This window comes from Aerosakkonema sp. BLCC-F183 (assembly GCF_041929145.1).
Classification (GTDB): Bacteria; Cyanobacteriota; Cyanobacteriia; order Cyanobacteriales; family Aerosakkonemataceae; genus Aerosakkonema.
The window spans coordinates 1-57,671 of sequence record NZ_JBHFNU010000104.1; the positions used below are offsets into that span (position 1 = coordinate 1).

The window sequence follows — 57,671 nt, forward strand, 5'->3', positions numbered from 1 at the left end:
AAGCCCAACTACATACCTGCGCCAAACGCCAGACACCGCAACAACCTCAAGCATAAATCGCTACAATCGAAAATATTCGCAACCCTTGGGTGCAGCAGATGTTGGCGAAAATCTGGCGCTGGCTGAAAAAATTGTGGCAACAGCTATTGGGAAAACCACCCCAACCTTCCCCCCGTAGCGCGGGAACTCCAGGGGGTAAACCAAATCCACGCCTCAGCGATGCAGAATTGGAAAATTTGTTTTTGCAACTGCTGGATAGGATAGGAGAAGGCGCGAGTCGGGAAAATATTAAAAGCTTTCTGATCGGCAAAGGGATTAACGAAGCTGACTTGGTGGCTTGGTTAGGTCACTTTGGTGGTAGATTGCTGGAATCTTCAGTTCCAAATCATCAGTTGGCGCGTCGAATGGTGCTACTAGGTGAGTTGGAATATAACAAATCGGGAGAGATTGCCCTGGAAATTGGCAGAAAACTACTGGCAAGGGAAAATCCTCAGACTGCGCTAACATCTACTTACACAGTAGAGGTATTGCTAGAGCAAGGTCATAATCAAATATATCGAGGGCAGTACAAAGCAGCGATACATAGTTTTTTACAGGCATTAGCATTAGAATTACAAAACCCAAAAATCTGGTTTGGGTTAGGTTTTGCTCACTATCTGTTAAGGGACTATCAAGATTCAGTTGACTGTCTGAGTCAGGCTTTGCAAATCAAAGAATCCTACGCATTGGCATTGGCTTTTCGCGGCTGGGCTTACGAAAAGCTAAATCAGCCTGAGAAGGCAAAGGTAGATTTTGAGCAAACTATTAAAATTAAACCTCAAGATTATGAAGATTGGTTAGGTCGGGGTATTGCATTCGATGGATTATCTACACTTGATGGTTTAAAACGGGATATAGAGGTGCTTGAAAGCTATATCAAAGTGATTGAGTTTAAACGTGATTCCTGCGGAGTCTGGCATGGTTGTGGAATTTTGCTAGCGAACTTAGGCTCAAACAACGAGGAAGCACTTGCTTGCTTTAACCAAGCTATTAAACTGACACCAGACTATCAAGATGCCTGGAGAAGACGAGGTGTTGTGCTATTAAATATGCGCCGCTATGAACAGGCGATCGCTAGTTGCAAGACAGCCATTGCAATCAATCAGGATTCCTACAAAGCTTGGTGTAGCCTGGGTATCGTCCAAGCTAATTCAAACAGTGATAATAATTCAAAGCAGGATGATCAAGAGCGTAATAACGAGGCGCTTGAAAGTTATGAACAAGCCCTTACACTCAGAAAAGACTACCCTGAAGCTTTTTACAACAAGGGAATTGCGCTATCTATTTTAGGTCGCAATGATGAGGCGATTGCCAGTTATGAGGAAGCTACTAGGCTTAAACCTAACTATGCAGAAGCCTGGTATCGTCTTGGCTTGGCGCAAGTTAAATTAGGTAGCGGTATTAAATTAGCCATCAAAAGCTATAAAAAAGCTATTAAATATAAACCCGATCATTTGGAAGCTTACTATCGCATTGGATTTGCTTATGAACGCTTAGCACAAAGTCAACTAGCGTTACCAAATTACCATAAAGTTATTGAAATGAATCAGGATTATCCAGAAATTTGGGATAGCCATAAAAGGAATGTTTCTAGATTATTAAAGCTAAACGGTTATGAAAATTATATAATTACCCTTTGTAAGAAAGCTTTGAAAATTAAGCCTGATTACCACGAAGCACATTATTTTATTGGCAAAGCACTAGAAAAGTTAGAAAAGTACGACGAAGCTGTATATTTTTATCAGAGAGCCACTGAGTTGCTAGAGGCTCACCAAGAAGCCTGGAAAGGTTTAGGCGATGCCCTAACTAGCTTAGGAGATAAGATAGGTAGTTATAAAAAATATAAAGAAGCAATCGCAGCTTACGAAAAAGTTGAGGAACTGAATGAATTTAACTGGCAAGCTTGGAACAATCATGGTTGGGCTTTATTTAAGTCAAAACGCTATGGGAAAGCTTTGGAAATTTGGCAGAAAGCATTAGGTATTCTCAAACCAGATAATCTTAAGAAAATCAAAGGCTATCACGAACGTAAACAGGGTTGTGCAGAATTATATTTTTCATTAGGTAAATATTACCAAGATAGTAGGTTTTGGTCAAAAGCTCAAGAAAGTTATGAAGAGGCAAAGGTTTTACTAGAGGAAATTAGAACAGATATAGATACGGGTGAAATATATCTTAAAATATTAGAAAGTTTAATTATTGTTTGCCAATATCGAACACAATCACAAGAAGTTTTGGAAGAATTGTTAAATGATGGTAGCGATCTTTTAGCACGACTTATGAAAGACACTAAATCCCAGGGAAAGCAAAATTGGTTGCACAGAAGATTTAGCACCTTTGACCAATTGCGAGTAGATCAATTAGTTCTATCCCGAAAGCCAAAGGAAGCTCTCAAGCGAGCAGAAGAACGAAAAAATCTTTGCTTATCTTGGCTGAGAGGAAAAGATGCCGATAGTCTCAGTTTAGATATTGAGCCATTACTGAGCGCAAATACAGCAGCAATTTACTGGCACGTTAGTCCTGCCGCAATTACAACTTTTATTTTGAAACACGGAGAAGAACCTTTCGTTTTCTGCGGTAACGCATCACAGAATATCGAACCTCAAGATACAGATTACCAGATAGGTACTGCTAACCAACTCCGACAATTTGAGGAATGGATGGCAAAATGGAAATGGGATTATCAAAGATACCGTAAAGAAACAAGAAAGGAAATGCCAAAAAAGGTAGGTAAAAACAATGTGATTTTTAAAGCCAACGAATTTTGGATGAAAACAATGGTAAAAAGGTTAAATGAACTTGCGGACATACTGGATATATCTGGGATTTTAAAGCAATTAGATTTTAAAGTTCAAAAATTAATTTTGATCCCTCATCGCGACTTGCACCTCCTACCACTGCATTACCTGTTGCGAGAAAAAAATTTTACAATTACTTATATCCCCAGTTTGAAAGTTGGGATTGATTTGCAAACTGATACCCCATCCACTCCCAAAAAACTCCTCAGCATCGAAAGTCCGAGTCGTTTAGAATATGCGGAAACTGAATCGCAAATTATTGCCCAAATTTACGATAATCCCACCTGCATTAAAAGTAGTAAAGTTACAAAAAATAAAGTTATCACCGCTTTCTCCAATTCTGCTGATATCTTCCATTTTACCGGACATGGCGAACACAATATCCACCACCCCCTAGAGTCAGCTTTGGAATTAGCCAACGAAGAAATGCTAACTTTGCAAGATATCTTCCAACTAAACTTAAAAGGCTACCAACTCGCTTGTCTTTCCGCTTGCGAAACTGGCATTACCAGCAAACAAGGTATCATTGATGAATATGTTGGTTTAGTCAGTGGCTTTTTAGCAACAGGCGTTACTCATGTTATCAGCACGCTTTGGCAAGTTGGCGAAATCGAAACAGCTTTGATGATGATTAAATTTCACCAATTATATAAGGATAATATCCCTCCGGCTTTGGCACTCCAACAAACCCAAATTTGGCTTTCTACTCTCACCTTCCCCGATCTAATCCAATGGTATCGCCAAGAATCTGCTAAATTAGAAGAAGGTAGTGGTTGTTGGGAAAGTTTGCAAGGTCTGATCGGCAAAGCCCAGCAAGAAGCGGAAATTAAAGGAATGAATTATCGCCCTTACTCCCATCCCTACCACTGGGCTGGATTTATCGTATCTGGAAATCATCAAAAACCAATCATATCATGTCCGTTAGATTACCCATAATAAAACTTGTTCGTAGTAAGGACTTTAGTCCTGGGTATAAGGACTAAAGTCCTTACTACAAACTATCATTCCGAAACACCCAATAAATCTATGCGAGAACAAGATATCAAAACAATTCGGGCTTTTTTAATCGCCCTTTCGCAGCTAGAATTACCTTTAGATGAATCGCTGCAAAAACAGTTGCACCAGTTAGGCGAAGAATTAGCAATTGATATAGAAGCGGCGATAGAAAGTCTGCGAAAGCTAATTTACCAACACGACTTCCTGAAAAACTTATATACACCCGCGCTAAAATCTTTGCAATTAGCTTATCAAGCCCAACCGCGCAACAAATGTATCTTACCATTAGAAGATAGCGAACCGGAAAGCGAAAACCGGGAATTGGAAAATTTTCTCCTTCCCGATAACTCGTTAAAGTTATTCCAACATATCCTTAAATCTAACGATTCAGTGCAAACAACAAAAGATACCAAAAACCAATTACAAACTTCTCCTGAAATTGCATCGCTTCCCCCCACATCACCTGACTCTTCCTACTTAAATACCGTCGATGTTTACAACCATGCTTGGGTTTATATATTCGGTTAATGAATAACTTAATTTATCCGCATTTATTTCTATTTACCTATTACCTGAAAATGCCCCCAAATTCTCAGGAAGATTTCGACAAGCCCGAAAATACTCGTTTCCCCGATGGTTTTTCCTCCCGTCGCACCTTGGGCGATACCGATAGCTTCCTCCTTGCTTGTTCCGTCGCGGATAAAAATAATCCTCCCGATAGCTTACCTTTTCCCGAACTAAAAGATAAATTAACTACCGAAAAAGAAAAAATATCGATTTCCGGCGAACTGCTGGGAAAAACTTGGATAATACTTGGTTATTCAACCGCCGAAAATACAGAAAATATCGCCAAAGAAGCTTACGAATCCTTAAATTTCGAGAAATGGGGCAGTCAAGAAAGCGGACAATTCAGCGAAGCGAAAATTTGGGAAATTTGGCAAACTCCCCAAAACTGGCAAAACTTAGAAACTGAAAATAATCATATTTTAATTATTATCTATCCCAACCTAACTACAATGGGACATATCGCTAATTTTTATGAAGATTGGCGACAGTTATTTTGTTACAAACATAAAATAGTTTGGGCTTATGGCAAAACGCGACAACTGAAACAAACCTTAGCCAAACAATTTTCACCTGAAGTTCAAGCTATCACCCCTTTTGAAACAACCTCCTCCCAACTCAACCTGCTAGAATCCGAATTAACCGAATTAACCAAAGCCTTAGACAAAAATTACCAAACTTTGTCAGAATATGCCCAAGGACTTGCCCACTTAGAAGTGCAGATGCAAGCGCTAAAAACCAACGCTTACAACTATCAAGAACGATTACAAAGTATTGAAAGAAAAGCCAACAAAATCACACCTGCAAATCCCTCGAATCTCGACATCCTAAAAACCTTCAACGATTTGGTAAAATATAAATATCAATCCCAACTAGAACAAGACCTCGCAGCCCTCAGTCCCGGATTAAGATTGCGAGAAAAACAAATCGATACAATTAGAGGAATAGTAGAGATCAGACAAGCGCAATTAGATGATATAATAGAAAAGCGCGATCGCATATTTCAAGAAACAGTACAAGAATGGGGAATTGGCATAGGAATAGCCGCCATAGCAGCCACATCCATATCACCATTCATTCCCAACATCACCAAAAACAAATTAACCGAACCCTTCCCAGCAGTAGAAGGAGTAATCAACCTTTCCTTAACCTTTTTTATTAGCATAATTATCGGTATTGCAGCCAAAAATAAAGCTAGAAAATTGATTAAATCCCGTCGCCCTCCTAGTTAAGATCTTTTTAACCACAGATGAACACAGATAAACACAGATAAAAACAAGTATTTATTACATCAACAAAAAATCCATTCCACCAACCATTAACCCATCTGCGTTCATCTGCGGTAAAAAAATCAGCCTATTTTCACATAAAATATTTATATTGTAATCAGCGAATCGCTCTCTTCCTATCTTCTCTGTGTTCTCTGCGCCTCTGCGGTTTAAAGAAAAAAGCGATCGCCTAACGAAAGCGAACTCCTACAAACTGAACACAGCCAGTATATTCGGGAACTAAGTAAATTAAAAATAGCTCTCGTGAAGCTTCAGCCAAATCTAAAACTTCGTCCAAATTTTCACCATTAGCAATAATTCCGTTAGTATTATACGCAACATATTGATGAGCATATTGTTTTTTTAACCGATCGCGGTTGCGGTTCAACCACTTCAGCATTTCGCGGCTTTCTTCGGGAGAAGGTGTTCTGCTCATAAATTTTCCATTTTATAAAGAATAGGAGCGCTCCAGAGGAATCGCCCCTAAACATATTTTCGGTAGAGTTGAAAATTGACGCTTAAATCACACTTAAGCGCCTTTACTGGGGCTCATTTTGGTAAGAGCGACCGCCCATGTAAAGAGCGGTTGCCAAAGCGATTCCAGGTAAAGTAATTACAAATGCCCACGGCGTATTTAACCAACTCTTTGCTTGGTATTTTTGCTTATAAAACGAACAAGCTTCAGCAGAATTAACGGAACTCAACAAAATGCCGCTGGCGATCGCAGCACTGGATGCAATAGCTGCCAAGGCTAATTTTACTTTTATCATAGTTTTCCATCAACTCGTTTTAGCTATAATTCTAATCGCTAAGTTGGTAAGTTGGGAATTGCCGAGGGGGAAACAACCGATTCGATAGATCGATCGGCTTCGCGAGCAGGGAGCGAGCGTCCAAGCGGCGAGATGCCGATTTCATACAGATTTGCCAAAACCAAAGCGCTCTAACAGCCTATGCAATTTCTATAATCAGTTTTTTCCCTAAAGCATTGGCATATCTTTCCAAAGTATAAATACCAACATCTTCTGCATGATTCTCTATTCTAGAGATAGTCGATTTATTCAAATTTAATTGCCGCGCTAATTCTTCATGCGTTATTCCCGCTTCTTTTCTTGCTTGCGCCAATAGCACACCAATTTTAAAACTTGCATATCCAGACTCAAAACCATCAGCAAACTCAGAATCAATTTGCTGGCGTTTCTTGATGTATTTCTCTACATCACTCATTATTCTCTCTCCTGCTTAAATAATCTCGTTTTCGCTGTTCTGCTAAATCTATCTCTTGGGATGGCACTTTTTGTGTTTTCTTAGCAAATCCGTTTGTTAAAATAACTAAGTTATCATTCTCAAAAAAGCCTAGCAGACGGAACGTATTATTGCCTACATTAATTCTAACTTCCCAAATATCATCAGTATTGACCAATTTCTTCAAATATTGCCTTGGCACACAATCAAGCTCTTGAATTAAGCGTAGCACCCAAAGGACTTTTTGGGCTTGTTTCCCAGACAGAGAATCGAGGAATTCTTCCACGGGACAGCGCTCCGAATCTGTGCGGTAGAATACGATTTCTCTCATGGATTAAGTAGAACGGAACGCTATTTCACTATTTTAGTGCGTTTGGCTTTTCACCTTGACAATTGCAATAAAAAAAAGACGATCGGTTAAACTCGATCGCCCTCACTCATATCTACTCGGAGTCACTTACAACAGGGAAACTTAAACCTTTGCTTCTTCCTTCACCAACTTATCCCAACCCAAATCTTTCAGGCTGTTGTTGCGGCGCAGCGGACGAGTTACCAACTCCAGGATGTCGCGTGCGTTGGTAAAGCCGTGGATTTGAGCAAAAGTAAACTCAACCGACCATTTGGTATTGATACCCCGCGCTTCCAACGGGTTAGCATGAGCCATACCAGTAATTACCAAATCAGTCTTCAGATCGTAAATCCGCTGAATTTGATTGTAATTATCCGGTTTTTCAACAATGCGAGGCATCGGTACGCCCATTTCTTGGCAAGTCTTCTCCAGCAATAGCAACTCAGCGGCTTGATAGCGCTTATCCATATAAGGAATGCCGATTTCCGGACAAGTCATACCGCAGCGAATCAGGAAACGTGCCAGAGAGATTTCCAACAAATTATCGCCCATGAAGAACACAGATTTGCCGCGAATTAACTTAATGTAATCTTCCAGGCTTTCCCAAATTTGTTTTTCCCGTTCTTCCAATCCCTTCGGCTCAATTCCAAACACCGAGCAAATCTTTTCAATCCAAGCGCGGGTACCATCTGGACCGATCGGGAACGGTGCGCCAATTAACTTGCACTTGCGGCGACGCATCAGCGCTGTAGCGGTGCGGCTGAGGAAAGGATTGACACCAGCGACATAATACCCTTCTTCAAGCGTCGGTAGTTCGGTGAAGCGCTTGGCAGGTAACCAACCGGAAACCTTGATGCCTTGTTTCTTCAGTTCCAGAGTTAGTTGGGTAACAACTGGATCGGGTAAAGAACCGAAAAGAACTAACGGCGGGTGGTTGACATATTCCGATTCTTCTGCTTGTACTTCTTCTTTCTTGCGACCGAAGTTGAGCAGTTTAGCGATCGCATTCCGTTCTTCCTTTTCAGCTTCCATCACGGGAGCCTTTTCGGGACAGCGTGCAGCCATCGCCGCCAGTACGGTATCTTCCCCTTGAGTGAAAGCGTAGTCCAAACCGTTAGCGCGAGCAACTACAATGGGGATACCCAGATCTGCTTCCAGCTTGGGTGCCAAGCCTTCCAAATCCATTTTGATGATTTCGGTGGTGCAGGTGCCGATCCAAACGATGACGCTGGGGTTGCGATCGCGCTTAATCTGCGAACACAGCCGTTTGAGTTCCTCATAGTCATTCAGCTGCGCCGAGATATCCCCTTCTTCCAACTCTGCCATCGCGTAGCGCGGTTCGGCAAAAATCATCACCCCCATCGCATTTTGGAGGAAGTAGCCGCAAGTCTTCGTGCCAATTACTAAAAAGAAGCTATCTTCAATCTTTTGGTAAAGCCACGCCACGCAACTAATCGGGCAAAAAGTATGGTAATTGCCAGTTTCGCACTCAAAATTGAGCGCTTGCGGTTCTGCAACAGTCATAAAATCCTCTCTCGTGCTAGCGCTATAAAGCTAAAAATGAATGCAATTTTCCTAGAGAGCGGGCAAAATACCCGCCCTCAGAAATAAAGTATGAGAATTTAATGCGATCGAAAGTCTGGCAAAATCTAGCTTTGTGTGCAAAGCCTCAATTACTTGCTCCACTCATCGTCGTCATCTTTTTTGGCCTTCGGGTCGGAAAACGGATCGAAGTTGATGTCGCTAAACGCATCCAGGTCTTCGTCATCTAAATCTTTCGTGGACGTATCCCCAAACTCATCCAGCGTCATGTCGCTCAGGTCTGTTTCCGACTCGTCTGAAGTTTCCTCACCCCAGGCATCCAGCGCCGCGCCAAAATCCTCGTCTGACTCTTCACCGGACTCGTCTGATGAGGTTTCGACAAACTCATCCAGCGATTCTAAATCGCCAAAGCCTTCGGCATCTTCGTCGCTGTCTTCCTCAGACGGGGTTTCGGTCAGATCGTCGAGTTCTATGTCAGCTAAGCCCCCGACATCTTCATCATCGTCTAGGGAGACTACGGACACATCCTCGTCCAACTCGTCGATCGCATCTTCGCTCAGCTCAACCGTCTCAAAAGTTTCAATCGTCGTCGTACTGACAACAACAGCCGGTGCTACTAACGAGTCTTCCTCTTCCTCCAATTCTTTGCGATCGAAAGCTGTTTCGATCGCCGTTGTCGAGGCAGTCACCTCGCTTGGTGGTACTGAAGGCTCTTTAATCGCTGGCTTGTTTCCTAGCGCTACCTCTGGATCGAAATTTAACTCCAAAACGTCGATCAGCGCATCTGGACTGGGATTGAGCTTGGCAAAGGGCAACATCAACTGCGCTAGCTTCGGTTCAAGCGCATTTAGGATTCCCAGGATGAGGTGAGAGGGCGGTCGGCGACCGCCATCTGGAGTTTTGACAGACTCCAGCTCCATTTGCAGAGCCAGCCACGAATGATTTACTTGGTAGTATTGCAACCATTTTTGTTTCAGAGCTGATGTGAAATCGTCGAAAAAGGCCACAGTTTCTCTCCCCCATCCTGAAAACTAGACTGATCAAACCATCATTAAGTCTAGTTCTTCTGCCTCTGTCTTGATCGTTGGTTTTGTCGGATTTAAATAAAAGTCTGACAGCAAGGAGAACAATTCGCGATCGGGTGCATCATTTGGCACCACACCTTCCGGACGGGCCAAAATCTGATCGGCGATGTTGAGGTAGTAGTCGCAGACGTAGTTCAGCGAGGGGTCGGTCTCCGCCATTTCAAACAAAGTTTTGCCCTTGACGCGGGAAACGCGGATGTCTTCAATTAGCGGCAGCACTTCTAGCACCGGCATGGCGACTGATTCGACGTACTTGTCGATTAAGTCGCGCTTGGATGTGCGATTGCCAATCAAACCGGCGAGGCGCAGCGGGTGAGTGCGAGCTTTTTCGCGCACGGAAGCGGCAATGCGGTTAGCGGCGAATAAGGCGTCAAAACCGTTATCGGTGACGATCAGGCAGTAGTCCGCATAGTTGAGGGGTGCGGCAAAGCCGCCGCAAACAACGTCGCCGAGAACGTCAAATAGGATGACATCGTATTCGTCAAAAGCGTTGAGTTCTTTGAGCAGTTTGACAGTTTCGCCCACCACATAGCCACCGCAACCGGCACCGGCAGGAGGGCCACCAGCTTCTACGCAGTCAACGCCGCCGTAGCCTTTGTAGATTACATCTTCCGGCCAAACGTCTTCGTAGTGATAGTCCTTTGATTGTAGGGTATCGATGATGGTGGGAATCAGGAAGCCTGTGAGGGTAAAGGTGCTGTCGTGCTTGGGGTCGCAACCGATTTGCAGCACTTTCTTGCCGCGTCGGGCTAGGGCGACGGAGATGTTACAGCTTGTTGTGGATTTACCGATTCCGCCTTTTCCGTAAACTGCCAGTTTCACGCTCGTGTTCTCCTTAGTTGTTTCTTATCGAACTCGCTTGAGTTTTATAGCTAGGGGCTGGGGGCTAGGGACTAGGGGCTAGAGGCAGAAGGCTCTTTAACCAAGGTTTAAGGAATTTAAGAACGTCCTAACTTGGTGGTTACTATTTTTTTCCCTACGTCTTTGTCTGCATTATTGTCTAACTTCCAAGGAAAATAAAGGGCTGCTCCAGATACTTACGGTATTAAAAGTAAGTATTGTCCTTTATAAGGCTATTTCCATCTGCTTAACCATATCTATTCTAAACTAACCATATTAACACCCTTTTAATGATGTTTATAATTACTTTTTTATAAAAAACGGTACAAAATACAAAAATACAAATCCTTTTGTAGAAAATATCTGAGAAGGTCGATCGCCTTGCGATCCCGACTCTTCTCCAGAGAGGAGACTGCCACCGCACAGTAAGGATGTTGATATTGAAAGTAAGTGCTATCTCAGCTAACTCGAAGCGAGTTCGATTTAGCAGCGATAAATTTGGCTAATGCAGCTACTCTAGATTTTTGTAAAGAATGATAAATTTTTTCGCGATCGCCCTATTCATAGGACATTCTTGATGTTTAGTAGCAATGTTCGTTGCAATTAACAATGAATCGGTTTTTGAGAAAAACCCGGTTTCTTGAACCCATCTGCACTAACTCCCTCTCCCCGTAGACGGGGAGGGGGGCAGGGGGGTGGGGTCTATTCAAACCGCCAAATCTTGACCGTCATATCATCACTGCCACTAGCAATAGTCCGACCTTGAGGGCTAAAAGCAACCGATCGAACTTGGTCTGAATGTCCGCCCAAGGTGCGAAGCAGCTGACCGCTGGCAGTATGCCAAATTTTGATCGTGTTGTCACCGCTATCGCTGGCGATAGTTTGTCCGTCGGGACTGTAGGCAATTGTCCAAGCAGAACCGGAATTAGTCGTGAGGGTGCGAACTAATTGACCCGTCGCCATGTACCAAATTTTGATGCTGTTATCGCCGCTGTTGCTGGCGAAAGTCTTGGCATCGGGACTCAAGGCAATTGACCACACCGAACCGGAATGACCCGTGAGAGAATGCAGTAACTTTCTGCTGCCAATATTCCAAATTTTGATCGTATTATCCCAACTGCCGCTAGCCAAGAAGGAACCGTCGCGGCTAAAGGCGACAGACTCCACAAAGTCCGAGTGTCCGGTCAGAACATCTAACATTTTGCCTGTCACAGTATGCCAAAGCTTAATCGTGCCGTCACCGCTACCGCTGGCAAGCATCTGACCGTCCGGACTAAAGGCAACGGAAAAAACAGTGACTGAGTGACCTGAGATCGAATAAATCAGTTTTCCTGTATCGGCTTGCCAGATTTTGAGAGTTTTGTCGGCGCTACCGCTAGCTAAAATCTTGCCATCCGGACTGAAAACTACGGAAGTAATTGTGTCTGTGTGTCCGTTGAGTTTGTGAATTAGTTTGCCGGTTTCCCATTCCCAAATATTAATGCTGCGATCGGCACTGCCACTAGCTAAAGTTGTACCATCGCGATTAAAGGCAACGGAAGTAACTGTGTCTGCGTGCTTGGAGAGGGTCTGGACGCATCGCCAACCCAAAGTTTTTTGCTGTAGTTCCGGTGTAACTCTAGGTGGTGGGGGGGCGGTGGTGGTGCGGATAACCGTTCTGGATGCGGAGTCGTAGAAATCTTTGAGTATTTCCGATGCTAGTTGATAGCGATCGTCGATCGCATCTTTGAGCATTTTGTCTAAAATTGAACTCAGCTGGTCGCTCACATCCCTACCTGTCTCCCGGAAATACTCTCGCCATACCCAGCGACCTTCCATTGGGTTGTAAAGGTCTTCCAACTGCGCCCCTGTCAGCAACTGAATGCAGATGATGGCCAAACTGTAAAAGTCACTGGCTGGGTAAACTTTGCCACCCCGCAGCATTTCCAGGGGTATGTGTGCTTGGTTGCCAATTCTCGCACTTGTTCTTTGCAGTTTGGTGTCTGTCAGTTGTTTGGAGATGCCAAAATCGATGAGGACGAATTTGCGATCGCTATTTCTGCGGATAATATTTGTCGGTTTGATTTCCCGGTGTATTATTTGTCGATTGTGAACCAATTGCAGCACCGGCAGGATATCGTAGAGCAGTTCCTTTACCTGATGCTCGTTATAAGCTCCTTGCTCTTGCAATTCTTGGAACAAATTCATCCCTTCGATGTATTGCCGCACCACATACAAACGCTTATCTTCCTCAACGTAGGTCAATAGCGTCGCAATTTGCGGATACTGCTCTCCCAAATCCACCAGTTGCTTTGCTTCTTGCTCAAACATCTGGGTCATTTTTGCCATCGCCCCAGAATTCCCTTGAATTTGCGGCAAGGGTAAAAATTGTTTGATGACGCAAGCCGTGTTCGTTTGTTCGGCGTCTTCCGCTAAGAAGCTTCTGCCAAAAGTTCCCTCACCTATTGGTCTGATGGCTCGGTATCGGTCTAGAAGCAGCAGATTTGACGAGCAACTGGAACACTCTTTTGCCCTAGCTGGGTTCTGGGGCTTTTTGCAATTGGGATTGAGACAATAGCTCATACCTGGCAAGGATACACCTGATTCTATTTATGGTAATTCGAGATCGAAAAGAAAACTTATTTTAATTCTTGTCTTATTCCGGAGACTAACAAGGCCGATGCACCACGTTGTCATATTAATCCAAAAAGGGTGCGATGCCAGAAATTTTGCCGATCGCTTGTCCGGGTATGTTTGCGCGTAGCTTTGTCCTGTATATCAGGCTACGCTGCACTCAAGCCCGATCGCGATCGAGTCTTGCCCGGTCTTGAATGGCAAGCTGCATATCATGATTATGATAATATACCTTATACTTAAGGAATATTTAACAATTGCGACCCAGACCGCCAATGCACTTCCACTTTTCCATCTCACCCGCATCTCAAAGGATAGACCTATCCGGGCTGCGGCATTACTGGCCTAGATTGCCTAAAATTAGATTAGGAGGGTTGTTCAGACGTTTGAGCATCAGGCACAAAATTGGTTGTGGATACGCTTTAGCCATTTGCATTGCCCTTTTAGGCACCACGGCAGGATTTTGTATAGAAAAGTATTTTAAAGCACAAGCTGGGGAACAATTATTGCAAGTTCATCAACAGACCTATATCTTGAAAGACTTACAAGATGCTGTTCTACAGGCAAAAGCATATGAGCAACAGATGTTATTTATGGTAACGTTTCCAGAAAAATATGTCAATCTTTATGAAAATACACCGCCAAATATCGGCCATTTAAATTTTAGAAAACATCAAATATTGCCAGGTATTTCCAGGGAGACATTGACAGGTATCCCAAAAATAGGGTCGCCACCACAAATCACCGAATTAATCCAAGGTTATACTTATACAGTAGAAAATTACTATCAACAACTTGAGGAATTGTCGTCAAAAATTTACCGGGATGCTTTGCAGCCGCAGCAAGCTAAAGAAATGCAGATAGCGATGATTAAATTTATAAACAGCGACATTTCCAAGCAATTTAATCAATTCGCCCAAGAATTATTTGCACTCAACAAAAAAATATACTCTTTAGAAGAAAAAGAGTTTGTTGAATATCAACAAGCAGAAAATATAGGTAACATAATTCTTCTCAGCAGTTTGCTATTATCAGCAGCTATTGCAGGGGTTATAGCAATTTATATTAGTTGGGCGATCGCTCGTCCTCTAGAATTTACCACCGCCGTTGCTCGCCGAGTTACCGAAACAGGTAACTTTAAACTGATCGCACCTGTAACTGCAAAAGATGAAGTCGGACAGCTAGCAACTTCGCTCAACCAACTAATTCAAAGAGTTGCCGTCTACACCGAAGAATTAAAACACGCGCAAGCTCAGCTAATTCAAACAGAAAAAATGTCCAGTCTAGGTCAGATGGTAGCGGGAATTGCTCACGAAATCAACAATCCGGTTAACTTTATCTCCGGTAATATTCCATATCTTAATAACTACACGCAAGAATTATTGGATTTACTAGAACTGTATCAGCAAGAATTTCCTCAGCCGACTGCTGAAATTAAAAAGCAACTTGAGGCAAGCGATGTGGAATTCATTGCCCAAGACTTGCCCAAAATACTCAATTCTATGCAAGCTGGTGCAGAGCGGATTCAAGAGTTAGTATTATCGCTGCGAAACTTCTCGCGCCTGGATGAATCAGAATTAAAAAAAGTTGACTTGCACAAAGGGATTGAGAGTACTCTACTGATTTTAAATGAGCGGCTCAAGGGTGCGATCGCAGTAAACAAGGACTATGACAAATTGCCGCTAATAGAATGTTATCCAGCCCAGCTAAACCAAGTATTTCTGAATATTATAAACAACGCGATCGATGCGCTTCATAGCTGCGACGAACAAATTAATAAACAAATTATAATTAAAACCGACAAAGTATGGTCGTCGCAAATACGGGTATCAATTACCGATAATGGCTGTGGCATACCCCTGGAAATTCAAAATAAGATATTTGACCCTTTCTTTACGACTAAACCAGTAGGTCAAGGTACTGGTTTAGGGTTGGCGATTAGCTATAAAATCATTGAAAAGCATGGCGGTAAAATACAGGTTTGTTCCCAACCTGGTAAAGGAACCGAACTGGCTATCTTTCTGCCGATCGAACAAAGCTTTTGTCCATTACTTAAGAGCGCTTGGATGAGAGCTTAGTGCGTCACCCGATTTTGGATTTTAGATTTTGGATTTTGGATTGACTCCGCCTTGAAAAGACGGAGCTTGAAATTCCATCGGGTGACTTTCGACTTCCTCTCGATTTGCTGTCTGTGGCTAAAAAGGGAGGAAAATACCCCTTCAGGAATACGCAAACACCGATCCAGCAGCTGGCTTGTTCTTTCTTACAATAACCGTAGTTAGATAAATAAAGGTATAGAAACGGAGGGGACAGCGAAGATGCAACCCAATAATCCAAATCAATTTACCGAAAAAGCCTGGGAAGCGATCGCTCGCACCCCGGATATCCTCAAAGCAGTCCAGCAGCAATACATCGAAACGGAACACCTGATGAAAGCGCTGCTGGAACAAGAAGGCTTAACCGCCAGCATCCTCAACAAACTTGGGGTTAACGTGCAAAGGGTGCGCGATTACACCGAAGACTTCATCCGGCGTCATCCCAAAGTTTCCGGTAACAGCTCGGTGTACTGGGGTCGCAGCGTCGATCATCTTTTAGATAGAGCTGATGCTTACCGCAAAGAGTTCCAAGACGAGTTTGTCTCGATCGAACATTTGCTGCTGGCGTTTGCACAAGACGATCGCTTTGGCAAAAGCTTGTTCCAAGAATTTAGACTAGATGAAGCTAAACTAAAAAATACGATCGCGCAAGTCCGTGGTAGCCAGAAAGTGACAGATCAAAATCCCGAAGGCAAATATCAAGCGCTCGAAAAATACGGTCGCGACCTGACCGAACTCGCACGCAAAGGTAAACTAGACCCTGTAATCGGGCGAGATGATGAAATTCGTCGCACAATTCAGATCCTGTCTCGCCGCACCAAGAATAACCCCGTGTTAATTGGGGAACCTGGTGTAGGTAAAACAGCCATTGTCGAAGGATTGGCGCAACGTATTGTCAGCGGCGACGTACCCCAATCTCTCAAAGATCGCAAATTAATTGCCCTCGATATGGGTGCGCTGATTGCAGGTGCCAAATTCCGAGGTGAATTTGAAGAACGCCTCAAAGCTGTACTCAAGGAAGTTACCGATTCTCAAGGCAATATCATCCTATTTATCGATGAAATTCACACTGTTGTGGGTGCAGGTGCTACCCAAGGCGCGATGGATGCGGGTAACTTGCTCAAACCGATGTTGGCGAGGGGTGAATTGCGCTGTATTGGTGCGACAACTTTAGATGAATACCGTAAGTATCTGGAAAAAGATGCGGCTTTGGAACGTCGTTTCCAACAAGTTTATGTGGATCAACCCAGCGTGGAAGATACCATTTCGATTCTGCGCGGTTTGAAGGAAAGATACGAAGTTCACCACGGGGTAAAAATTTCCGACAGTTCTTTGGTAGCGGCGGCAACTTTGTCATCGCGGTATATTAGCGATCGCTTCTTACCGGATAAAGCGATCGACTTGGTAGACGAAGCGGCGGCGCGTCTGAAAATGGAGATTACCTCCAAACCGGAAGAACTCGATGAGATCGATCGCAAAATTCTCCAGTTAGAAATGGAGAAGTTATCGCTGCAAAAAGAAAGCGATGTCGCTTCCAGAGAACGACTGGAAAGACTGGAAAAAGAACTTGCCGATCTCAAAGAAGAACAAAGCACCCTCAACGCTCAATGGCAATCTGAAAAAGATGTCATTGTCGAAATTCAGACAATCAAAGAAGAGATCGATCGCGTCAACGTCCAAATTCAACAAGCGGAACGTAACTACGACCTCAATCGCGCTGCTGAGTTGAAATATGGCAAAATGACCCAATTGCAGCGCCAATTAGAAACAGCGGAAACCCGACTCGCGCAAACACAAAAAGCTGGCAAATCTCTACTGCGGGAAGAAGTTACACCAGCGGATATCGCTGAAGTTATTTCCAAGTGGACTGGCATTCCCATCACTAAACTGGTGGAATCGGAGATGGAGAAACTGCTGCACTTGGAAGAAGAATTGCACAAGCGCGTCATCGGACAAGATGAAGCAGTTACCGCAGTTGCTGATGCGATTCAGCGTTCTCGTGCCGGTTTAGCCGACCCAAATCGTCCCACCGCGAGCTTTATTTTCCTTGGCCCCACGGGTGTTGGTAAAACAGAATTAGCGAAAGCTTTAGCTGCTTATCTGTTCGATACCGAAGAAGCTTTGGTGCGAATTGATATGTCCGAATACATGGAGAAACACGCCGTATCGCGTTTGATCGGTGCGCCTCCTGGATATGTCGGTTATGAAGAAGGCGGACAATTAACCGAATCGATTCGCCGTCGTCCTTACGCAGTTATCCTATTCGATGAAATCGAAAAAGCGCACCCGGATGTGTTCAACGTTTTGCTGCAAATTCTCGATGACGGTCGCGTTACCGATTCCCAAGGTCGCACGGTAGACTTTAAGAATACTGTGATTATCATGACCAGCAATATCGGTTCGCAGTTCATCTTAGATGTTGCTAGCGATGATTCCCACTACGAAGAAATGCGAAGTCGGGTGATGGATGCGATGCGAAATAACTTCCGTCCGGAATTCCTCAACCGCATTGATGAGATTATCATTTTCCACAGTTTGAACAAGCAAGAATTGCGTCAGATTGTGCAATTGCAAGTGCAAAGATTGGGTCAACGGTTGAGCGATCGCAAAATTTCTCTCAAACTTGCAGATGCTGGATTAGACTTCTTAGCAGATGTAGGATACGACCCAGTTTACGGCGCACGTCCGTTAAAGAGAGCAATTCAACGCGAATTAGAAACTCAAATTGCCAAAGCAATTTTGCGTGGCGAATTTACCGATGGCGATACCATCTTTGTCGATGTGGAAAACGAACGACTTGCTTTCAAACGATTACCAGCAGAATTGCTAGCAGTTCAATAAATGTAAGGTGGGCAATGCCCACCTGATTTTTTTTGTAATTTGCAAGTGAGAACAATTTCTCATACCAAATCCGGGTTGATTACGCCCTTTATCGCGATCGGCTGTAGAGACGTTTCATGAAAGGTCTCTACAATGAAATGGCCAAAAATTAAAGGTGGTAGTTAATCCGAATTTAGTATCAATCCCGGTCTATACTCGAAAGCTAAGTAGGTGAAGCTGGCAATGATTGGTTCACAGGCTACCACTTATTTGGGTAACAGCATAGCTGCTGGAGTATGTTGCTTCAGAAAGCGAAGGTAGAATAACGGTAAAAGTCGTACCCTTTCCCAGTTCGCTATCTACAAAAATATCACCGCCATGTGCCTCTACACACTTTTTAACAATTGCTAATCCCAGTCCGGTGCCAGAAATTTTACCCACATTTCTGGCGCGATGGAAAGGCTGAAATATTTCTGCTCGATCTGCTGGGGGAATGCCAATTCCTCGATCTTCAATTCGGAAGACTACTGCTTTTTCCTCAGCGATCAATTCAAACCTGATTGGGCCTCCTCCGGGTGAATATTTAATAGCATTGCCAAGCAAATTGGCTAAAATGTGCCGCAGAATGGTTTCATCCCAGAGTGTATCGTCAAATTCTCCTTGACTTGTGAAAATAATTTCATACTTTTCGTCAGCAACGAGTTGTAGCTGTTCCACCATCTGGTAGCAGAAAGCATCCAAATTCAAAGGTATAGGCTCCCACGGCAGTTTACCCGCATCGGCTCTACTTATGAGTAAAACTTCATCTAATAGCTGAGCCATGTCCTTGATTGCCGCTCGAATTAGTTGGAAATGAGAAAGTTTTTTCTCCTCGCTCAATCTATGCTCTTTGTCTTCCAGCAATCCAGCCGCCAGGAGGATAGCATTGAGAGGATTGCGGAAGTCGTGAGAGATCATAGAGACAAATTCAGATTTGATCTGGTTGATTTCGTTGGCTTTAAGGAGTTCGGCAGTTCTTTCTTGAACTCGCATCTCTAAGGTCTCATTTACTTTTCGTAAGGATTCGGAAGCCTGCTTGCGCTCGATCGCATAGCATAGAGAACGCGCCAGCAATTCTCCATTTACCTGCCGTTTGACTAAATAATCTTGTGCCCCCTGTCGCACCGCTTCAATTGCCAGTTCATCATCATTCGTATTTGTCAGCACGACTATTGGTAAGCTGGGGGCGAGGTTGTTCAAAGGCGCGATCGATCCCAGACCCTGGCTGTCTGGTAACGTCAAATCTAACAAAATAACATCAAAGCAATCTTCAGTGAGGCGATCGAGTGCTTCCCTCAATCGCTTGACATGAACTAAACTAAAATGCTTAAACTTGGCCTGCTTCAGAAACTCTTGCAACAGTCTGGCTTCTGCCAAATTATCCTCTATTAATAATATTTTTACTGAGCTTGCAGACATAATTTTGTAATTTCTCCCCCTCTGCTCCTCATATGAGAAGAATGAGGGATGAAGGATGAGGGATGAATGATTTTACCAGTAAAGATAGAAAGATTTCGACTTTCATTTTAGATGGATAAATCGGTTCTGACTTCATCCTTTCTCCTTCCTCCTTGAAATCTCGCTCATTCCGATGGTAGGGTAACTGTTTTCAGCCAAAAATCTTCAATACCTTTGACGATTTCAAAAAGTTGGCTGAGGTTGCGGGATTTAGTGATATAGCAATTTACGTGCAAGTCGTAGCTGTGAAAAATGTCATCCTCGTTTTTGGAAGTTGTCAGCACTACTACGGGAATCCGTTTGAGGTTGGGATCGGCTTTAATTTCGGCCAGTACCTCTCGGCCATCCTTTTTGGGCAAGTTCAAATCTAGCAGGATGATATCTGGGCGAGGTGCATCGGCATACTCGCCTTCTTGGCGCAAATAAGCCATCGCATCCATGCCATCTCTGACCGCCACTATTTGGTGAGGAACTGAGCTTTTTTTCAACGCTTCTTGAATTAAGCGGATGTCGGCTTTATTGTCCTCTACCAAAAAGATGGTTTTGTGTTTTTCTTCCGTTTCTACGCTCACGATCGCGTCCCCCTAATGGAATCGTAAAGTAGAACGTCGCGCCTTGACCCAGCTGCGACTCTACCCAGATGCGGCCTCGGTGGCACTCGATAATTTTCTTGCAAATGGCCAGACCCATACCCGTACCGGGATATTCGTCCCGCGTGTGCAGGCGCTGAAAGATCGTGAAAATGCGATCGCTAAACTGCGGATCGATCCCGATACCATTATCCCGCACCGAAAATAGCCACCCATCCTCCAACCGCTGAGTTCCTATATGAATTTCTGGCGCTTTGTCGCTGCGGAATTTGATCGCATTGCCGATCAAATTTTGAAACAGTTGCATCAGCTGAGTACCGTCAGCCATCACAGTCGGCAAAGCATCGTGGGTAATTGCGGCTTTGCTTTCCGTAATGCGTTTCCGCAAATTGCTTAAGGCACGATCTAAAGCTGTTTCCACCTCAGTCAGTTCAAACTCGATGCCCTGCATATCCACCTTAGAATATGCCAGCACGTCATCGATCAAAGTCTGCATCAAGCTGACTCCCTCAACAGCAAAGGTAATAAATTCTTTAGCATCTTCGTCGAGTTCTTCTTCATACCGCATCTCCAAAAGTTGCACGTAATTTGCCACCTGATTTAAAGGTTCTTGCAAGTCATGGGAAGCAACGTAAGCAAACTTTTTCAGTTCCGCGTTAGAACGTTCTAGATCGTGAGCTAACTGTGCCAGTTCATCGGCTTGACGCAGCACAATATTGATGATTGCCTTTCTCAGTTCTAGCGCTGCTTTAATTTCCACCTGTTGCCAAGGTAAGGACGTTAGGCGAACTGTTTGTTTCCACAATTCAAATGATTTGCGGGGACACAGGCGGAGATTGCCGTTTGACTGGCTGACTTCAAACGCCTTATTGGGATCGCCACCCCAATTTACGGTTTGAATCACTTCCGGACGGAACCAGAAAACGTAATTTCTCTTAGAAATTGGAATGGCTAGCAAACCGCTGGCAACGTTTTTGAATCTTTCTGCATCTGGATAAATTCGCGGCAGGGAATCTGTGGAAAAGACTTCTTCATCGCCGATGTTATTCTTTAGCCATTGCATTAACAAATTCAGGTCTTCTTCGCTCGGAGTTTCGCCGATAGTTGTCCAATTTCCACCCAAACATACGGCTGCTCCTTGAGAGCCAGTCAAATCCAAGAGATTCGGTTCGTGTTTTACTAAACCATCAATAAAGTTTTCTTCTTGAGACATATAATCCACCAAACTTGATTGGATATATGTCAATCTCATGCGATAATCGTAATCCTCAGTTTCTTCTCTTGCCGAGATTTCTGCAAATATCACTTGCCCCAAGAATTCGCAGGCTTTTCGTAACTCGTAGGAGACATATTTGGGCGACTTATGATGACAAGCAATTAAACCCCAAAGTTTTCGATCTTTAACCAAAGAAATAGTCAGAGAAGCACCCACCCCCATATTGTGCAAGTACTCTATATGACAGGGAGAGGCACTTCGGAGAATCGACAAAGTTAAATTGACGGGATGTTCGCTAACTGGATTGATAGCAGGAACAATCTTTACGGGTTCGGCTTTGGTATCCGGTATTAATCTGATCGAATTGGAGGCGAATAATTTTCTGGCAGGTTTGGGAATATCAGACTCTGGGTAATGAAGACCCAGGTATGGTTCCATAGTTTCTAGTTTTTCTTCAGCAACTACAGCTCCATGTCCATCTTCGTCAAATTTATACAGCATTACCCGGTCAAACCCGGTGACTTTTCGCACCTCTTGAACGATAATCTCGCAAAAATCCCGCAAAGAAGCCGTTTTTTCTAACTGATTGATGGATGCTCTAGCTAGATGATAAAAACTTAAAAATGGGATGTTTTCTGACGATATAGCAGGTTCTAATTCGAGAATTAAAAATCCGTCTGAATTTCGGTGTAATGAGGCATCGAATACTGCGTAATCATCTCCTTGTTTCCTCATCCAAATCCTTGTCGGATTGATAAAGTCGAGAGATTCGTTTGATACTCCCGCTCTAATTTTCTCCATTTGAAATGGATCGATAATTTCTTCGATTGGTTTTCCTAGAAGGTTTTCGGGAGCAATCCCAAGGGCAGTATATGTATTGCTGCTAACTTGTAATATTGTTAATTCCGGAGCTTCTAGTATAAAAATTACTCCATGTGGCTGAATTTGACCTGCAAGATGAATCGGTGCTTCTTTTAAGCTTGTCAATTCCGATTTGGTCAAATTAATACTTTGGGTCTGGAAATCAATTACCATGACGACCTCCCCTTTTGTGCAGGGTTATCAACAGTAGAATGCTACAGAACGATCGCATTTGTATCTTAGCAAGATCCCAAAGTAGTCCAAGTGCGATCGGGACTTACTTTGGAAAGATTGTGTGATTGACAATCCCTTTTACATCTAATATCTCAAGCGCTATCACTTGGTTTTCGTTGACTTGCGTTCAACAATCGGGGCTTTTATAGTTGCCGCCGATAGCCTAAGCTAGGAAAATATTCCTTATAGAAACTACCCTAGCACGATTTCCTGATGGCGATGAATAAACAATAGTCAAATGTTATTATAAGAAATGTGAAGAATTGTACCTTTCTAAAATATTCTTCGAGATAAAACAAGCTTCTGAAAGTCTTACATATAGGGTTTGTGCCTCAAGTTGTCTGCCGAGACTAAAACAGAGGCGAGCGTCGGCAAATATTAATATTTAATTGCACTAAAATACCTGAGCTTGTAAAAATGTATAATATCTAAACAAATTTTAACTTTTTATTTGAAATTTGTAATTAAAAAAACTCAACGAAACCTTTGCGGCATAAGGGAGTTATGCTAAGGCAAACTCTACAATTACTCGCTTTCCGTCAGAAGATTCACAGGTTGAGTTAACATAACCCAACGCGCAGTCAGCCTTGATTGGGTTTCGCAATTCCTCAAAGCAACTTAGAATTATAGGGAAGTAAAATTAGTCAAATCGGTTAATATAGATTGCGAGTTTTCCCTAAAAATTTTCTACTTTTTCAATCGGAGATTAGCTGCACTCAATTATGGTATCAAATCTAAAGCTCAACAAACCCCCCGTGCGTCGCCATCGTTGGTTATCCCAATTAATAGCAATAATTGCCTTAATTAACTTGGGTTTAGTATTCTTTAACCTGAGTTATATACCTTGGCGGGATTTATACTTACAATATTTACCAAACGTAACTCAGTTGTACGATCCGTTTAAAGGTATTGAACCTCATCGAGAAACTCAAAAATATCTCGATAAAGTTAATCAATTGTCAGCGGTAATAAGTAAAACAGGGCTGGAGTCACCAGAGGTAGAAAGCTTACTATCCGATCTGCGAAGCCTGAGTAGCCAAATGATAGCGGAAAATCCATTTGCGCTGGCGAATAAAAGCGGCAATTTAGAAAAAATTAAAAATCAAATGCGCGATCGCATCGGCATGGAATCCGCCCGCGAAGCTTTTAACCAATTTTGGAGTTTGTCTTATCTCACAGAAGCAAATTGGCAGAAAGAACTGAATTTCTTTAACAGACACATTCGACCCGCGATCGAAAGTAACTATTATCGCCATATCGACACAAACGGTAAATTTGTCGATAATTTCTGGTTGATTGACTTACCTTTTGTTATCCTATTTTGCTTAGATTTTTTGGTTCGTACTTTCTCTCTCTGTCGCGCCAATCCCCAATTAAATTGGTTACAAGCAATGCTGCGACGTTGGTATGACCTTCCTTTACTGCTACCTTTCTGGAGGTGGTTGCGAGTTGTTCCCGTAATGCTTCGCCTCCACCAAGCCGATTTGATCGATCTCGAACCTATACGCCAACAAATTAACCACGATTTTGTCGCTAATTTTGCAGAAGAAATCACCGAAGTGGTAGGAGTGCGGATGATCGGTCAAGTTCAAGAGTCAATTCAGCGGGGTGATGTGACGCGATGGCTGTTTCATCCAGAAAATCGCCGCCCCTACATCGACATCAATAATACCAATGAAGCGATGGCGATCGCATCTCGCATCATCCAACTTAGCATCTACGATGTCATACCGCAAGTCCAACCCGATATAGATGCTTTAGTCAGTCATATCATTGCCAGCGCCCTCAATCAATCTCCCGTTTACAAACAACTTCAAAATGTGCCCGGTTTGAATAATTTAGGCAACCAGCTTACCGATAATTTAGCCAAAGATTTATCTGGTACAGCTTATAAAACCCTGACCGCAACAATCGAAGATCCCGTAGTGGCAGAATTAGCATCCCGTTTGGTGCAAAACTTTCAAAAAGGTTTAGAGTTGGAGTTAAAGAAAAAGCAGCACCAAACCGTTATTCAATCGTTACTTGTGGATATGTTGGAAGAAATCAAAATCAACTACGTCAAAGGTATTGCCGAAGGGGGAGTTGAAAAAATCTTATCAGAATCAGAACAACTGCGTCAGATTGTGCGGCAGGTCTAGTAGATAATAGAAAATTATCTAATTGTAGGGTGCGTCAGAATGGAGAAATTTCGCGACGCTCGTTAATTTAATCGCTCTGATGCACCCTACTCAATCTAACGCCGCAACTTACGTTATTACTTAAGCGATGCTCTAGACCGTAAGATTTCTCCAAAACAAACAAACCAAAAATAAAGTGCAATATTAATTTCGCTGAACAACTTGGGTACACCCTCAAGCAAACCGGGAATTCCATCACCGTGCAACTTGAGCGAATCAAACATAATGCCGATCGCTAATAATCCCATGCCAGTTAGTAGCAGAAAGTAAGGTGTAGTTTTTATTTGACGCCTAAATGCAACACCGTATGCTACTGCAACAAGGGCATATACCAGGCTAGTTACCAACTTAGGAACGCCAGCAAATCTTAAAAGATAAATGTGAATTCGGAAGATTTCGTTGATGAGAAATCCTCCAGTGACAAACGCAGAAACTAAAATAAACAAGTTATTTTTAGCGCGAGGTTCTATCCTTTGCAGCAGTGCAAAAGTAAAAGCGCAAACTATGGTTGGTACAGCGCACAATAACTGGAAAGTCCGCGTTAATAAAGCCAATTCTGGTTCTGGAAAAGTGAAGGGAGGCAGAAATAAACCTCCTACTGATGCGCCAAAGAATTTTGCATATACAACCAAAGCGCCAACGAACAGCAGCGATAAAATATTGACCAGTAAAACAGAACGGTAAATTGTCATAATCTAATGAAAAAACAGTTTTAATGAGTATGTTCTTCGCTCGCGTTCTTTATGTCCTTGCGGGGCAATAGCAGCATTACCTGGCAGAAAAGCTATCCCAGGCGATTATTCCAGTGTACAACAAAAAATTGAAGCGAAGCTCACACCATAAAAGCCCCACGCACAACCGCTATTGCATCTATGATATTTAGCAAAGTTGAATATTGTCAACCTTTTGGTAACGAATATAAATATTATACGGTTAATACTACTTTTACTCTCCTGTAATAATCGGTTGTGCGACGCTAGGATATGCTCACTCGCCAAGCTCCTATTTGTTTGGACAGTGCGAAATTTCATACATATTAATAGTCTCGGAGGAAATCGTTTATGACCAGGACTACAGTAAATCCATCCTCCAATCCTGGCGCGGGTTTGTATGTGCAATCTCCCGACGGGCAGGAACTTATATTTCCGTTGAAACACACCGAAGTTAACGGAAAAATTTATGGTAATGTGTCGCGAGTTGAGGTAAGGCAAACTTTTGAAAATCATTTTACAGAACCTTTAGAAGCTGTTTATGTTTTTCCGCTACCGGATAAAGCGGCAGTGGATGATATGGAGATTAAAATAGGCGATCGCATCATCAAAGGTAATATCAAAAAACGAGAAGAAGCACAACAAATTTACGCACAAGCTAAACGCCAAGGGCGCACCGCAGGATTATTAGAACAAGAACGGGATAATATTTTTACCCAATCTCTTGCTAACATTAAACCGGGCGAGCAAATTGATGTTACTATTCGTTACACCGAGAGCCTTAAATTTGCAGGCGGCGACTACGAATTTGTCTTTCCAATGGTAGTGGGGCCGCGATTTATTCCCGGTACGCCGATCGATACTAATACCTCTGGCGGCGGTAGTGCTACAGCACCAATGACATTAAATCGCGATACCGATCGAGTTCCAGATGCTTCGCGGCTAAATGCTCCCGTGCTACCTCCTGGCACTCGTTCCGGGCATGACATCGGCGTTACAGTGGAAATTGATGCTGGTGTTCCTATCCAGAATGTCCGCTCAACTTCCCACCAAATTCGCATTGAAAATGAAAATCAAATTGTGCGAGTCAAACTGGGTGGAGAAGATACAATTCCCAATAAAGATTTGATTCTGCGTTACCAAGTTTCTGGTGAAAACACCCAAGCAACAGTGCTGACTCAATCCGACGCACGAGGCGGACATTTCGCCGTTTATCTCATCCCAGCTTTAGAATATCGCAGCCATGAAATTGTGCCAAAAGATGTAGTATTTCTAATGGATACATCCGGTTCGCAAGATGGCGAGCCGCTGCGAAAATCTCAGGAATTGATGCGGCGATTTATCAACGGATTAAATCCCGACGACACATTCACGATTATCGATTTTTGCGATATTACAACTGCGCTATCCCCAGCACCATTACCGAATACGCCGCAAAATCGCACCTTGGCAATTAACTATATCAATCAGTTGCAAGCTAATGGCGGCACTTACTTACTTAATGGTATTCGTGCTGTCCTGAATTACCCATCTCCATCGGCGGGAAGATTGCGGAGTATTGTACTGTTAACTGATGGCTACATCGGCAATGAAAATGAAGTGCTGGCGGAAGTGCAACGAGAACTGAAGCCGGGAAATCGCCTTTATAGTTTCGGTGTCGGCAGTTCCGTGAATCGCTTTTTGCTCGATCGCATTGCAGAAATCGGACGGGGAACGTGCCAAGTTGTTCGTCAGGATGAACTTACTGAGGAAGTAGCAGAAAAGTTTTTCCGACAAATCAACAATCCGGTGCTGACGAATATTGAAATAAGCTGGGAAGGCGATTCGGAATCACCAGAAATTTACCCATCTTCAGCACCTGATTTATTTGCCGAACAACCGTTAGTTTTGTTTGGACGGAAACGCGATCGCACTGCTGGAAAATTGCACATTACGGGTATTGTTGCTGGTGGCAAACGTTACGAAAAGACGTTTGAACTCAACTTTGCGGAAAGTGGAAATGCTGCGATCGCTCAACTCTGGGGACGTGCGCGAATTAAAGATTTGATGAATCAAATGTTTGCTTGCGAAACCAAAGCTGGAGTAGCGGCGGTTACGGATACAGCGTTAACTTATCAGCTGTTGTCCCAATACACGGCATTTGTTGCTGTTAGCGATGACGTGCGCGTCGATCCAGAAGAAAAATCTCTATCTGTGCAAGTGCCAGTTGAAATGCCGGAAGGCGTTAGTTATGAGGGTATTTTCGGACAAGTTGCTGCGTCTCCTCTGCTTCAACTTAACAGACAGCAACAAAACTCAGGGATGTTAGGATTTTATTCCTTGGAAGAAGATGATGATTATGATGAGTTTGCAAACATGAGAGGTTTTCAGCCTTCAAGTAGGCAATCAACTTGGGAAATGAAAAGCATTTTGCTGCTCGATGTAACTCCTCTGTCTTTGGGTGTAGAAACTCTCGGCGGTGCAATGACCAAAATTATCCCCCGCAATAGTACTATTCCCACTAAAAAATCGCGCGTTTTTTCGACTACTGCGGATAATCAAACGGGAATGGAAATTCATGTACTTCTGGGTGAGCGGGAGATGGCTGATGATAATAAAAGCTTGGGCAAATTCCGGCTTGATGGAATTTTACTAGCGCCTCGCGGCGTTCCTCAAATTGAAGTGACTTTTGAGATTGACGCTAACGGTATTCTCAAAGTTACGGCTAAGGATCGAGGTACTGGTAACTTGCAATCCCTTACCATCACTAATGCTACAACTTTGCGAGCGAATGAAATTGACAAGATGATGAAGGAAGCCGAAATTAATGCGGCGGCTGATAAGCAACGTCGAGATAATATCGATCGCAAAAATTTGACAGATTTTCAAGCTTATCAAAACCAGGTGAGCGAGTTGGGTTTTCAAGTTTCAGATACCGATCCAACAAAGGTAGAAGGGTTGCTCGAATACCAATTCGATCGGGAACCGTCTGCGCGATCGCCAGAAGTGCTAGATGAGCCTTTGCGCGTCAATCCAAACTTTTATCAAGATGAACAGAGCAATTTTGTTTTTGATGATGATATTATCGACTGCGACTACAGCGAAGTTGACTACAAATTGCAACTTTTCAGCGTTACGGGATTAGATGAAGCCGCAATTGCCGCTCTCACCCAACATCTGCAAAATCTGTATATTTCCACTAACTTTATTGGCGAAATTGCCTTTGAATTCACGGTAGGGAAAGGTCGGGTGGGGCGAATTATGTTGGATGAGGAAGCTTCAAGTTTCAAGGAGGCGTATGTAGTGGACGCGGTTAAGCGATCGCTCACCACCTGGCTACCTCCCCAATCTGCGATCGGCACTGTTCGCATCACATTGCGAATCAATCAATAAATGGCCTGCTATGGGCCAGAAACCCGGTTTTTGAGAAAAATTGGGTTTCTCCAACCCCTCTGGCTGTGACGCCGATCGCAAAATCCAACCAATACCTATCACAAGCTGAAAAGCGATCGAGTCACAATAAACTTACTCTTTCATCACACAATTCAATGATTATTATCAACATTTTTTAGTACTTTTATCACACTGAAGCTCAGCATAATAACCGATTATAAAAATGTAACGGTGATGAAAGCGAGAGATTATAAAACTAATTTATCGCACTCACAGTTACGCATACAATCGTAAAACTACTGAAAAATTATAATTAAACACCGCGCTATCAACTGGCGCTATCAATATCCAAAAAGTTTGTCCGCGTTCCTCCTGATATACTCTAACGCCCGGTAGTCCCACCGGGCTTTTTACTTTCGGCAATATAGAATTGCTTTGGCTTCACATCTTCGATTTCGCCGTAATTGTCACATCGCTCATTCCCCAAGTTTCAAACAACTGGCGAAATAGAACTTGACTGGCTGAAGTTAAATCTCCATCAGGAGGGATAGTTCCGCCTTGGATTAACGTTCCTGCATCAGTTCGGAAAACTAACTTTAGTTCGCCATCCTCATCTTTTTGAATTGCTAAATTGCCTCTCGCTAAAACTTGACCCGCACGGCTGGAAATCGCACAACGCATTTTTTATTCCTGTATAAAATCGTCTCTACACTAACGCTCGCTGCTTTAATGGCAACTCAAATCGCTCGCCCGGTTTGGCTTCGATTACCCTTGTCGAAAGATTGTTTTCTGCCAACTTCGAGCGAAATTCATCTGCACTTCCTACAGCTTTAAGCAAAAACATCAGCAATCCCTCAAACACAACATCGCCGCCAGCAGCTGTAGGCAACATCACTTGCGGTTGCAATAACTTCGCCACCGACAAAGCACTTTTAGTGCCTTTAATTATCGGCCCAACTAAGGGCAGCGCCAAGTCAATTATAGGGGTAATTACCACATCAACAGGTGCTGCTTCTTTGAGCGATGGGGGATGATAACCGTGCGGTTCGTAGTAGAGAGTAAAACCAGTTTCTAACTCTTTGAGAAGATAACCGTTTTCTATCAAAGTGGGGCCAATGGGAGAGCCGGGAGTTGCTTTGATTTCGATGCTTTTGTCGATCGCAAATGTTTCCCCGTGAGGAAGTGCTGTTACCTGGGTGTAACCCAACTCCCGCGCTACTTTAGCCGCATTGGGAGAACCGACAACGGGAATTGTGCGATCGAGCTGCTTGAGCGTCTCTGGGTGTGCGTGATCTTCCAAACCCTGAGATAGCAAAATTAGGTCAATATTCTCTGGTATTGGCCTTTGCGTCTGTTTCATACCTTTGAACAGCCAGTCGATCTTACCGAAAACCAACGCACCAACTAGCCAAGGGTCGAGGAGAATTCGTTTCCCACCGATTTCAATTAACCAGGAATTGCTGTCAAACCACGTCAGGTACATAGCACTCATGAAAATGTCTTTTATGTTTATTTTATGCTATTATTACGAAATGTTAACATCAATCAGTCATGAATTGTGCCATCAGGCATGATTGTCCCGGCGAGGTTAGCTCCCACCAGTTTTACTAAAATGCGATCGCCTGACCCAATGTTCGCGCCCCTCAAGTCCGCGCCCCTCAAGTCCGCTCCACTCAGGTCGGCTCCAATTAAATTCGCTTCCCGCAAATTCGCTTCCCGGAGATTTGCCTGCAACAGGTTAGCTCTAAACAAATTGGCTTTGTGTAAGTTAGCTCCCATCAAATTAACTCTGTGCAGGAAAGCATCTTTGAGATTTGCATCAGTTAAATTGGCGTAACTTAAGTTTCTTCCAGATAAATCTTTTTCGCTTAAGTTGGCTCTACTCAAATCTTTGCCGCTCAAGTCGGATTTTTGGTTTTGAGATCGGTCGCGATAATCCGAACTTTGCTTTTGGGTTTGATGGCGATAATCAAAACTTTGCTTTTGGGTTTGATGGTGATAATCGGAACTTTGCTTTTGGGTTTGATGGTGATGAGCGGAATTGTGTTTTTGGGTTTGATGGTGATAATAAGATGTTGTCGGCTTTTGTTTGGGTGGAGTTGAACGCTCTGGCGGTAACGATCGCAGACGATCGCGAGCTTCATTGATTTCTTTGAGCTTTTGTTGTGCTTTTTCTTGAAGTCGGGTATTATCTTTAGGAATGCGGTCTGGGTGCCAAATAAATGCCAAATCTTTGTAAGCCTGATTAACTTCTTCAGGTGTTGCTCCTGGTTCCAGTCCGAGAATTGTGTAATATTTATCTAAGTCGCTCATAAAATTTATTAGGTGTCATCAGTCATTAGTAATAGGTTACATACTAGCAATAACTTCACTTTCTGACCGCTCGGCGTATAACATTTATTTTAATCCGCGATTTCAAAGCAAAGATGGCTACAAAAAATTATCCGACATTTCTTCAGCGAGCCACCGCAATTATCATTATCCTCTTCTGGGGGTTGATTTTAACTGGCTGTCAAACCGTAGAAACCAAAACTGTCGCCGATTCCAACAGCGTTTATCAAGAAAAAGCTGCCCACAGCCCAGACGGTATCGGTAAATTTTATATGGGCAGAGAAATAGCTCAAGTGATGGGGCACCAGGGCGCGGGGTGGCTGGAGCGATCGAGCCGCGAAATAGAAGAGCGACCTTCTTTAGTCGTCCAAGCTCTCGACTTGAAATCAACTGATATCGTAGCAGATATCGGAGCCGGGACTGGTTATTTCAGCTTTCGGATTAGCCCTTTGGTGCCGGAAGGTAAAGTTTTGGCGGTGGATATCCAACCAGAGATGCTTGACATTATTAACTTTTTGAATAAGGAGAAAGGTATTACCAATGTCGAGCCGGTTTTGGCCAGCGTTACCGACCCCAACCTGACGGAGGAAAGTATTGACATAGCGCTAATGGTGGATGCTTATCACGAGTTTAGCTATCCTAAAGAAGTTATGGAAAAAGTAGTAAGAGCTATCAAACCAAATGGGCGGGTAATTCTCGTAGAATATCGAGGTGAAAACCCATTTGTAGCGATAAAACGCCTCCATAAAATGACGCAGAACCAAGTTCGCAAAGAAATGTCAGTCGTGGGTCTGCAATGGGTAGAAACGAAAAGAATTTTGCCGCAGCAACATATAATCGTGTTTAAAAAAGTAGGAGTTTAAACGATATGGTAAGGGAACTTCCAAATTGGGAACAGTTGTATCAAGAAAAGCCAGTGGAAACAATGCCTTGGTTTAATGCCGATCTCGATCCGGATCTCGAACAAGCGTTAACCAAGCTGAACTTACAAGCAGGAACGGTATTGGATCTCGGTACTGGGCCAGGAACGCAGGCGATCGCATTGGCTCAACGCGGCTTTAAAGTGACGGGGACTGACCTTTCTCCTACTGCTGTGCAGAAAGCGGAAGAAAAAGCCAAGGAAAAAGGTTTAAATATTATCTGGAAACAGGATGATATTCTCAATAGCAAGCTTGACGAACAATTCGATTTTGTATTCGATCGCGGCTGTTTCCATGTATTTACTGCCGATCTCAGACAAGATTACCTTCGCGCTGTAGATAAGTCGATCGAACCCAATGGCTATCTGTTCCTGAAATGCTTTAGCCACAAAGAACCACGCGACGCTGGGCCTTATCGATTTACACCAGAAGAAATTAAGCAGATATTCAACAAAAAATTTAATATTTGCGATATTCAAGAAACTGTCTATCACGGTACTTTAGTGCCATTTCCATTAGCACTGTTCTGCGTTTTGCAAAAATCGTAAAAACCTGTTCTTGCCGCCTAAGTCGAACAACTTGGGCGGAAGTTATTACCCCTGATATCGTCGCGCTTGTTTTGCAGCTTCTTCTTCAAGTTGGATCGCCAAGTCAATACTGAATCTGACATGAGCAATTGTTGAGCTAATATCTTTTGGGTCGATGGTACAGCCGTAGCGAGCAAAGCTTTCATCTGGATGTTGCCAACGCAACCATAACTTTCCGTTCATCGTTTTGGTAGTTAATCGCCAGCCTTTATATTGTGCGGGAATTTGCTTCGGCTCGCGCTCGGAAAAGTTGGATTTTTCTGCACATTCTGGTTCGCTCACTAGCATCATCATTTAAATAACTTTAACTCTCTACATTTCCATCTTCAGTGAAAATACTGTGCCAAGTGGTGACTGAACTCTTTAGCAAAAGTGATAATTAAAACGGAATCGCGTGAGCTGAGATTTGAATTTGTCGTGACTGCAACTAACTTAGCACTGTGAGCGGAGTCACTTATAGCAGCGGGGGAGCAGGGGAGCGGGGGAGTGGGGGAGCGGGAGAATAAATCTTTTCCCTTTGCCTTTTCCCTCTTCCCTAAGCCCTAGCCTCTAGCCCCTAGTCCCTAGTCCCTTGTTTTTCCAGTCCCCGCACGAGTCGCCCAATCCCTTCTATCGCCGTCTCTTCTTTGAGCGCTCCGTAGGCAACGCGCAGGTAGCACCCATGTTCCATACCAAAGGTGGTGCCTGGAATTACTGCTACTTTATGTTCGCGGATTAGGTATTCCACTAACTCCATTGCATCTAGCTGAGTGCGGACTTTGAGCAGAAAATAGAAAGCGCCATCGGCTTTGGGAACAGTACATAAATCTTTAATAAGATTGAGTTGGCTCAGGCACTTCTCTCGCACCGTTGCGATCGCACTTAACTTTTCTTTACAATATCCCACACCTGCTTGCAATGCTCCCAAAGCTGCATACTGGGAGATTACTGGCGGACAAATAAGGATCGTATCTTGAATTTTTTTGACGGACATCAGTAGATGTTCGGGAATGACCATGTAGCCGATGCGCCAACTGGCAAAACCATAAGCTTTGGAGAGGGAATAAAGGCAAATGGTGTATTCAGAACTTTCTTTATTTGCGCCAGGGGAGTAGTGCTGCACTCCGTTGTAGGTAAAATATTCGTAAGCTTCGTCGCTAATGTGATAGATTTTGTGCTGGCGACATATTTCGTTGACTTTTTGCAATGCTTCTTGCGGATAAACTGCGCCTGTGGGATTGTTGGGTGAAATGGTGACAACGGCGCGTGTTTTTTCGGTGATGGCTTTTTCTATTGCATCGGGAATTAGCTGATAATTTTCGTCGGTGGGTACGAGTACGGCGCGACAGCTTGCCATTGCGATCGCCATTTCGTGATTAAAATAATATGGTGAAATCAGAATAATTTCATCCCCAGGCGAAGTAATTGCCAGCACCGCGTTCATAAACGCCATATTGCCGCCAGCCGTGACGACAATGCAGCGATTATCGTCGATTTCGATTCGATTTTCAGTTAACAGCTTATTTTCGATCGCTTCCTGTAATGCGGGAATTCCCTCTACCGCTTGGTACTTGTGATTTTGGGGATTAGCAAAAAATTCGGTAATTTTTTCCGTCGCTGCCGGCGGTGGGCCATAATCGACCACCCCTTGTCCCAAAGAAATCGTTCCCGGATGATTGCGAATTAGTTCCGCCACCACCGGGATTATTGGCGTTTGTACCGCCTGCATTCTCAGAGTTTCGTTTTTCATTTTACCTAGTAATCCCAGGATTTCGCTAAACCTGGTAGTAGGTAATGGGTAGTAGGTAAAGTTTTTGCCTATTACCCATTACCCACTAGCCACTACCGATCGGCAACTTGCGTTATTATAATTGGTAGCGGGCATTAGATAGAATAAATTAGGTAAAAAAAACGGTGATGAGAATAAGTTATGAAAGTGAAAACTCAGCTAGCTGAATTAAGGGCTAAATATGGTAATCTCAGTTATGAAGAAATTGCGGCATATACGGAAATCGATCGCCAACAATTAAGCGCATTAGAAAATAACGAAGCAAGCTCGATCGAATTTGTGACTCTGGCCAAACTCTGCTCGTTTTTTAAATGCACTCCCAATGATTTGCTAATCGTAAACTACGAAGAACAGGAAATTGAACCGACTCCTCCAACTGCGGAAGCGCTTTTGAAAGCTCGCGAGATTATTAAAGAAGGATTTGCGCTAGCGGATACTGCACCGCCGCGTCCAGCGCAGGAAATTTGGGCAGAGTTTGAAGCAGTTCGTAGCAAGGTAGCAACAGAAATTTCTAACTCAGAGCAGGTGAATAAAATAGATGTTGAGAGGATAACAACTGGTGGTTAAAGTTATTATCGATACTTCTGTTTTTATTGCCGCTTTTCGGAGTAAAACTAGCACCAGCAGTCCGGTTAAAATTATAGATTGTACAAACTGCTAACTAAACTGTGAATTCAGAAAAAACCGTTTCTATTTCTTGGATTAACTTATTTTTTACATATTGCTGCAATTGAGTAGCTTCAGCAGAATTACGCCGCATTTCTGCATGAGCAATATCATTGCGATATTTAATTAAGTTTGACCAAGTAAGCGTAATTTTATCATCTTTTGTCCGAGCAGTTGCTAGCGTTAAATGAGGTTTTGACCCTTTCATCTGGTTTAATTCGTCCTCTACTTGCTCGCGATTTCCTTTATTCAGATAGTCCATTCCTTTTGCAACACACCGCGCTGAAACTAACCATTCTCGCGCTAATAAAATTGCCTGCGTTCCCTGTTCCTTTTTTACATACCAACGCAGAAGTAAAAACTGTTTTTGCAATGAAGATTGACTATTTTCTAATTTTTCAGGATCGGACAAAGCAAACTGTCCGTAACTTTGCTGAATTTGTTCGGATAGCAACTCAAAAGGTTTCGCAAAATAACCTACTTCTTTCGCTAATTCTTGCGCTGGTATTTTCTGTAATTTTGCTGTTTCTTTCAAAACTCCCATCGAGCGAATTAATTCCAGCGATCGCGAAATATCTTGAATCGAAGTACCTAATTTTTCTAGAAGCCTTGGCGGTGTAATTTTCTGCCGATCCTGACTAGAAAAATCTTGTTGAATTTTCGATAGCAAATTTCCTAAATTGATGGAAGAACCAGTAGTAATAAACTGTTCTGTTGCTGTCAACCAATCTAGTAACTTAATCGCTGGAGTTAAGTCAATAATTGGTGTTTCTGGCTGATTCCGATCGAATGCGCCGTAATAAACACTTTTAACTGTTACCGATCTGGCTTTTTGCAAAAATGCCGTTACTAGAAAAGCCAAAAATGGAATTGAACGGAAAGCATGGGTAATATCAAAAATAATTTCTGAGTTGGGTGGGACAGCATCTACTACTTTCACAAAAAGATTCCACAACTCTTCTTCAGTTTGCTTTGAAGAAATAGGGACAGGCTCAATGGAGATTTTCTTATGTTTGCTGATACACTCTTGCAAGCCTTTCCAGTTTTTATGCTGTTCAGCTTCAGGAGTTAAAAAAACGCTAATTTTTTGGATTTCATTGAACTTTAATAATGCCTCAACTACATAAGGCGATGGATTTTCCAGCAAAGGCTTTTCTTGCCATGTAAACTGAGTTGTCTCTAGGTTAAATACACCTAAAAATGTTAAAAGTTGCATAGTTATTTACCTTTAGCTAATTAAATTTGTCTGTCCCATCCCCAACCGCGTTTTCACCCCAGTCCCCGCCCATCGCCCATAGCTAACTAACAAATTAGCTACATTCGCTAACAAAGGATCGGTATTTGGGAAAGTTACCAATTTCACCTCACCCATAAATCCATGAATATAACCTCTAGGCAAATGAAATGATCGCGTATTAATTCGGTGGTGTTTAATCATTATAGCATTACTCAAATAACCAATCAATTCATCGCTTCCCAAATAAACAGGCGCAAAATAATTCCACTTTTCCAACCAACTGCGAAACATCAAATTTGGTAGGGGAAGCGGTAAGTTAATTCGACCTTGGGCGAAAGCTGTGGGCGTGATAAATTCTAAGTTAAATTGCCTCACTGTTTCGGGTTCGATCGCCACTAAATTGTTGTATAATTCTTCATAGCTGCTCACCTCATCTTCCCGATGAACCACATTAAATTTTGCCCCCAAAAATTCTAGTGTAGGCGATAATTCCAAAGATGCGATCGCCTTCGCCGCCGTTGCATTCAACCCGCACAAAGATAAACTGCAAAAATTATCCGTTGAAAAAGTAAAAAACTCTTTCCCATACGAACGCGAACCAATAATCCCCGAACAAGAAATCGTAGGAATCCTTTCCCCTCCCATTTCCAAATTTAACTTTTCATGCAGTAGCTTCACCAATTCCAACCCAAAACTGCGAGGTAAAACCGCTGCTTCCGATAAACTTAAACTCCAAGTAGAACGAATCAACATAACTTAAACTTTGCCCATCCCGGTACGTATTTAATCTCACCATTTGCTGACATCACACTCCGCCTAGATTTAGGTGCTTCAAACTGAGGTGCTTTAATTCCCGCCGCATCCCGAATTTGCGCTTTCAATTCTTCCTCTAACAGCAAATCAATCGTAGTTCCATTCATTCCCGTACCCCAACCAAGTCTTAAAGTAAAAGGACATTTTTCTAATTCGTAGAAACTGCGAATATCGCTAAAATTTAAATTTTTACCCTGCGCGTTTTGGTTATTTTTAATATTCTGCCAATAATCATATTCCGCATCCCATTGCTCTTGAGCAAATTCGGAGCATATTTTGATTAAATCGTCAATAGTTTGAAAAGGAATTTTCATATCTTGGCGATGACGAAACCAAGACAGCATTTCCGTATCCAAACTGAGAGTAAATTCAGTTTGCACGTTTCGCACCATTTCAGTATAAATAGAAGCGCGATATTTAGCTGTATAATTATCAAATCGACTCGATACAATTACCTCAGCAACCACAGGTAAGTTAAGAGTTACTTCTTTACCGCGTTTATTGACAGTTTTATCTTCCAACAAAGGTTGCGAATCAGTCACTTCGATCGCCCGCATCAGATCGGTATTTGGGCCAATCTTAGCCGGAACTTTTTTATCCTGATAAGTCAGAGAAAAATTAGTAAATAAATTATCCATAAATAGCTCATCGTCTAAAAATTTCTTTTTTTGACTGTGAGAAACATCGCCTTGATTAAGTTTCTCTCGCAATTTTTCTTCGATCTCGCTAACTTTGGGAGTAACTTTATATTCATCCCTGTGCTTGAGTAAATAATAAGCGATCGCAGTCCGAATTGCCCCTTTAATCGACGATCCGGGTATATACAATTGCCCCATTCCATTGCGAATCATCGGACGCAATTCAGTAATTTTTTGTTCTGTCCATTTGCGACTGCTAGTAATTTTGGGAAAAATAGCTTCCCCATTCCCAGTTTTCGTATTCCACCAACTATCGCCAAAACTATCTTCTAATAGTTGGGTAATATCATCGCGATTTTCGATCGCCGCGATGTAATTTTGCAATCTACCTCGCTGCTGCAATGCTTTCGCTAAAATTTCGCGATCGGGAAAATAAACCCTCGATCCAGTTTGCACGTATTCAAAAGGATTCAACCGCGAAACTTCCGATCCGATATGTAAAATCGGACTCGTTAGTTGAATTTTCCGAGATTGAGAAACCGTTGGTTTTTGGATAGCGGTATTAGGAGAAATAATCATAATAATTTAGTGTTTAGATTTGGAACTATCTGATATTTTAATAGGTAGACTAAGACCGATACCACAGCGGTAAATGGGATGGTATTTATATTCCCCTTCTCGCGTAATAAATTCATCAGGTGTCACATCAACTAATTTTCCTAGTGGCTGTTTTGGAAAAACCGAACCTTCCGCAAACATTCGTACCATTTTGCGCCGCAATTGATGCCCTGAAGGAGATGAAGAAATCCACCCGCCGCGTTCTATAATTTCATAAGCAGTATCTTCCTTATCAGTAATTAACTGATTCAAATTGGCAGGATCGTTATCCCAAAACAGTCCGATCGAGCAATAATGAGTTAATGCTTGAGGAGGATTGACAATATTTTTCCAACTAGCAGGTAAATCTAACCATTCCACCTCAAATCTACCCGCACCGCTAGAACGTTCTCCCCCTAATCCTTCTTCTCCCAACAAGTACAAAGCTGCATAGAGATTTGCTGCTAATTGTTCCTGTTTTTCGGGAAAATAAACTAGGAAGTACAAACCAGACAAGCTTTTAATTTCATTACCATTTTGTTTCCACTGAAATTGTACAAAACCAGTATGATAAAGGTTAGTTGCTCTGGTAATGCGATCGACCGCTATTTTCGGCTCTTGACCGATTTTATATGCTTTGCTGTAATCAAATGTGCCAGCTTTATGCAGTAAGCCATCTGATTCCTTCTTGTTTGTTTGGTCAATTAACTCTTGGCGATCGCTCTTTGTAAATCCCTCTCCTTGATACCATCGTTGCCATACTTCCAAAGGTAAATAATTAAGTTTTTTGTAAGTTTTGAAAAAATCTAAATCATTATCCTTTGGATAGTCGATCGGAAATTGCAGAGGACGGGGTAGATAGTAAATAGTGCGATCCCCTTCTTCTCGGTAAATGAAGGTAGAACTCAATTGAAACAAAGGTAAATGCTTGGGATTTTTTTCGGTAGGAAATTGCGCTAACAATTCCTCAACAGCATCTTTTTCAAACAAGCGAGCATAAGTGCTAACCCAAGCACTAAATAAAGTGTCCGATCTCACTCGATCGCCAGTTTCCTCCATCCCAATTCCCACCTCTCCAAAATGAGCGTAATTGCGACCGAAGTTAAGCTTTACTAATTTCCAATCACTCATTTTGCACTTCCATTTCCTGGCAGTAACTTCTGCTGAATTTCGTCGCTTAGACTTCCGAAACTATCCAGCAATTCAGCAATATCAGAAACATTTTTTATTGACTGTAGGGTTGCCGATTTTAGCGTCTTGCTGGTAACTTCTCGGTATTGTTTCAAATCGCGATAAAATAACTCTAAATGGGAAAATTTAATTTTGCCATAGCCGCGAGAACCATGTCCGCCCAGAGCATCATCTTCTAAAATGGCAAGTGCGATCGCAATATTTTGCAAATCCTCCACAGCTTGACTTTCATTCTCAACCGTATAGATTAATTCAAACTGAAATTCTGCTCCAGCGGGGACTCTTTCTATCTGTCTGGGATTGGCTGCTGCTGTAATGCGATCGATCCCATTTTCAAACTTCCACTCAGTCATATATAAACCAGTGTCAACTCTCTTAAGTCGATCCGCCGACTCTTTTCTTAGATGACAATCTCGAACAATCAAACGTGCAGGTGCATTACGTCCTCGCTCGATCTGGATATGTTCTTCATTATTTATCATTTTCTTTTGGCTATCTTTTTTAGCCAATCCCTCTACCTCCGCTACATCAGTTTTCATCCAAAAATTCGATCCGCCAGTAGAACCAAATACCCGACTAATTTGACAAGTACGAGCGCCATTATACCTTATATCCAAACCGTCGATTTCTGTAAAACCATCCTCTAAATCATCGCTTTCATAGCGATAAGTACCGCTTCCACCCGAACGATTCAATGGTTTATTTAGCAATCGTTCCAGAATCGATCGCAGTTTACCCTTAATAGAAGATCCTGGCAAATAAGGGTATTGAGTCAACGGATCGCGAATAACAGGTTTATCCAATCCACCAATATCAAGATTTTCACCACCGCCCCCAATATGTAAACCTGTTTCTGTTGTTAAATAGCTAGTAAGACGAAATTTACCAAGCAATGGTTTTTGATTTAATGATGCAGGCATAGTTATTTTCCACCTTCTGCTTTATGATAAGCAATAATTGATTCGATTAATTGAACCAGACGCTCAAAATCTTCTGTGCTGTGTGTTTTGTCAATTGCTACTGACATGACATCACTTAAAGGTTTTGCAGCTTTTTGTCTAGCAGCTGCATAGGCAAGTTTAGGTTTTAACAGAACTACATCTACCTCAATTTTACTGAATCTTAATTTAGCTTTTTCATCCTCAGTTTTAGCCTGTTTAATTGTTTCATCTTCATCCTGGGATAGCCTTGCTTTTAGCTGATTGACCGCATCCAAAAACTTGCGAATTTGGTTAGTTTCCAACCGTTGATTTTTTAGGTAAGGGCCAAAGTCTTCAGCCTGCTTAACCAGATCGCGGATTGGATAGTCTTGTAAAGATTTTAATTTCTCACTATTGATAGTGTTGATAATCTCCTTAACAATATCCTTTGCTTGTACAGTGGCAGTATGGCTTTTTTCTGGAACAACAGAGTTAGCTGTATCGGTAGTTTTTTCTAACTGACCAGACTTGACAATTTGTTTGGTTTTTTTCGGTTGTTGATTCATAGATTTGGCAGAAAATTCACTATTGTAAAAATTAAAACTTTTGGTTTATGAGCGCCTAGTTAAAGCATCCCAGTAGTTTCGCTCGCGATTTATCCAAAAAGTTGCTGATATCCCTAATACTTCCTCTAGTTTCAACACCACTATATTCGTAATAGGTGATTCTCCAGCAATAATTTCATCTATCTCCTGTTTCCCGATCCCGATTTTTTGAGCTAAATCACCAGCAGATATTCCAAGTTCTTCAATAGTTTCTAAAAGTGTCTCGCCTGGTGGCGAAACATAGTCTGGCATATACTGGTTTACAATTTTCTTATTCATAGCTCATTAAGATCCTTTTTCTTGCTGACCGAATAAATATTCCAAAATCCGGTGATTCTCTGTTTGTAATCCTTTAATATCTTTATTTATCTCCACAATTTGATTTTGCTGTTGCGCCACAATTCGCAACAATTGTAAATGTTCTTGTTGACTTTGCAATTGACTTTCACGCAAATCACCCATCAGCGTCACTAAAGTATCGACGCGACCTGTCAAATGTTCTAGTGATGCTTCTATTCGATCGATTCTATCACTACTGTTTGATGAATTTGTCATTTCATTTTCCCCTGTTGGCTTTAGCAGTTATATTTAAATTTAGCATCAAAAATGTTCCAGATAGTTCCTAATCAAGAACCTTTTTCTTGCTGACCAAATAAATGTTCTAAAATCCGCAAACTTTCTGTTTGCAACCCTTTTACATCAGCTTGCAAGTCTCTAATTTCTCTTTTTATCTCCACAATCTCTGTTTGCTGTTGCGCTACAATTCGCAACAATTGTAAATGTTCTTGTTGACTTTGCAATTGACTTTCACGCAAATCACCCATCAAAGTCACTAAAGTATCGACGCGACCTGTCAAATGTTCTATTGATGCTTCTATTCGATCGATTCTATCACCGCTGTTCGATGAGTTTGTCATGGCGATTTCTCCTAATTTGAACGATTTAGTAATTCGATCCAAGTTGCGATCGCCCGAAAATAAGGCGCATTATAAGGACTCTTTAAAGAAGTACGAAAATCAAAATCATCTAATACATCACTAGGCAATCTAGATAAACTATAAGCGATTTTTGGCAAATGCAGATAATATTGAACTCCCAGCGCATCCTTTTCTTTTGAATATTTATTCTTAAATTCTTTAACCATCTGTTCTTGCATTTCTGCCGTAATCAACAAATTGCGGACAAAACTACGAGCATAATTAAGCCCTATTTGCTGCTTACTCAACCTCTCTACAAATGGTAAAATACCAAACAGCTTCGGCATTATCTCTGGCTGCAAATATTCTCTAATTTTAGAATCAATAACTAAATTATCTTCCCTTCCTAGCCACTCATCCCATTTGAATACCTGACCAAATAAGCCTAAACTATCGCGACCATTTTCTTTAGCAGCATCCTCCGCTTTTCCCGATCCTTTTGCTGCTTGATAAAGAGGAAACTTCGCCCCATCAATACTAATCCCTCCCGATAAAGTAATATCTGGATTATCACCTGTATAAGCGCGAAAGCACTGGTAAACATCAAACGCAAATTCCACCACCTCATTCCAAGCACCACTGACAAATAGATCGTCACCTCCAGCATATATAAATAATAGATTTAACCGCTCATTCTCTGTTAATTTCTTAACTTTTTTGGGGAAATTATCTTTTCTTGCTGCTGCCAAACTATTCAGATAAACTTTAAAAAAATAACTCATTTGGCGCGATAATCCAGCTAATCTCGGTAAAGTTTGATTATCACCTAATCCCCGTGCAAAAATCTGTCCGAGTCTGTCTACATCCATCCGCAGATAGCCAACTCGATTGATTCCTTTGGCAACTTCTGCCATCTCACCCGCTCGGATAAAACCTGATTCTACTTCACTACGTTTACCATAGTTTCCTAACAGCAGAGGTACGGGATTCCGAAAATTACGAAAACGATAGCGTTCTACAGTCCAGTCATTTATTAACAGAACTGTATTCGTACCTTTGACAATTTGTTTCCAGTCCTCAAATAAATGATAGTAGATATTGGCAGCAGGAACTTTAGCAGTAGCAGGAAGTTTAAAAGAGATTGTAGCCAGTTCGCCTGCTATATTTTGCTCAGACGTTCGCACTATTGCCTTAACTCCAAACAATTTACTACCTAAATCAAACATACTGCAACAATTTTTGCAGGCTAAAACAGAATTATCCTCACTTAGCGGTTGCAAGTCTTCCTCTTTCAGATCGTCCCGATGACAAACCTTGCACAGTGTATGACTATGATGAGGTTTGATAAATTCAGAAATTTGGTTATAAAATTTGCGCGATTTTTGACCAGCCAAGTTCTTCGTAACTTCTGTCCAGTGAACAGCAAATTGTCGATCGCTAACATCTTGAATTGGGAAATTTAACCAATCAAGAGCAAGAAATAGTTTTCCCTGAAACTTTTTCAAAAACCATTCATTTAGTTGTTCGCGTACTTCTTCTACAACATCCTTTGTTGGATCTGTCGCAGATGCCAATAAATATAAGTTGCCACCTCCAGCATAAATTACATTCGTGCGAGGTAAGTTTAGCCTTGCAAGTAATTGCTGAACAACTTCTTCTGTCACCAATTCTAAATAAAAACTCCGAGCGCGGAGAGATTTAAGCGCACCATCAGAAGAAATAGTGTAAATAAATTTTTGAATTCCTGAAAGATCGCCAGCAATTAAACTAAGATGAGTTGCTTGAATATTTTTAGCTAAAGCTGCGGCGATCGATCCCGCAGTCCTCGCCATATCCACCAAAGCAATATCTTTCTCGCCAAAACTAATATAAGAACCAAATTTTTCCAATATCAACATCAGCAACGAGAGATTTTCCCAGTCCTGCTGATTTAATTGAAGCTGATTAATTTCATCTTTAATTTCCTGTTTCAAACATTCTAATTCTGCTAGCTTCGTTTCTTTAGCTATCGGATAGTAAATTTTGGGATAATTACTGTCGTTATCATCATTATTAGCGATCGCCTTCGGTTGCCAATAATTCTTTCTTACTTCATGTTCCGAGAGTTTAACTTTATCAAACAACAATCTCAATGGTTTCAGATTGCGATCGCTAGGCCAAAATAAGATTTCCTTTGCCTTCGTGACGATCTTAACAATATCTTCCTGATTTGAAAGAGTAAAATTCTTTGCTGACTCTGGTTCAGCCCACTCTAAAAGTACCTTAACGGCTTCTCTAGCCACTTGCAAAGCAGCGTCATTTGAAAGGTTATTCATAAATCCCAATAATTAACTATGTTGCTTGTGAATCGATAACTATCCTGACTGCATCGGAGCGATTTATCCTCCCAATGCAATCAGTTACTTAGTTAATTTTATTGCTTGACTGCGGTAGTTTTTTCTCCCTGACTATATGTAGGAGAAACTTCTAAGTCAAGCTTAACCCTTATACCGCCTGAGATTTGGCTTATAAGCATTGCGATGATTACCAATGCTACAGAACTTCCAAAAACTACTGGTAGTGGGTTTGTAATACTTTTTACAAAAAACTGTATTATTGGTGAGAAATCAGAGTTCTGTGCTGTCTGAATGCTGGGATTATTCGCTGTTACTTCAGAAGGCATCGAGTTATTGTTGGTAGAGATCGAGCCTACGATCGCCAGCGGATCTGGTTTAACCGAATATTGAGCGTTTGCAGAAGCTTTTGCCACATTAACGGGAGATGTATCGCTTGCCGGAGGCATCCCGTATTTGTATGCCGAACCTAACTCTGCTGTCAGGTAAGGTATTACTGTCACAGAGGATGTATTTTTCATCTTTTTTCCCAAGAATACTATTCTGAAAAGGCTAGTTAGCAGTTAAAAACTGCTGATAAGTCAATTAAATGGTTGCTGCGTTGGGTTACATAGCGATATACCTTTAAACTGAAGTTATAATCCTGAATATAGCAAAATCTCAAATCTTTGGCCAGGTTACCATCGAAAAATACAAACCGTTACATTACTTCAATATCATTTGACTAAATTGACTTGTCAGGCAAATGTCGCTACATTAATAAAATTAGACTTTTCAGATAGATCCCTAGAAGTGTACTTCCAGTCACTAAGATTATCTTGGTAACTCCCCGCAAGGGGATTGAAGTATACGGTTCTAGAAAAGACTGCTGATAAGTCAATTAATTATCTTAAATTCTTCCCCGCAAGGGGATTAAAACATGGCAAACGCATAGGTAAATGGTTGTGAAAGGGGAGCGATCGCACCCTATCCACCAAAAAAAATCCCCCCTTTCTCAGGGGGGTTTGGGGCTATCTCCCGTTAAGAACTTCTCCTCCTTCCCATCTTCCTCAACTCCGACTTCCTCAAAACCTCCAATTTCCGGCGCAAATAACCCAAATTAGGAGACTCACCCCCATATCGCCAACTAACATAAGCTTGCGAAATTTCTTCTATAGCTTCCCCACGTTCATCAGCATATTGTTGACGCGATGTTGCTGCATACTCAAACGGCGTCCAAGCTGGATGTTTTTGCAAACCTTTTTCCCCTAACCATCGCAGCATTTCCTGATAGATACTTTCCATCGGATGCAGCTTTTTCAACCATTTTTGGTAACGCCAATATTGCCAACCATTCCAAGCTAACCAACCCAAAAATCCTAGAACAATTGCAATTAACAACCCCGTGAATAAACCTACCCAACCTTGAGTAAACAGTGCAAAAAACCATGCGATCGCACCAAATATCGCCGCAATAATTCCCCCAAATACAGTACTCAGGAAATTATTTACTGGTGAAGGTAACCACCCCGCTACCCACTTCCAAAACTTCTCAATCGCTGTAAAAGTTTGGTTTTCTTCGAGTGAAGGCGGAATCAACGGATGACCGGGTATCGGATCGAAAGCAAACCAACCGTGTTTAGGGAAATACACTTCTGTCATCAAATAAGCATCGGTGTTCTTGACAACATATAACCCGGTAAAAGGATTAAATTCCCCAGGTGCAAAACCACCAACTACCCTAGCTGGAATACCGATCGATCGCAACATGATCGTATACACAGTAGTGAAGTGGTCTGGATACCCACCCGTAATTTTCTCTCCCGCAGGACTATTCTTATACCCAAACAGAAAAGCCTCGACCAAATCTTCATTATCCCTTAAAAAAGGTGGCAGTTTTTCCAGCTTGTAATTAGGATTTTGCTTCAAGTATTGAGCCAAGTACAGAGCTTTTTCGTAAGCAGTAGTAATCGGTTTCTTGTCCTTTGCTACCTGTTGCTGATTTGCTAAAATTTCTTCCGTCAGTTTCCGCACCTTCTCCTTAATAGCAGGTGGAACTTCCAGGTAGTATTTGCGAATATTTTTAGGATAGTTAGTAGAAGCTTGATTTAAACGACTGCGCTCTCGATAAGGAACTTCTGAAATGACTGTGTAAGTCACACCTTCAACTAATGCCGGCCCTCGGATAGTTCCTTCTGGATCTATGGCTATTTTCTCCGCCGGAAAGTAAACTTCTCTGACATAAGACATTGCCGGAATTAAATTCGGCAATTCCGAGACAATTGTATAGCTTTGAATTACTTCCTGCGTCCGATTCCTCATTGGCGATATCGGTAGATAGAATCTATAAGTCCAACTGGGACGTTCCAGGAGAAAAGCTTGGTTATTACGAGAAATTTCCCAACCTTGACCCGTGTAGCGATCGAATGCCAAAACTCGCCAAAATCCTTCCGCTTGCGATCGCACTCGCATCACCACTTTTGGCTTCAGAAAACCGCGCAAATTTTGGTTAATCGTATCGTTAAAACCATAATAAAAAGTATCATCAAGTTCGCCCGCTCCTTTTTCCTTATTCTTTCCCCTCCCTGTGCCGCGATCGTCCTGGCCATTACTGTTGTTAGCATAACCCGGATTGCGAATCGATCGCCCGTCAAAATTCCCTTTAAACTCAATTGGAGAACTAACTGGAAATGTCCGTATTTGATAACCCGGTACTCTGGGCATAAAAGCAAAAATAGCTAGCCCTATGCCCAGAATTACAAAAAAGTAAAATACTAAAACTTTGCCATTTTTAATCGGAAAATTTCTGAAATTTTTTAATCTTTCTCTGTTAATTTTTAATTGATCCAATCCCAATCGCGAGCGGTAATCCAACACCAAAACAGGTAGAGCGATCGCGAAAAATACTAACAGCAATGGTGCAAAAGCCATCGTCTGACTCAAAGTTGCCGCCACCCCCAACAAAATCAGACCGATCGCCGTGGAATAGCCCAAATCCTTGCGGCGAGGCAAGTCAAAGCTGTGCAACACTTGTAATTGAATCAGCAATTGCGCCAAGACAAATCGCGTATCATTGAGAGAATCCCGCAAATTCGACAGAAAAACCGCCAAAGCCCACAACATTCCCATCGCGATACCAAACTTCACCGGGATATTCGGCTTACGGCGGCGATACCAACTCCACGTCGCACCTACAATACTCAGCGGTACAGCCCAAATGCTCAGACTGTCCCCAGTACCGAAAGTCTCAGCCGCCACATCGGTAGCAATAATGCCCACCACCACCAAAGCCTGCACTAGCACTCGCAGCCAGAGCGACTCTTCCACCTCCGGCATTGGCATCGCTGCCAACCGTTCCCTAAACTTTCCCCAAATGGGTATATTTCGCAATTTGTCAACAGTCATTTGTCAAATGTCAGTTGTCAGTTGTTAGTTGTGAGAAAACTTGTTTCCCATCCACTACTAACCACTATCCACGATCTCATCGCAATTGACCAACGACCGATGACATTTGACCGATCGCTAAGAACTAATTACCATCACAGCAAAAATTAACGGTTTCTGACCCAGTTGCTGAAAATGAACTTCCAACAAATAGCTGTGATTGGGTTCCAAATCGAACAATTCCACACTCAAGCAACCCGGATCGGGTCGATGGGTGGTAGCTACTGCCTGACCCCCTCGAAACTTCATACTGCCACCACAAGGAAATCGACCTTGAATCCGTACAGAGGCGATCGATTGCTGGTGTACTTGATATTGTACCTCCAGCGTCAGCAGACCGACAGCACTTAGCCACTGTCTTTCCACAGCTAATTGAGATGGTGAAAGAAGCAACGTCAGAGAACTGAGAATCTGCCGAGCTGCCTGCAATAACAGAACCATTTGCTCTGCCAGCGTCGCTGTTTCGTAACTGCTGGGGAATTTGGTCGTTTCTTGCCGATAATCTACCCTATCGAGACTTTTACGATCCGGAGGCGCTGACACCTTCTGGGCAAATTTGTTCAACATCTGGGAATGACCGGGGAACAACACCTCCACCGCACGCACTAATTTAGCCGCCTCGGTTTTTGAGGATTGAACCACCGCTTGACATCGGTCTAACAGTTGGGTGAAAACCTCTGGCGGGATGGCTACTGGCAAATTGAACTTTTGGATTTGAGCCGTCCACAGGTGCTTTTCCCATCCCGATTCCAGCTCTATTGCAGAAGAACTATCGGCTTCGTAATCACCGATCTCGGTCTCCCAAGGAAATAGGGGAGGATTATTTTGGATTTCCGTCTTGAGGCGACGTTTGAGAAGTGCCTGGAAACGGTCTCGCACAACAGGAATGTCTCCCGGTTTTTCAGGGGGTTGACGCAAAACCTCCGGAGTAATGGTGCTGGAGAGTGCGGCGTTCAATACTTCTGACTCCAGTAGATCTAAATCTTCTAATTCCCAATCATCTATATCACAATCGCCTAGCTCTAAGCTATGAGTAACCTCTGAAGAAGTTTCTAAATTAGAATTCTCCTTCTCGCTCAACGAGGCTGTCGAGCGATCGAACTCATGGCCCGGAGCCGATTTGACTCGATCGCTTTGCAGCAACCAGGCGAAGAATTTTTCAGGGAAGGCTTCTATGTCTCTGTTCATCAGTCGATGCACCCGATCCGGACACGAATGAATTACGAAGATCCCAGGCTTTTTCTAGAAGCTTAAACCACTGCTTCTGAATCTGCGTAACCGTCCACCCTAAATTTCGAGATATTTCTCGATCGGACAGTTTTTTTTGTTTCAACTCTAGTAAGCTCAGTTGCTCAGGCTCCAGACTCGCCAGGAAAGTTTGCCATTGCTGGGGGACGAGGCCCAGATTCCTTTCTATATCTGCTTCCAACCACTCATGCACCAGTTCCCACCGATGCAATAGAGCAAATCTAATCAAATGATATTTAAAGCGCTGTTGCAAGTAATCCCGCTGACGCTGGGTTAGACCCATTATCGCTTCAATTTCTTGCGTATTGAGGTCTTGCAGCCGCAGCGCAAAGTAGTCGGCACAATCTTCCTGCTGACGTTCTTGTAAGTAGGCCATCAACTCGTCAATTACAGACTGGCGCAGCGAATCTTCCTGATTGGGAGCATCTTCTTGAGCCCCCATCACTTGCCGCACTTGCTGCACCAAAGCTTCATCCCAGCTTGCTTCTGATTCTGACGTTCCCCCCTCAGCAGCTTGTTCCATATCCACCGAGGTTTCCGGCGGTTGCTTTTGCACAAACGCTTGAGCCCGCAAAATTACTAGCTGCTGAGTTCGGTTATGTGACAAGCGAATCCGTCGCTTAGCATAACGCTCTGTAAAAGCCAGAAATTCCGCCAGCTCTAACAGAGTTTCGGGACGATAAGTTGGACTTGTAGGGGCAAGCTGGCACATAGCTCCTTCCCGGCGAAAGGCACTCAATGCTTCCACATAAAATCCCTGTAAGAAATCTTCTATTAAAGTCAGCCGATTTTCATAGATTGATGACGCTCCAGGTGGTGTAATGTAACGATAGACAATCGCACTCAGAGTACTGTGTAATTCTACCCGTCCAGCGGTAGACCCCAGCTTGTAATAGTTGAGGCATTGCTGCAAACGATGACGGGCAAGCTTTTTAGCCCAAGTTTCGACAGCGCCCAGCGCTTGGATGCGCTTACTTTCATTACAAATTCGGGTTACTTCCGTTGCTATACGCGCTGCGACTTCGCGGCAATTTTGCTCTGAAGCACGGGTGGACTGCTTAAGTTCGGCGAACAGCAGCTCAAAGATAGCCTCCACGCTAGCAGATCTCTCCCAAGCTCGTTGTTGTTGGGGCAAGTTTAATTTAGCCCCTACTTAATTTGATTGCGAAGCCCTAGACCACCCATTCATAAATAGACCGCAGAGATGCTCCCATTTGATTCGCTGGTTAATCACCAGAATTTCTTTTTTCCTCAAAATGCGATTCGATCCAACCGGATCTGAACTATCGTCCAGACCGCTCGCATTTTTTTGCAATGCTTCGCTACTACCTTGACCCTAGCACACCCAAATCCGACCGATTGGATCGACAGTTAGATTAAAAAGTAGACGATCGGAGCTTTTGAGCGTGACCTATGGAATTAGATCGACAAATTCAACTTTTAATTGACAATGCACCCCAAGATACTCATACTACCCAGGCCATGCAAGCGATCGCACCAGCTCTCAAGCTGCTGGCTCAGCAATTGCGACACTCTCAGTACTATATTCTCCAGACCTTCGAGCGCGACTGGGTATTGACTGCTTTAAGCAATCGCGCTAACCCAGGTGTGGAAAAACGTGTTATATACGCTTTCCCAACTCTCCAAGATGCCACAGCCGATCGCAATTCGATCGAAGATCCGCAAGTCCTAGCTATGCCAGTTCCTGTCACCCATATTTTGTTTCAAATGCTGGCTATGAACACGGTTGATAGTACTGTATTTTTTGAGACGCCAGGAAATCTTTCATCGGGAACTGAATTGCGTCGGGAAGATTTACAAAATTTAATCCAGGCCCATTTGCAGCAAAACCATACAGTACGCCGAAATGCGCCCGGTCATATTCCTCCGGATATCGCCTGAATTGATTTTGGATTTTAGATTTTGGATTTACAGCCAATCTAAAATCTAAAATCTAAAATTCTAGTACAACCGACTCAAAACATACTCAGCCATATCGCTTAAGGCTTGGCGATACTCAGAGGGCGGTAAATCGGCAAGATACTCAACCGCAGAGCGAGCTTCTCTGGCAGCTAATTCGCGGGCACGCTCAATACCCATACCTTCATTGATTAAAGCGATCGCTTGCTCCAAATCCTCATCCTTACAAAATTCTCGTTCGATCAGCACCTCCAAGTAGGGTTTCTCTTCCAGAGCAAATATGGCCGGCGCAGTCAAATTGCCGCTTTTGAGATCCGAACCGGCAGGTTTGCCCAAAACTTCTGTAGACCCGGTGAAGTCCAAGATGTCATCAACTACTTGGAACGCCAAACCGATATGACGCCCGTAGCGATATAAATTTTCTGCCATTTCAGCCGAAAGCCCACTTAAGCAACCAGCAGCTTTGGCACTATTGGCAATCAGGGAGGCAGTTTTGTAGTAACTTTTTTGTAGGTAAGCTTCGATCGATAAACTCGTGTCGAAACGATTCAGCCCTTGCTGAATTTCTCCTGCCGCCAAATCCATAATCACCTGCGACAGTAGTTTGACAACCTCCAAGTTATCCAGGTTGGCTAAATACCAGGAAGATTGCGCGAAGAGAAAATCCCCCGCCAGTACTGCGATGCGGTTGCCAAACAGGTTATGTACTGTAGGCACCCCGCGACGAACTTCCGATTCGTCCACTACATCATCGTGTACTAGGCTAGCTGTGTGAATCATTTCCGTAATCTCGGCCAACCGTCTATGACGGGGAGTAATTTCCCCATCTTGCATTGTCGCCCGCGAAATCAGAAGCACAATCGCAGGTCTGAGGCGTTTTCCCCCTGCTCCAAACAAATGTTCTGCTGCGGCAGACAGGATAGGGTGACGCTTACCAACTAGCTGTTTCAAGTTCTCCGACAGCAAACGTAGGTCTGCTTCAACAGGCGAAAAGAGGGAGGTAGTTGAGGTCATGGGTCTGCCGATTCAGGCGTTGTGGATTGTCAAGAAATTTAACATATTCTCTCCTCATTTTAAGCGAACCCTCCCGTAGATGAAATAAGGGCTGGAGATAATTGGCCGATTTCTGTCCCAGAAATGGCTTATGGCTGCGTCGCTGAGAGCGCAAGTCGGTAGCTTTTTCAATTTTGGCGAGCTGCCGAGCGGCTGATGACCAAGCTCTTGCAAAATTGTGTAGAATTTTTAAGTATTTTCCTCACAAAGCTCGAAAAGCCAGAAAGCTTGTGATACTCTAGATATTAAGGATTTCAAAAAATTCAACAAGGTTCGGCTCTATTCTTCCTGTCTGGCCATAGGCTTGACAGCGAAGAGTGCCGAGACAGGGTACAACAAAAACGCCTGCAAGTGGATACCTTGCTAGACAAGGACATACGATCTTGGCGAAAAGTTTCCCAGTCCGAAAAGGAGTACGTGTTGTTGCCGATACGCACTTCCAAAACTGCCATCATATGCGTACTGGATAAAACCAGTGGATAAAACCAAGTGGATAAAACCACAATCAAGTGAAAAAACTGGCGGAAAAACCACGTTTCAGGCCGATCGGACATAGCTCTGAGTGTAGGCTTAGTCTACACAAATGCCTCCTTTCTAGCTTTGAGTCGTGGGGATCTGACAAAGTTACTCCAAGGCAACTGAAAGTTGCCGAACATCTCTGGAAGCCCAGAAACACTAAATATTTAAAGGGAAAAGTAGCTGCACTCTTGGTTGCTACTATCACCCATAATTATCAAGAGACGGAAATTTAATCCAAAGCAGCCTCTAGGCGTGGTGACAATAAATTATTGAGAGCCACCTAGAGGGAAACAGCTATGGTATGAAGTCTCGCTAAGCCTGTGTGTATATGTGGAGGCATTAATGTCTCTAACTCTTCCAATCGGAAGATAATCGTCAAAGCGATCGCTTTGCCAATGTTTGCTGAGAAAAATTATTCCTATCTGATTTGAAGTCCCTCCTCTTTACTCCTAATTCCATTATGGTTTACCCCGATATGCCTCTGATGATTCCCCTTCTGGCCACAGGCTATCTATTAGCGATTTACGTATTGTTGATACTCGTGCAGCGGTCAGGAGTTTGGCGACGTCCGGAGGGTTAACCAAAAGCAAACCAAACATGAAACTGTAAGACCAAAGCTAAGTTTACTTGGTAGAGGCAGGATTCAACCCAAGAATCTCCGCAATGACGAGCGGAGAGTGTCAACAGTTTCATTCCAATCATTCCAGCGGTACTTGCTGTAAAGGCACAGATACAGGTAAGCAAACCTGCTCTACAAGTGGCCTGCAACCTAGCCATTGTACCGACAATTGTGCAAATTGATGTGGCTCCCCGCTCACGCAGAAACGTGTAGGTTGCGGTGGAGCCGTACTTCTGATTCCTAAAATATCGAGTTCTTGAGCTGCGGCACCAACAACGTGTACTGCCGGATCTACGGTACGTACCGAACGCGGTAAAATAGCACGCAAAACGGGTGCTAAATGGGGATAGTGGGTACAGCCGTAAACCAGCGTATCAATTTGCTGCTCTAATAAAGGAGCCAGGTATTCCTTGGCCACCTCATATGTGTAAGGGTCATTAATGCGGTTTTGCTCGATTAGAGGCACAAATGCCGGACAACCAACTTGCCAGACTTGAACGTTTGGGTCAATTTCCTGGATAGCGTGACGGTACGCGCTACTAGCCGCAGTAGCAGGGGTGGCAATAACGCCAATCCGCTTGCCCATACTTACAGCAGCACGAGCGCCGGGAAGAATAACCCCTAAAATGGGGAAATTGAACTCAGACCTTACAATTTCTAGCGCCAGAGCCGAACTGGTATTGCAAGCCATAATGACCATTTTGGTGCCTTGGACAGACATCCAGTTGAGAATCTCGCGTACAAACTGCAAAATTTCTGCCTGAGTGCGATTACCATAGGGCAATCGCGCTGTATCCCCGAAGTAAAGAATGGATTCATTAGGCAGTTGTCGATAAAGTTCTCTTAACACAGTGAGACCGCCAACGCCGCTATCAAAAACTCCTATTTTATCTGTTGTCATTTGTCCTTTGCCAGCTATCAGTTGTCTTTCTTCAGTTGTTAGGGGTCAAAAGTCAGCAGTTTATGGCTAGTTACTAATGACTTTTGACCGGAGATCGATTAGTAACTTTGTTGTAGGTATTGGAGAATACCACGAGCGATCGCTTCTGCCATTCGTCTTTGGTAAGCTGGGGAAGCCAGTCTGGGAGCATCTTGTGCCCCCGTTACAAAACCAACTTCCACCAAAACCGCAGGCATGGGATTGTGCCTGAGAACGTAAAATCTGGCCTGTCGCACCCTCCGATCTGGAATATCTATACTCTGGAGGATGCTATTGTGGATAGTCCGAGCTAAACGTTCGCCTTCGCTACTGCTGTAATAGTAAGTCTCCAGTCCGCTAATGTCAGGACGGGTCATATCGATCGCATTGGCGTGGATGCTAACAAACAAGTCTGCATTCTCCCGCCTAGCCATTTGCACTCTGGGTGCAAGGTCAACGAAATAGTCATCGTTCCGCGTCATCACGACCTGAATACCCTGCCGCTGGAGCAACCTTGCCACTTCTTGGGATATAGGCAAGATCACGTCTTTCTCTTGTAACCCGCCAATACCGATCGCACCCACATCTTTTCCACCGTGTCCCGGATCTATCATCACTAAAATTCGGCCATCGCGAGGACGAGGGCGTTCATTTCTGGGATAATCCGGAACTGAGTCCGGCACAGAAACAGTAGTGCGGTTGGGAGGCGGAACGACAATTTCCCGCCTTGAGCCTCGTAAGGGCAGAGCCAAGAGTTGAGGTGAAGGTTGATTGATTTCGCCAATCTGCACCCCAGAGGCAGGTAACACCAGAACTACAACCGTGGAAGGGTCTTGCTGGCGCAGCCGCACCCGCAATACCGGACTGTTTGCATTTGATTCCGGTTCCCTCACCCGCTCGGCTAGTTTAGCGGCAGGAATAGTGATACGGTAAGCACCAGACGATTGATCCCAGCCGCTTGTGTAAGTAAACGGCTGATTTGCTCTGACTAAAAGTTGATTGCCGCTCACTTCCACAGATTGGACGGTGGCAAGTCGATCGTCACTCCTGCGCTCGGATGATGACTCCTGCCCCAGTGTCGGTAACACTACAATTCCACCTAAATTGCTGATGCGAGCCTGCCAATCCGGGCTTTCTTTGTCCACCTGCAAAGTCAGGCGGGCGATCGGTGGTGTGTTTTGTACTTGACTGAGCTGAATCCTGCTGACGCCATTACGGTTTACCGATAAGTCTTTTAACGTCAGTTCGGAAGACAAAGCTGCGCCTTCGAGGTAAATATCGATCGTGTCCCGATCTCCACTTCTCCTCACCTTCACTTCTGGGTTGGGACCGGAGGTGCGGATAAAAAAACCATCGGGTGTTACCTGTACATCCTGGATTTGAGCCACCGAATCAGACGTCACAGATGCCGTGGCTTCCGGCGAACCAAGAGAAACAGAAGCACTGCTCGTTTGCTCGTCCGATCGAATCGGGGTTGGCAGCTGCACCAACCACTGCCGGGGCGAAATTCCCTGGAATTTTACCTGCTGTGGGTCTAGCGTGTAACCTGGGCTTAATTCAATCACCAGACGAGTCGTTTGAGGATCTAACTGCCCCACCCGCATCTGTCGCATTGCCCCCCTCAGTTGCTGATTTACTGTTGGGCGCAGGAAAGCGGTACCGGGCAAATCGATCACCAAACGTGTGGGATTGAAAAGCAATTGTGCTTTCGGTTGAACGCTACTGTCCGTTGTGAAGACCAACCGATTTCGATCGGCATCAAAACGCCAAGATTGCAGTCTACCTGCAAAGGCTGGAGAGGACAGCAGAACTAGGCTCAAAAATGTACTGGGTAGTAGCCAGTGAAATTTCACTATTGTTTCTCCTGATTTTCGTAGCCCAGCGGCATAAATTTTCCCAGCTGGTTAAGGATTATACTTTGGGTTATGCGTCTGGATTCGAGTACCCTTGGGTATAAATACACAGTTTGAGGCTGCGTTGAACAATACCACAACTTAACCTCTGCACGCGCCGCCAAGTACAAGTCAGCAAGTATGGCAAAATGGGTAATCTTTTTTGGCGAAATATTGCGAATAATTATCCTGAGCATACCAGCGAATATTGTCGCCTATAGCCTAAGTTTTCCCATATCCGGGAAGGGTTCCCCCAGACGGGCGCGATCGCACACAGGTAGGGCGAAGCCCTCATGGAGATGAAAACCAATTGGCCGAACATTTGACACCCATAAGCTCTTTAACTTAAAGACCCAGCAATTACTGCGCTCCTACTTATCCTCACACCTTATGCAGTTGATACACCCTATACTACCGGGAGCCTACTTGGGTAGGCCAGATCTGCGAGTGGTAATGACTGCCCTTGAATAGAACTTTTTTTCACTTGCATAATTCTGGCATCCGGACTTAACGATCCCAGACTTGTTCCCCAACCACCAGTTTCGCAGAACAGGGGTTTCCCGGATCGGAAGCCCTAAGTCTCTTTCATTTTTTACTTTTGACTGTTTTTGACTTTTGAGTGCTGATTCCTGACTTCGCTGTCAAGGCGTAAGTTTCACCCTCTAAAACAGACTGAGCTGACTCAACTGCACTTTCAGGTTCTCAAAACACCTACTCAGGTTCGCGGAATCGTACCGACGCCGATCGCCAAAAGCTTAACTTGAGGGTTGACCAAATCCCGTCCAGCCAGTCACAACCTTACCAATAATAGCGATCGCAATCAAGAAAATGGCAATTGCCCAGAAAACAGAAAACCTACGCCCATTGGACGGTAAGGCGTAGGTGATTCACGCTGCCAATTTGACAGTGACAAAAACAAATTTTTCGTTAGGTACTGGCGGGGCGATCGCCACCAGTTTAAAATTCCTCTGGTCTGTAGCTATCCATTTGGCCTGCCTCGTTATCTTGTTTGGAACCCAAAAGATCGATCTGATCTACCCGGATCGCTGGTGAGGAGCGATTGGCACCCGTACCGCTATCGCGCCAGGTATCGATCTTCAACGAACCTTTGACACCAATCAAGCTGCCCTTACGCACATAGTTAGCAGCTATTTCTGCTGTCTTCCCCCATAGTTCCAAATTGAACCAGTCCGTTTGCTTGCCATCGCGAGACCAGCGATTAACTGCCAGAGTCAACCGACACTTAACGCTACCTGACTGTTACAGTCGATAAGTAAGTCGCCTTGCTTACCTCTGCTTCAAAACCGTGCGTGCAGCTTTCACCGCACACGGCTCCTCAATAACTCAGCTAGCAATAGTACCTCCGCTCGGATGATGTTATGACAGCTACATTACCTAGTGTGGGATGTTGGCTGAGACGATCGCTCCAGTACTGCAAGTCGCCATCATAAGGGCTTCTTGCACCTTTAACTTTGACGTAAATTTCAATCTTTGTATCCCGATATCTTTCTAGGATATATTGATTGTCTGGAGTCATGAACCGCCAGCCTAACCCTCTGTTGACTCCCCAGTAATTCGAGACTAGCTTTGTATTGTTTCGTCCTTTGCTTCTTCGGCGTTTAGCCCAAGCAAACAACTTCTGATAC

The 57,671-nt window shown here is 43.3% G+C and carries 46 protein-coding genes and 1 pseudogene (1 of these 47 running past the window's edge); 11 read left to right on the forward strand and 36 right to left on the reverse strand.

Going from position 1 to position 57,671, the window contains the following annotated elements; all coding sequences use genetic code 11:
• The first annotated feature begins 98 nt into the window (after positions 1-98).
• The 3 genes from ACE1CD_RS30620 to ACE1CD_RS30630 all read left to right on the forward strand — a co-directional run bounded on the left by ACE1CD_RS30620 (position 99) and on the right by ACE1CD_RS30630 (position 5,629).
• Entirely contained in the window at positions 99-3,773 is a 3,675-nt protein-coding gene (locus tag ACE1CD_RS30620) for a tetratricopeptide repeat protein (protein WP_374827206.1), read from the forward strand.
• Between the two features lie 90 nt (positions 3,774-3,863).
• Complete coding sequence (locus tag ACE1CD_RS30625) at positions 3,864-4,361, forward strand: hypothetical protein (RefSeq protein WP_374827207.1); 498 nt, start codon at positions 3,864-3,866, stop codon at positions 4,359-4,361.
• The gene (locus ACE1CD_RS30630; RefSeq protein ID WP_374827208.1) at positions 4,361-5,629 is read left to right on the forward strand and encodes a hypothetical protein; all 1,269 of its coding nucleotides are present in this window, start codon (positions 4,361-4,363) and stop codon (positions 5,627-5,629) included. Before ACE1CD_RS30625 ends, ACE1CD_RS30630 begins: the two co-directional genes overlap by 1 nt.
• A gap of 226 nt (positions 5,630-5,855) precedes the next feature.
• On the opposite strand, the gene ACE1CD_RS30635 is transcribed toward ACE1CD_RS30630, so the two are convergent.
• From ACE1CD_RS30635 to ACE1CD_RS30670, 8 genes are all read right to left on the reverse strand, one after another.
• Positions 5,856-6,101 carry a DUF5678 domain-containing protein gene (locus ACE1CD_RS30635; RefSeq protein WP_374827209.1) on the reverse strand — a complete coding sequence of 82 codons (246 nt, stop codon included), beginning with the start codon at positions 6,099-6,101 and terminating at the stop codon, positions 5,856-5,858.
• Positions 6,102-6,204: 103 nt separating this feature from the next.
• On the reverse strand, positions 6,205-6,435 hold the full coding sequence (locus ACE1CD_RS30640; protein WP_374827210.1) for a hypothetical protein: 231 nt from the start codon (positions 6,433-6,435) through the stop codon (positions 6,205-6,207).
• Positions 6,436-6,613: 178 nt separating this feature from the next.
• Positions 6,614-6,889 carry a helix-turn-helix domain-containing protein gene (locus ACE1CD_RS30645; protein WP_374827211.1) on the reverse strand — a complete coding sequence of 92 codons (276 nt, stop codon included), beginning with the start codon at positions 6,887-6,889 and terminating at the stop codon, positions 6,614-6,616.
• Positions 6,882-7,193 carry a type II toxin-antitoxin system RelE/ParE family toxin gene (locus ACE1CD_RS30650; RefSeq protein ID WP_374827212.1) on the reverse strand — a complete coding sequence of 104 codons (312 nt, stop codon included), beginning with the start codon at positions 7,191-7,193 and terminating at the stop codon, positions 6,882-6,884. The genes ACE1CD_RS30645 and ACE1CD_RS30650 overlap by 8 nt, the downstream gene beginning before the upstream one ends.
• Positions 7,194-7,379: 186 nt before the next feature.
• Positions 7,380-8,780, reverse strand: coding sequence for a ferredoxin:protochlorophyllide reductase (ATP-dependent) subunit N (locus ACE1CD_RS30655; RefSeq protein ID WP_374800573.1), 1,401 nt, complete (start codon positions 8,778-8,780; stop codon positions 7,380-7,382).
• 149 nt (positions 8,781-8,929) lie between these two features.
• Positions 8,930-9,805, reverse strand: a complete 876-nt coding sequence (locus ACE1CD_RS30660; protein WP_374827213.1) for a DUF5331 domain-containing protein — start codon at positions 9,803-9,805, stop codon at positions 8,930-8,932.
• Between the two features lie 33 nt (positions 9,806-9,838).
• Positions 9,839-10,705: a ferredoxin:protochlorophyllide reductase (ATP-dependent) iron-sulfur ATP-binding protein gene (bchL, locus tag ACE1CD_RS30665; RefSeq protein ID WP_374800577.1), complete on the reverse strand. Its 867-nt coding sequence runs from the start codon at positions 10,703-10,705 to the stop codon at positions 9,839-9,841.
• A 720-nt stretch (positions 10,706-11,425) separates the two neighbouring features.
• Positions 11,426-13,285 carry a protein kinase gene (locus ACE1CD_RS30670; protein ID WP_374827214.1) on the reverse strand — a complete coding sequence of 620 codons (1,860 nt, stop codon included), beginning with the start codon at positions 13,283-13,285 and terminating at the stop codon, positions 11,426-11,428.
• Positions 13,286-13,722: 437 nt separating this feature from the next.
• On the opposite strand from ACE1CD_RS30670, the gene ACE1CD_RS30675 reads away from it, so the two are divergent.
• Positions 13,723-15,414: an ATP-binding protein gene (locus ACE1CD_RS30675; protein WP_374827215.1), complete on the forward strand. Its 1,692-nt coding sequence runs from the start codon at positions 13,723-13,725 to the stop codon at positions 15,412-15,414.
• Positions 15,415-15,654: 240 nt separating this feature from the next.
• Complete coding sequence (gene clpB, locus ACE1CD_RS30680) at positions 15,655-18,273, forward strand: ATP-dependent chaperone ClpB (RefSeq protein ID WP_374800583.1); 2,619 nt, start codon at positions 15,655-15,657, stop codon at positions 18,271-18,273.
• Positions 18,274-18,504: 231 nt separating this feature from the next.
• On the opposite strand, the gene ACE1CD_RS30685 is transcribed toward clpB, so the two are convergent.
• The 3 genes from ACE1CD_RS30685 to ACE1CD_RS30695 form a co-directional block, all read right to left on the reverse strand.
• The gene (locus ACE1CD_RS30685; RefSeq protein ID WP_374800585.1) at positions 18,505-19,710 is read right to left on the reverse strand and encodes an ATP-binding protein; all 1,206 of its coding nucleotides are present in this window, start codon (positions 19,708-19,710) and stop codon (positions 18,505-18,507) included.
• 164 nt (positions 19,711-19,874) lie between these two features.
• Positions 19,875-20,321 carry a response regulator gene (locus tag ACE1CD_RS30690; protein ID WP_374800587.1) on the reverse strand — a complete coding sequence of 149 codons (447 nt, stop codon included), beginning with the start codon at positions 20,319-20,321 and terminating at the stop codon, positions 19,875-19,877.
• The gene (locus tag ACE1CD_RS30695) at positions 20,266-22,590 is read right to left on the reverse strand and encodes an ATP-binding protein (RefSeq protein WP_374827216.1); all 2,325 of its coding nucleotides are present in this window, start codon (positions 22,588-22,590) and stop codon (positions 20,266-20,268) included. Before ACE1CD_RS30695 ends, ACE1CD_RS30690 begins: the two co-directional genes overlap by 56 nt.
• A gap of 782 nt (positions 22,591-23,372) precedes the next feature.
• On the opposite strand from ACE1CD_RS30695, the gene ACE1CD_RS30700 reads away from it, so the two are divergent.
• A complete protein-coding gene (locus ACE1CD_RS30700; RefSeq protein WP_374827217.1) occupies positions 23,373-24,788 on the forward strand; it encodes a hypothetical protein in 1,416 nt (471 codons plus the stop codon).
• Positions 24,789-24,904: 116 nt separating this feature from the next.
• On the opposite strand, the gene ACE1CD_RS30705 is transcribed toward ACE1CD_RS30700, so the two are convergent.
• Entirely contained in the window at positions 24,905-25,519 is a 615-nt protein-coding gene (locus tag ACE1CD_RS30705) for a hypothetical protein (protein WP_374800593.1), read from the reverse strand.
• A gap of 369 nt (positions 25,520-25,888) precedes the next feature.
• Here ACE1CD_RS30705 and ACE1CD_RS30710 point away from each other — a divergent pair, with 369 nt between their 5' ends.
• The gene (locus ACE1CD_RS30710) at positions 25,889-28,909 is read left to right on the forward strand and encodes an Hsp70 family protein (RefSeq protein WP_374827218.1); all 3,021 of its coding nucleotides are present in this window, start codon (positions 25,889-25,891) and stop codon (positions 28,907-28,909) included.
• A gap of 441 nt (positions 28,910-29,350) precedes the next feature.
• On the opposite strand, the gene ACE1CD_RS30715 is transcribed toward ACE1CD_RS30710, so the two are convergent.
• The 3 genes from ACE1CD_RS30715 to ACE1CD_RS30725 all read right to left on the reverse strand — a co-directional run bounded on the left by ACE1CD_RS30715 (position 29,351) and on the right by ACE1CD_RS30725 (position 31,222).
• Positions 29,351-29,590, reverse strand: a complete 240-nt coding sequence (locus tag ACE1CD_RS30715; protein WP_374800597.1) for a hypothetical protein — start codon at positions 29,588-29,590, stop codon at positions 29,351-29,353.
• A 25-nt stretch (positions 29,591-29,615) separates the two neighbouring features.
• Positions 29,616-30,392: an MBL fold metallo-hydrolase gene (locus ACE1CD_RS30720; RefSeq protein WP_374800714.1), complete on the reverse strand. Its 777-nt coding sequence runs from the start codon at positions 30,390-30,392 to the stop codon at positions 29,616-29,618.
• Between the two features lie 62 nt (positions 30,393-30,454).
• Complete coding sequence (locus ACE1CD_RS30725) at positions 30,455-31,222, reverse strand: pentapeptide repeat-containing protein (protein ID WP_374800599.1); 768 nt, start codon at positions 31,220-31,222, stop codon at positions 30,455-30,457.
• Between the two features lie 113 nt (positions 31,223-31,335).
• Here ACE1CD_RS30725 and ACE1CD_RS30730 point away from each other — a divergent pair, with 113 nt between their 5' ends.
• Positions 31,336-32,103: a class I SAM-dependent methyltransferase gene (locus tag ACE1CD_RS30730; protein ID WP_374827219.1), complete on the forward strand. Its 768-nt coding sequence runs from the start codon at positions 31,336-31,338 to the stop codon at positions 32,101-32,103.
• 5 nt (positions 32,104-32,108) lie between these two features.
• The gene (locus ACE1CD_RS30735; RefSeq protein ID WP_374827220.1) at positions 32,109-32,708 is read left to right on the forward strand and encodes a class I SAM-dependent methyltransferase; all 600 of its coding nucleotides are present in this window, start codon (positions 32,109-32,111) and stop codon (positions 32,706-32,708) included.
• A 45-nt stretch (positions 32,709-32,753) separates the two neighbouring features.
• Here the strand turns inward: ACE1CD_RS30735 and ACE1CD_RS30740 are convergent, their stop codons facing one another.
• Positions 32,754-33,041: a hypothetical protein gene (locus ACE1CD_RS30740; protein WP_374827221.1), complete on the reverse strand. Its 288-nt coding sequence runs from the start codon at positions 33,039-33,041 to the stop codon at positions 32,754-32,756.
• Positions 33,042-33,303: 262 nt separating this feature from the next.
• Positions 33,304-34,476, reverse strand: coding sequence for a pyridoxal phosphate-dependent aminotransferase (locus tag ACE1CD_RS30745; protein ID WP_374827222.1), 1,173 nt, complete (start codon positions 34,474-34,476; stop codon positions 33,304-33,306).
• 180 nt (positions 34,477-34,656) lie between these two features.
• Between ACE1CD_RS30745 and ACE1CD_RS30750 the strand changes: the two genes are divergently transcribed.
• A complete protein-coding gene (locus ACE1CD_RS30750; RefSeq protein WP_374827223.1) occupies positions 34,657-35,082 on the forward strand; it encodes a helix-turn-helix domain-containing protein in 426 nt (141 codons plus the stop codon).
• A 94-nt stretch (positions 35,083-35,176) separates the two neighbouring features.
• On the opposite strand, the gene csx2 is transcribed toward ACE1CD_RS30750, so the two are convergent.
• The 14 genes from csx2 to hetZ all read right to left on the reverse strand — a co-directional run bounded on the left by csx2 (position 35,177) and on the right by hetZ (position 50,238).
• The gene (csx2, locus tag ACE1CD_RS30755; RefSeq protein ID WP_374827224.1) at positions 35,177-36,397 is read right to left on the reverse strand and encodes a TIGR02221 family CRISPR-associated protein; all 1,221 of its coding nucleotides are present in this window, start codon (positions 36,395-36,397) and stop codon (positions 35,177-35,179) included.
• 12 nt (positions 36,398-36,409) lie between these two features.
• The gene (cas6, locus tag ACE1CD_RS30760; RefSeq protein ID WP_374800613.1) at positions 36,410-37,171 is read right to left on the reverse strand and encodes a CRISPR system precrRNA processing endoribonuclease RAMP protein Cas6; all 762 of its coding nucleotides are present in this window, start codon (positions 37,169-37,171) and stop codon (positions 36,410-36,412) included.
• Entirely contained in the window at positions 37,165-38,448 is a 1,284-nt protein-coding gene (gene csm5 / locus ACE1CD_RS30765) for a type III-A CRISPR-associated RAMP protein Csm5 (protein ID WP_374827225.1), read from the reverse strand. The genes cas6 and csm5 overlap by 7 nt, the downstream gene beginning before the upstream one ends.
• Before the next feature lie 6 nt (positions 38,449-38,454).
• Positions 38,455-39,597 carry a type III-A CRISPR-associated RAMP protein Csm4 gene (gene csm4, locus ACE1CD_RS30770; RefSeq protein ID WP_374827226.1) on the reverse strand — a complete coding sequence of 381 codons (1,143 nt, stop codon included), beginning with the start codon at positions 39,595-39,597 and terminating at the stop codon, positions 38,455-38,457.
• On the reverse strand, positions 39,594-40,577 hold the full coding sequence (gene csm3 / locus ACE1CD_RS30775) for a type III-A CRISPR-associated RAMP protein Csm3 (RefSeq protein WP_374800619.1): 984 nt from the start codon (positions 40,575-40,577) through the stop codon (positions 39,594-39,596). Before csm3 ends, csm4 begins: the two co-directional genes overlap by 4 nt.
• 2 nt (positions 40,578-40,579) lie before the next feature.
• Positions 40,580-41,143 (reverse strand): type III-A CRISPR-associated protein Csm2, encoded by a 564-nt coding sequence (gene csm2 / locus ACE1CD_RS30780; RefSeq protein ID WP_374800621.1) that lies wholly within the window; start codon positions 41,141-41,143, stop codon positions 40,580-40,582.
• 45 nt (positions 41,144-41,188) lie between these two features.
• Complete coding sequence (locus ACE1CD_RS30785; RefSeq protein ID WP_374800623.1) at positions 41,189-41,461, reverse strand: HigA family addiction module antitoxin; 273 nt, start codon at positions 41,459-41,461, stop codon at positions 41,189-41,191.
• 6 nt (positions 41,462-41,467) lie between these two features.
• The gene (locus ACE1CD_RS30790) at positions 41,468-41,737 is read right to left on the reverse strand and encodes a hypothetical protein (protein ID WP_374800625.1); all 270 of its coding nucleotides are present in this window, start codon (positions 41,735-41,737) and stop codon (positions 41,468-41,470) included.
• Positions 41,738-41,808: 71 nt separating this feature from the next.
• Positions 41,809-42,099, reverse strand: coding sequence for a hypothetical protein (locus tag ACE1CD_RS30795; protein WP_374800627.1), 291 nt, complete (start codon positions 42,097-42,099; stop codon positions 41,809-41,811).
• An 11-nt stretch (positions 42,100-42,110) separates the two neighbouring features.
• Positions 42,111-44,414, reverse strand: a complete 2,304-nt coding sequence (gene cas10, locus ACE1CD_RS30800; RefSeq protein ID WP_374827227.1) for a type III-A CRISPR-associated protein Cas10/Csm1 — start codon at positions 44,412-44,414, stop codon at positions 42,111-42,113.
• A gap of 98 nt (positions 44,415-44,512) precedes the next feature.
• Positions 44,513-44,953 carry a hypothetical protein gene (locus ACE1CD_RS30805; RefSeq protein WP_374800631.1) on the reverse strand — a complete coding sequence of 147 codons (441 nt, stop codon included), beginning with the start codon at positions 44,951-44,953 and terminating at the stop codon, positions 44,513-44,515.
• A 499-nt stretch (positions 44,954-45,452) separates the two neighbouring features.
• A complete protein-coding gene (locus ACE1CD_RS30810; RefSeq protein ID WP_374827228.1) occupies positions 45,453-47,816 on the reverse strand; it encodes a transglutaminaseTgpA domain-containing protein in 2,364 nt (787 codons plus the stop codon).
• 117 nt (positions 47,817-47,933) lie between these two features.
• On the reverse strand, positions 47,934-49,043 hold the full coding sequence (locus ACE1CD_RS30815; protein WP_374800635.1) for a hypothetical protein: 1,110 nt from the start codon (positions 49,041-49,043) through the stop codon (positions 47,934-47,936).
• A complete protein-coding gene (hetZ, locus tag ACE1CD_RS30820) occupies positions 49,015-50,238 on the reverse strand; it encodes a heterocyst differentiation protein HetZ (RefSeq protein ID WP_374800637.1) in 1,224 nt (407 codons plus the stop codon). Before hetZ ends, ACE1CD_RS30815 begins: the two co-directional genes overlap by 29 nt.
• A gap of 278 nt (positions 50,239-50,516) precedes the next feature.
• Here hetZ and ACE1CD_RS30825 point away from each other — a divergent pair, with 278 nt between their 5' ends.
• Positions 50,517-51,005, forward strand: coding sequence for a hypothetical protein (locus ACE1CD_RS30825; RefSeq protein WP_374827229.1), 489 nt, complete (start codon positions 50,517-50,519; stop codon positions 51,003-51,005).
• A gap of 60 nt (positions 51,006-51,065) precedes the next feature.
• On the opposite strand, the gene sds is transcribed toward ACE1CD_RS30825, so the two are convergent.
• The 5 genes and pseudogenes from sds to ACE1CD_RS30850 form a co-directional block, all read right to left on the reverse strand.
• Positions 51,066-52,037 (reverse strand): solanesyl diphosphate synthase, encoded by a 972-nt coding sequence (gene sds, locus ACE1CD_RS30830; RefSeq protein ID WP_374800641.1) that lies wholly within the window; start codon positions 52,035-52,037, stop codon positions 51,066-51,068.
• Positions 52,038-53,293: 1,256 nt separating this feature from the next.
• Positions 53,294-54,115 (reverse strand): glutamate racemase, encoded by an 822-nt coding sequence (gene murI / locus ACE1CD_RS30835; protein ID WP_374800643.1) that lies wholly within the window; start codon positions 54,113-54,115, stop codon positions 53,294-53,296.
• A 98-nt stretch (positions 54,116-54,213) separates the two neighbouring features.
• The gene (locus ACE1CD_RS30840; RefSeq protein WP_374800645.1) at positions 54,214-55,986 is read right to left on the reverse strand and encodes an N-acetylmuramoyl-L-alanine amidase; all 1,773 of its coding nucleotides are present in this window, start codon (positions 55,984-55,986) and stop codon (positions 54,214-54,216) included.
• A 996-nt stretch (positions 55,987-56,982) separates the two neighbouring features.
• Positions 56,983-57,285: pseudogene (ssb, locus tag ACE1CD_RS30845) on the reverse strand (single-stranded DNA-binding protein); the annotation flags it as partial.
• An 88-nt stretch (positions 57,286-57,373) separates the two neighbouring features.
• Positions 57,374-57,671 carry the 3' portion of a reverse transcriptase domain-containing protein gene (locus tag ACE1CD_RS30850; RefSeq protein ID WP_374800647.1) on the reverse strand. It continues 1,244 nt past the right edge of the window, so only the last 298 of its 1,542 coding nucleotides appear in the window; its start codon lies beyond the right edge, outside the window; its stop codon occupies positions 57,374-57,376.

Excerpts from the sequence above, each read along its gene's own strand:
- ACE1CD_RS30620 (WP_374827206.1), top strand. The coding sequence starts at position 99 with ATGTTGGCGAAAATCTGGCGCTGGCTGAAAAAATTGTGGCAACAGCTA.
- ACE1CD_RS30625 (WP_374827207.1), top strand. The coding sequence starts at position 3,864 with ATGCGAGAACAAGATATCAAAACAATTCGGGCTTTTTTAATCGCCCTT.
- ACE1CD_RS30630 (WP_374827208.1), top strand. The coding sequence starts at position 4,361 with ATGAATAACTTAATTTATCCGCATTTATTTCTATTTACCTATTACCTG.
- ACE1CD_RS30635 (WP_374827209.1), bottom strand. The coding sequence starts at position 6,101 with ATGAGCAGAACACCTTCTCCCGAAGAAAGCCGCGAAATGCTGAAGTGG.
- ACE1CD_RS30640 (WP_374827210.1), bottom strand. The coding sequence starts at position 6,435 with ATGATAAAAGTAAAATTAGCCTTGGCAGCTATTGCATCCAGTGCTGCG.
- ACE1CD_RS30645 (WP_374827211.1), bottom strand. The coding sequence starts at position 6,889 with ATGAGTGATGTAGAGAAATACATCAAGAAACGCCAGCAAATTGATTCT.
- ACE1CD_RS30655 (WP_374800573.1), bottom strand. The coding sequence starts at position 8,780 with ATGACTGTTGCAGAACCGCAAGCGCTCAATTTTGAGTGCGAAACTGGC.
- ACE1CD_RS30670 (WP_374827214.1), bottom strand. The coding sequence starts at position 13,285 with ATGAGCTATTGTCTCAATCCCAATTGCAAAAAGCCCCAGAACCCAGCT.
- clpB (WP_374800583.1), top strand. The coding sequence starts at position 15,655 with ATGCAACCCAATAATCCAAATCAATTTACCGAAAAAGCCTGGGAAGCG.
- ACE1CD_RS30685 (WP_374800585.1), bottom strand. The coding sequence starts at position 19,710 with ATGTCTGCAAGCTCAGTAAAAATATTATTAATAGAGGATAATTTGGCA.
- ACE1CD_RS30695 (WP_374827216.1), bottom strand. The coding sequence starts at position 22,590 with ATGGTAATTGATTTCCAGACCCAAAGTATTAATTTGACCAAATCGGAA.
- ACE1CD_RS30700 (WP_374827217.1), top strand. The coding sequence starts at position 23,373 with ATGGTATCAAATCTAAAGCTCAACAAACCCCCCGTGCGTCGCCATCGT.
- ACE1CD_RS30705 (WP_374800593.1), bottom strand. The coding sequence starts at position 25,519 with ATGACAATTTACCGTTCTGTTTTACTGGTCAATATTTTATCGCTGCTG.
- ACE1CD_RS30710 (WP_374827218.1), top strand. The coding sequence starts at position 25,889 with ATGACCAGGACTACAGTAAATCCATCCTCCAATCCTGGCGCGGGTTTG.
- ACE1CD_RS30715 (WP_374800597.1), bottom strand. The coding sequence starts at position 29,590 with ATGCGTTGTGCGATTTCCAGCCGTGCGGGTCAAGTTTTAGCGAGAGGC.
- ACE1CD_RS30720 (WP_374800714.1), bottom strand. The coding sequence starts at position 30,392 with ATGTACCTGACGTGGTTTGACAGCAATTCCTGGTTAATTGAAATCGGT.
- ACE1CD_RS30725 (WP_374800599.1), bottom strand. The coding sequence starts at position 31,222 with ATGAGCGACTTAGATAAATATTACACAATTCTCGGACTGGAACCAGGA.
- ACE1CD_RS30730 (WP_374827219.1), top strand. The coding sequence starts at position 31,336 with ATGGCTACAAAAAATTATCCGACATTTCTTCAGCGAGCCACCGCAATT.
- ACE1CD_RS30735 (WP_374827220.1), top strand. The coding sequence starts at position 32,109 with ATGGTAAGGGAACTTCCAAATTGGGAACAGTTGTATCAAGAAAAGCCA.
- ACE1CD_RS30740 (WP_374827221.1), bottom strand. The coding sequence starts at position 33,041 with ATGATGATGCTAGTGAGCGAACCAGAATGTGCAGAAAAATCCAACTTT.
- ACE1CD_RS30745 (WP_374827222.1), bottom strand. The coding sequence starts at position 34,476 with ATGAAAAACGAAACTCTGAGAATGCAGGCGGTACAAACGCCAATAATC.
- ACE1CD_RS30750 (WP_374827223.1), top strand. The coding sequence starts at position 34,657 with ATGAAAGTGAAAACTCAGCTAGCTGAATTAAGGGCTAAATATGGTAAT.
- csx2 (WP_374827224.1), bottom strand. The coding sequence starts at position 36,397 with ATGCAACTTTTAACATTTTTAGGTGTATTTAACCTAGAGACAACTCAG.
- cas6 (WP_374800613.1), bottom strand. The coding sequence starts at position 37,171 with ATGTTGATTCGTTCTACTTGGAGTTTAAGTTTATCGGAAGCAGCGGTT.
- csm5 (WP_374827225.1), bottom strand. The coding sequence starts at position 38,448 with ATGATTATTTCTCCTAATACCGCTATCCAAAAACCAACGGTTTCTCAA.
- csm4 (WP_374827226.1), bottom strand. The coding sequence starts at position 39,597 with ATGAGTGATTGGAAATTAGTAAAGCTTAACTTCGGTCGCAATTACGCT.
- csm3 (WP_374800619.1), bottom strand. The coding sequence starts at position 40,577 with ATGCCTGCATCATTAAATCAAAAACCATTGCTTGGTAAATTTCGTCTT.
- csm2 (WP_374800621.1), bottom strand. The coding sequence starts at position 41,143 with ATGAATCAACAACCGAAAAAAACCAAACAAATTGTCAAGTCTGGTCAG.
- ACE1CD_RS30785 (WP_374800623.1), bottom strand. The coding sequence starts at position 41,461 with ATGAATAAGAAAATTGTAAACCAGTATATGCCAGACTATGTTTCGCCA.
- ACE1CD_RS30790 (WP_374800625.1), bottom strand. The coding sequence starts at position 41,737 with ATGACAAATTCATCAAACAGTAGTGATAGAATCGATCGAATAGAAGCA.
- ACE1CD_RS30795 (WP_374800627.1), bottom strand. The coding sequence starts at position 42,099 with ATGACAAACTCATCGAACAGCGGTGATAGAATCGATCGAATAGAAGCA.
- cas10 (WP_374827227.1), bottom strand. The coding sequence starts at position 44,414 with ATGAATAACCTTTCAAATGACGCTGCTTTGCAAGTGGCTAGAGAAGCC.
- ACE1CD_RS30805 (WP_374800631.1), bottom strand. The coding sequence starts at position 44,953 with ATGAAAAATACATCCTCTGTGACAGTAATACCTTACCTGACAGCAGAG.
- ACE1CD_RS30810 (WP_374827228.1), bottom strand. The coding sequence starts at position 47,816 with ATGACTGTTGACAAATTGCGAAATATACCCATTTGGGGAAAGTTTAGG.
- ACE1CD_RS30815 (WP_374800635.1), bottom strand. The coding sequence starts at position 49,043 with ATGAACAGAGACATAGAAGCCTTCCCTGAAAAATTCTTCGCCTGGTTG.
- ACE1CD_RS30825 (WP_374827229.1), top strand. The coding sequence starts at position 50,517 with ATGGAATTAGATCGACAAATTCAACTTTTAATTGACAATGCACCCCAA.
- sds (WP_374800641.1), bottom strand. The coding sequence starts at position 52,037 with ATGACCTCAACTACCTCCCTCTTTTCGCCTGTTGAAGCAGACCTACGT.
- murI (WP_374800643.1), bottom strand. The coding sequence starts at position 54,115 with ATGACAACAGATAAAATAGGAGTTTTTGATAGCGGCGTTGGCGGTCTC.